The sequence below is a fragment of the Bacillus sp. WC2503 genome, from assembly GCF_052682895.1.
The window spans coordinates 3,656,361-3,714,031 of record NZ_JBQYMD010000001.1; the positions used below are offsets into that span (position 1 = coordinate 3,656,361).

The 57,671-nt window shown below is 36.9% G+C and carries 54 protein-coding genes, 2 tRNA genes, 2 pseudogenes and 2 other annotated features (1 of these 60 only partly in view); of the genes and pseudogenes, 6 read left to right on the top strand and 52 right to left on the bottom strand.

The annotated features are described in order from the left end of the window. Nucleotides 1-967: 967 nt before the first annotated feature. The 4 genes and pseudogenes from safA to nadB form a co-directional block, all read right to left on the bottom strand. A pseudogene (safA, locus tag ACUN26_RS18760) lies at nt 968-1,130 on the bottom strand (SafA/ExsA family spore coat assembly protein); the annotation flags it as partial. Between the two features lie 224 nt (nt 1,131-1,354). Next, entirely contained in the window at nt 1,355-2,461 is a 1,107-nt protein-coding gene (gene nadA, locus ACUN26_RS18765) for a quinolinate synthase NadA (protein WP_000025286.1), read from the bottom strand. 30 nt (nt 2,462-2,491) lie between these two features. Beyond that, the gene (gene nadC, locus ACUN26_RS18770) at nt 2,492-3,325 is read right to left on the bottom strand and encodes a carboxylating nicotinate-nucleotide diphosphorylase (protein WP_001092204.1); all 834 of its coding nucleotides are present in this window, start codon (nt 3,323-3,325) and stop codon (nt 2,492-2,494) included. Nucleotides 3,326-3,344: 19 nt separating this feature from the next. Then, the gene (gene nadB, locus ACUN26_RS18775) at nt 3,345-4,874 is read right to left on the bottom strand and encodes an L-aspartate oxidase (RefSeq protein ID WP_445540884.1); all 1,530 of its coding nucleotides are present in this window, start codon (nt 4,872-4,874) and stop codon (nt 3,345-3,347) included. Nucleotides 4,875-5,029: 155 nt separating this feature from the next. Between nadB and ACUN26_RS18780 the strand changes: the two genes are divergently transcribed. The 3 genes from ACUN26_RS18780 (at nt 5,030) to ACUN26_RS18790 (ending at nt 7,441) form a co-directional block, all read left to right on the top strand. Then, entirely contained in the window at nt 5,030-6,172 is a 1,143-nt protein-coding gene (locus ACUN26_RS18780; protein ID WP_000973784.1) for an IscS subfamily cysteine desulfurase, read from the top strand. Beyond that, nucleotides 6,172-6,714 (top strand): transcription repressor NadR, encoded by a 543-nt coding sequence (locus tag ACUN26_RS18785; RefSeq protein WP_000812272.1) that lies wholly within the window; start codon nt 6,172-6,174, stop codon nt 6,712-6,714. The genes ACUN26_RS18780 and ACUN26_RS18785 overlap by 1 nt, the downstream gene beginning before the upstream one ends. 79 nt (nt 6,715-6,793) lie before the next feature. Beyond that, nucleotides 6,794-7,441, top strand: a complete 648-nt coding sequence (locus ACUN26_RS18790; protein ID WP_000510705.1) for an MOSC domain-containing protein — start codon at nt 6,794-6,796, stop codon at nt 7,439-7,441. 110 nt (nt 7,442-7,551) lie between these two features. Here ACUN26_RS18790 and pheA read toward each other — a convergent pair whose 3' ends face one another. The 32 genes from pheA to hemA form a co-directional block, all read right to left on the bottom strand. Next, on the bottom strand, nt 7,552-8,403 hold the full coding sequence (gene pheA / locus ACUN26_RS18795; RefSeq protein WP_000621713.1) for a prephenate dehydratase: 852 nt from the start codon (nt 8,401-8,403) through the stop codon (nt 7,552-7,554). A gap of 96 nt (nt 8,404-8,499) precedes the next feature. Beyond that, the gene (locus ACUN26_RS18800) at nt 8,500-10,413 is read right to left on the bottom strand and encodes an ABC transporter permease (RefSeq protein WP_001026357.1); all 1,914 of its coding nucleotides are present in this window, start codon (nt 10,411-10,413) and stop codon (nt 8,500-8,502) included. Nucleotides 10,414-10,462: 49 nt separating this feature from the next. Then, nucleotides 10,463-12,385, bottom strand: coding sequence for an ABC transporter permease (locus ACUN26_RS18805; protein ID WP_001011404.1), 1,923 nt, complete (start codon nt 12,383-12,385; stop codon nt 10,463-10,465). After that, complete coding sequence (locus ACUN26_RS18810; RefSeq protein ID WP_000114533.1) at nt 12,360-13,136, bottom strand: ABC transporter ATP-binding protein; 777 nt, start codon at nt 13,134-13,136, stop codon at nt 12,360-12,362. The genes ACUN26_RS18805 and ACUN26_RS18810 overlap by 26 nt, the downstream gene beginning before the upstream one ends. A 93-nt stretch (nt 13,137-13,229) precedes the next feature. Continuing rightward, entirely contained in the window at nt 13,230-14,312 is a 1,083-nt protein-coding gene (locus ACUN26_RS18815; RefSeq protein WP_001197402.1) for a HAMP domain-containing histidine kinase, read from the bottom strand. Beyond that, a complete protein-coding gene (locus ACUN26_RS18820; RefSeq protein WP_000276706.1) occupies nt 14,302-15,009 on the bottom strand; it encodes a response regulator transcription factor in 708 nt (235 codons plus the stop codon). Before ACUN26_RS18820 ends, ACUN26_RS18815 begins: the two co-directional genes overlap by 11 nt. 213 nt (nt 15,010-15,222) lie before the next feature. Then, complete coding sequence (obgE, locus tag ACUN26_RS18825; protein ID WP_000497121.1) at nt 15,223-16,509, bottom strand: GTPase ObgE; 1,287 nt, start codon at nt 16,507-16,509, stop codon at nt 15,223-15,225. Further along, nucleotides 16,509-17,057: a sporulation initiation phosphotransferase B gene (locus tag ACUN26_RS18830; RefSeq protein WP_001003572.1), complete on the bottom strand. Its 549-nt coding sequence runs from the start codon at nt 17,055-17,057 to the stop codon at nt 16,509-16,511. Before ACUN26_RS18830 ends, obgE begins: the two co-directional genes overlap by 1 nt. 63 nt (nt 17,058-17,120) lie before the next feature. Next, nucleotides 17,121-17,411 carry a 50S ribosomal protein L27 gene (gene rpmA, locus ACUN26_RS18835; RefSeq protein ID WP_000944957.1) on the bottom strand — a complete coding sequence of 97 codons (291 nt, stop codon included), beginning with the start codon at nt 17,409-17,411 and terminating at the stop codon, nt 17,121-17,123. 3 nt (nt 17,412-17,414) lie between these two features. After that, entirely contained in the window at nt 17,415-17,759 is a 345-nt protein-coding gene (locus ACUN26_RS18840; protein WP_002093232.1) for a ribosomal-processing cysteine protease Prp, read from the bottom strand. Nucleotides 17,760-17,770: 11 nt separating this feature from the next. Next, nucleotides 17,771-18,079 carry a 50S ribosomal protein L21 gene (gene rplU / locus ACUN26_RS18845; RefSeq protein ID WP_000270907.1) on the bottom strand — a complete coding sequence of 103 codons (309 nt, stop codon included), beginning with the start codon at nt 18,077-18,079 and terminating at the stop codon, nt 17,771-17,773. 14 nt (nt 18,080-18,093) lie between these two features. Beyond that, nucleotides 18,094-18,171: a sequence feature (ribosomal protein L21 leader region), on the bottom strand. Nucleotides 18,172-18,248: 77 nt separating this feature from the next. After that, a complete protein-coding gene (locus ACUN26_RS18850; protein ID WP_000855448.1) occupies nt 18,249-19,637 on the bottom strand; it encodes an Rne/Rng family ribonuclease in 1,389 nt (462 codons plus the stop codon). 67 nt (nt 19,638-19,704) lie between these two features. After that, on the bottom strand, nt 19,705-20,565 hold the full coding sequence (gene spoIVFB / locus ACUN26_RS18855) for a stage IV sporulation intramembrane metalloprotease SpoIVFB (protein ID WP_000598976.1): 861 nt from the start codon (nt 20,563-20,565) through the stop codon (nt 19,705-19,707). Continuing rightward, on the bottom strand, nt 20,558-21,304 hold the full coding sequence (spoIVFA, locus tag ACUN26_RS18860) for a stage IV sporulation protein SpoIVFA (protein ID WP_000797540.1): 747 nt from the start codon (nt 21,302-21,304) through the stop codon (nt 20,558-20,560). The genes spoIVFB and spoIVFA overlap by 8 nt, the downstream gene beginning before the upstream one ends. A 134-nt stretch (nt 21,305-21,438) precedes the next feature. Next, complete coding sequence (gene minD / locus ACUN26_RS18865) at nt 21,439-22,236, bottom strand: septum site-determining protein MinD (protein ID WP_000503310.1); 798 nt, start codon at nt 22,234-22,236, stop codon at nt 21,439-21,441. A gap of 2 nt (nt 22,237-22,238) precedes the next feature. Then, a complete protein-coding gene (gene minC / locus ACUN26_RS18870; protein ID WP_000391516.1) occupies nt 22,239-22,925 on the bottom strand; it encodes a septum site-determining protein MinC in 687 nt (228 codons plus the stop codon). A 35-nt stretch (nt 22,926-22,960) separates the two neighbouring features. Continuing rightward, nucleotides 22,961-23,506 (bottom strand): rod shape-determining protein MreD, encoded by a 546-nt coding sequence (gene mreD, locus ACUN26_RS18875; RefSeq protein ID WP_000975760.1) that lies wholly within the window; start codon nt 23,504-23,506, stop codon nt 22,961-22,963. 14 nt (nt 23,507-23,520) lie between these two features. Beyond that, a complete protein-coding gene (mreC, locus tag ACUN26_RS18880; protein WP_001135475.1) occupies nt 23,521-24,375 on the bottom strand; it encodes a rod shape-determining protein MreC in 855 nt (284 codons plus the stop codon). 41 nt (nt 24,376-24,416) lie between these two features. Continuing rightward, nucleotides 24,417-25,436, bottom strand: coding sequence for a cell shape-determining protein MreB (gene mreB / locus ACUN26_RS18885; RefSeq protein ID WP_000466737.1), 1,020 nt, complete (start codon nt 25,434-25,436; stop codon nt 24,417-24,419). A 158-nt stretch (nt 25,437-25,594) separates the two neighbouring features. After that, a complete protein-coding gene (radC, locus tag ACUN26_RS18890) occupies nt 25,595-26,272 on the bottom strand; it encodes a DNA repair protein RadC (protein ID WP_001013401.1) in 678 nt (225 codons plus the stop codon). A 47-nt stretch (nt 26,273-26,319) separates the two neighbouring features. Further along, nucleotides 26,320-26,895, bottom strand: coding sequence for a Maf family protein (locus tag ACUN26_RS18895; protein ID WP_001226288.1), 576 nt, complete (start codon nt 26,893-26,895; stop codon nt 26,320-26,322). A 220-nt stretch (nt 26,896-27,115) separates the two neighbouring features. Then, on the bottom strand, nt 27,116-28,078 hold the full coding sequence (locus ACUN26_RS18900; protein WP_000361021.1) for a hypothetical protein: 963 nt from the start codon (nt 28,076-28,078) through the stop codon (nt 27,116-27,118). Nucleotides 28,079-28,242: 164 nt separating this feature from the next. Continuing rightward, nucleotides 28,243-29,544, bottom strand: a complete 1,302-nt coding sequence (locus ACUN26_RS18905) for a bifunctional folylpolyglutamate synthase/dihydrofolate synthase (RefSeq protein ID WP_000582089.1) — start codon at nt 29,542-29,544, stop codon at nt 28,243-28,245. 92 nt (nt 29,545-29,636) lie between these two features. Then, complete coding sequence (locus tag ACUN26_RS18910) at nt 29,637-32,282, bottom strand: valine--tRNA ligase (RefSeq protein WP_000072227.1); 2,646 nt, start codon at nt 32,280-32,282, stop codon at nt 29,637-29,639. Between the two features lie 38 nt (nt 32,283-32,320). Further along, nucleotides 32,321-32,552: a binding site (T-box leader), on the bottom strand. 176 nt (nt 32,553-32,728) lie between these two features. Next, entirely contained in the window at nt 32,729-33,754 is a 1,026-nt protein-coding gene (ysxE, locus tag ACUN26_RS18915) for a spore coat protein YsxE (protein ID WP_000350668.1), read from the bottom strand. Nucleotides 33,755-33,820: 66 nt separating this feature from the next. Beyond that, a complete protein-coding gene (gene spoVID, locus ACUN26_RS18920; protein ID WP_002039704.1) occupies nt 33,821-34,825 on the bottom strand; it encodes a stage VI sporulation protein D in 1,005 nt (334 codons plus the stop codon). Between the two features lie 79 nt (nt 34,826-34,904). Continuing rightward, nucleotides 34,905-36,194: a glutamate-1-semialdehyde 2,1-aminomutase gene (gene hemL, locus ACUN26_RS18925; RefSeq protein WP_000712951.1), complete on the bottom strand. Its 1,290-nt coding sequence runs from the start codon at nt 36,192-36,194 to the stop codon at nt 34,905-34,907. Beyond that, on the bottom strand, nt 36,194-37,183 hold the full coding sequence (gene hemB, locus ACUN26_RS18930) for a porphobilinogen synthase (protein WP_001087054.1): 990 nt from the start codon (nt 37,181-37,183) through the stop codon (nt 36,194-36,196). Before hemB ends, hemL begins: the two co-directional genes overlap by 1 nt. A 169-nt stretch (nt 37,184-37,352) precedes the next feature. Continuing rightward, nucleotides 37,353-38,105: a uroporphyrinogen-III synthase gene (gene hemD / locus ACUN26_RS18935; protein ID WP_000992364.1), complete on the bottom strand. Its 753-nt coding sequence runs from the start codon at nt 38,103-38,105 to the stop codon at nt 37,353-37,355. A gap of 2 nt (nt 38,106-38,107) precedes the next feature. After that, on the bottom strand, nt 38,108-39,037 hold the full coding sequence (gene hemC / locus ACUN26_RS18940) for a hydroxymethylbilane synthase (protein WP_001226390.1): 930 nt from the start codon (nt 39,035-39,037) through the stop codon (nt 38,108-38,110). Nucleotides 39,038-39,052: 15 nt separating this feature from the next. Further along, nucleotides 39,053-39,886, bottom strand: coding sequence for a cytochrome c biogenesis protein (locus ACUN26_RS18945; protein ID WP_000009003.1), 834 nt, complete (start codon nt 39,884-39,886; stop codon nt 39,053-39,055). A gap of 17 nt (nt 39,887-39,903) precedes the next feature. After that, entirely contained in the window at nt 39,904-41,238 is a 1,335-nt protein-coding gene (hemA, locus tag ACUN26_RS18950) for a glutamyl-tRNA reductase (protein WP_000547854.1), read from the bottom strand. Nucleotides 41,239-41,654: 416 nt separating this feature from the next. Between hemA and ACUN26_RS18955 the strand changes: the two genes are divergently transcribed. Together ACUN26_RS18955 and ACUN26_RS18960 are read left to right on the top strand one after the other, a co-directional pair. After that, on the top strand, nt 41,655-42,107 hold the full coding sequence (locus ACUN26_RS18955) for a MarR family winged helix-turn-helix transcriptional regulator (protein WP_000133909.1): 453 nt from the start codon (nt 41,655-41,657) through the stop codon (nt 42,105-42,107). A 2-nt stretch (nt 42,108-42,109) separates the two neighbouring features. Then, nucleotides 42,110-42,526, top strand: coding sequence for an organic hydroperoxide resistance protein (locus ACUN26_RS18960; protein WP_000359777.1), 417 nt, complete (start codon nt 42,110-42,112; stop codon nt 42,524-42,526). Between the two features lie 33 nt (nt 42,527-42,559). Here ACUN26_RS18960 and ysxC read toward each other — a convergent pair whose 3' ends face one another. The 8 genes and pseudogenes from ysxC to ACUN26_RS19000 form a co-directional block, all read right to left on the bottom strand. Then, a complete protein-coding gene (ysxC, locus tag ACUN26_RS18965; protein WP_000869123.1) occupies nt 42,560-43,156 on the bottom strand; it encodes a ribosome biogenesis GTP-binding protein YsxC in 597 nt (198 codons plus the stop codon). Further along, a complete protein-coding gene (gene lon / locus ACUN26_RS18970) occupies nt 43,153-45,483 on the bottom strand; it encodes an endopeptidase La (RefSeq protein WP_002039697.1) in 2,331 nt (776 codons plus the stop codon). The genes ysxC and lon overlap by 4 nt, the downstream gene beginning before the upstream one ends. 184 nt (nt 45,484-45,667) lie before the next feature. Next, nucleotides 45,668-47,338 (bottom strand): ATP-dependent protease LonB, encoded by a 1,671-nt coding sequence (gene lonB / locus ACUN26_RS18975; RefSeq protein WP_033657339.1) that lies wholly within the window; start codon nt 47,336-47,338, stop codon nt 45,668-45,670. Between the two features lie 106 nt (nt 47,339-47,444). Further along, nucleotides 47,445-48,704: an ATP-dependent protease ATP-binding subunit ClpX gene (gene clpX, locus ACUN26_RS18980; protein ID WP_000472286.1), complete on the bottom strand. Its 1,260-nt coding sequence runs from the start codon at nt 48,702-48,704 to the stop codon at nt 47,445-47,447. Nucleotides 48,705-48,968: 264 nt separating this feature from the next. Then, the gene (tig, locus tag ACUN26_RS18985) at nt 48,969-50,246 is read right to left on the bottom strand and encodes a trigger factor (protein WP_000729257.1); all 1,278 of its coding nucleotides are present in this window, start codon (nt 50,244-50,246) and stop codon (nt 48,969-48,971) included. Nucleotides 50,247-50,555: 309 nt separating this feature from the next. After that, nucleotides 50,556-51,554, bottom strand: a complete 999-nt coding sequence (locus tag ACUN26_RS18990; RefSeq protein WP_000358252.1) for a hypothetical protein — start codon at nt 51,552-51,554, stop codon at nt 50,556-50,558. 198 nt (nt 51,555-51,752) lie between these two features. Then, on the bottom strand, nt 51,753-52,001 hold the full coding sequence (locus ACUN26_RS18995; RefSeq protein WP_001983650.1) for a hypothetical protein: 249 nt from the start codon (nt 51,999-52,001) through the stop codon (nt 51,753-51,755). Between the two features lie 288 nt (nt 52,002-52,289). Beyond that, a pseudogene (locus ACUN26_RS19000) lies at nt 52,290-52,402 on the bottom strand (group I intron-associated PD-(D/E)XK endonuclease); the annotation flags it as partial. Nucleotides 52,403-52,515: 113 nt separating this feature from the next. On the opposite strand from ACUN26_RS19000, the gene ACUN26_RS19005 reads away from it, so the two are divergent. Next, complete coding sequence (locus ACUN26_RS19005) at nt 52,516-53,130, top strand: PH domain-containing protein (RefSeq protein WP_000473869.1); 615 nt, start codon at nt 52,516-52,518, stop codon at nt 53,128-53,130. Nucleotides 53,131-53,213: 83 nt separating this feature from the next. On the opposite strand, the gene ACUN26_RS19010 is transcribed toward ACUN26_RS19005, so the two are convergent. From ACUN26_RS19010 to racE, 8 genes are all read right to left on the bottom strand, one after another. Continuing rightward, entirely contained in the window at nt 53,214-53,414 is a 201-nt protein-coding gene (locus tag ACUN26_RS19010; RefSeq protein ID WP_000090056.1) for a hypothetical protein, read from the bottom strand. A gap of 412 nt (nt 53,415-53,826) precedes the next feature. Then, nucleotides 53,827-53,900, bottom strand: a tRNA-Arg gene (locus ACUN26_RS19015). A 1-nt stretch (nt 53,901) separates the two neighbouring features. Continuing rightward, nucleotides 53,902-53,975, bottom strand: a tRNA-Gly gene (locus tag ACUN26_RS19020). Between the two features lie 109 nt (nt 53,976-54,084). Next, entirely contained in the window at nt 54,085-54,588 is a 504-nt protein-coding gene (locus ACUN26_RS19025; RefSeq protein WP_000645514.1) for a metallophosphoesterase, read from the bottom strand. A gap of 13 nt (nt 54,589-54,601) precedes the next feature. Continuing rightward, nucleotides 54,602-55,210 carry an XTP/dITP diphosphatase gene (locus tag ACUN26_RS19030; RefSeq protein WP_000815932.1) on the bottom strand — a complete coding sequence of 203 codons (609 nt, stop codon included), beginning with the start codon at nt 55,208-55,210 and terminating at the stop codon, nt 54,602-54,604. Nucleotides 55,211-55,221: 11 nt separating this feature from the next. Then, nucleotides 55,222-55,959 carry a ribonuclease PH gene (gene rph / locus ACUN26_RS19035; protein WP_001261767.1) on the bottom strand — a complete coding sequence of 246 codons (738 nt, stop codon included), beginning with the start codon at nt 55,957-55,959 and terminating at the stop codon, nt 55,222-55,224. A gap of 128 nt (nt 55,960-56,087) precedes the next feature. Next, complete coding sequence (locus ACUN26_RS19040; protein ID WP_001126735.1) at nt 56,088-57,134, bottom strand: GerMN domain-containing protein; 1,047 nt, start codon at nt 57,132-57,134, stop codon at nt 56,088-56,090. A gap of 180 nt (nt 57,135-57,314) precedes the next feature. Beyond that, nucleotides 57,315-57,671, bottom strand: partial view of a glutamate racemase gene (gene racE / locus ACUN26_RS19045; protein WP_000773999.1) — the 3' end only. 450 nt of this gene lie beyond the right edge of the window; only the last 357 of its 807 coding nucleotides appear in the window; its start codon lies beyond the right edge, outside the window; it ends in the stop codon at nt 57,315-57,317.

Consider the following 57,671-nt stretch of genomic DNA (forward strand, 5'->3'; position numbering starts at 1 on the left):
TTATCCATTATTGGCATTATATTTGGTGGTTGATTGTTATCCAGCATTGGCATTATATTTGGTACTTGAATATTTGGCGGTATGACTTGTGGGATAACCACATTTTCTTTCGATACATTTGGTGATACTATGCTTCCTACATTTTCTTTCTTCACTTGCGGCGATACTATATTCCCTACATTTTCTTTCTTTACTTGCGGCGACACTATGTTTCCTACATTTTCTTTTTTCACTTGCGGCGATACTATATTCCCTACATTTTCTTTCTTTACTTGCGGCGATACTATGTTTCCTACATTTTCTTTCTTTACTTGCGGCGATACTATGTTTCCTACATTTTCTTTCTTTACTTGCGGCGATACTATGTTTCCTACATTTTCTTTTTTTACTTGCGGTGATACTATATTATCCTTTTTCGTTTGCGGAGAAATGACGTTGTTAGGTTTCATTTTCGTAATTTGCGGAGCAATTAACTCGCTTCCTTTTTTAATTACATCTGAAATTTTATATTCTTTTTTCGTTTTTATTGGCGGTTGCGGCGGCTGTGGTAATACATTTATCGAAAACTTCGTATTTTCTTTTTCCGCTGGTTTTTGTTTTTCTATAACAGGTGGCTTTTGAATAACAGACGGTTTTTCAGCTGGTTTTTCTTTTTGAATTGGCTGTTCTTTTTGCACTTCTTTTTGTGGTTTCACCTGTACTTCTTTTTGCGGCTTCACTTGCATTTCCTTTTGTGGTTTTACTTGCACTTCTTTTTGTGGTTTTATCTGTACTTCTTTTTGCGGTTTTACTTGCACTTCTTTTTGTGTTTGTTGCATAGCGGGCTGCTGGGTAATTGGTGCCGATTGATACGTAACTTCTTCCTCATCTTCTATTCCAAGCGGCGTTGGTGTTGCTGCAAATTCTTTTTGTTGCACTTCTTTTACGTATTGCTTTGGAGGTGCTGATCCTGCTCCAGCTTGCTGTTTCACGTGGACGCCGTTTGATGGTACTTTAATTTTCATACCTGGCATGATTAAATCTGGATTACTAAGCTGTGTATTTGTTTTTTTCAGCGTGTCAAAATCCACTCCGTACTTTTTCGCAATTTTCCAAAGGGTATCCCCTTTTTGCACGATATGAATTTTCAAATTTTCCCCCTCCTGTATAACTTATCTATAAGTAACAAATCTCATGAAGTAACCCTTTCTAAATAACATTAACTTCTTTTCACTTTTATCACTTCTTCTATTTTCAATATAGTTGGAAGTGGAATAGGCATAAAAACCACAATGATTTCTTCAAAACAATGTATGCCCATTTCGCTCTCGTTATGATTATATGTATGAAAAAAAGCAACGGTATTCCCGTTGCTTTAAACACGCTCTAACATACGATTTAATGCGAGAACTGCTTCTTTCGTTACTTGTTTGTCTACGCTAATAACGTTAATCTCTTCTCCGCCTTCTATCATTTCAAGCACCCATAGTAAGTGAGGGAGGTCAATTCGATTCATCGTTAAGCACGGACACATAAATGGATTAAGTGAAACAATTTCTTTATCTGGATGTTGCTGAATAATTCGGTTCACTAAATTCATTTCTGTACCAATTGCCCATTTACTTCCAACTGGAGCTGATTCAATCATATCAATAATGTATTTTGTTGAACCTGCATAGTCTGAAGCGGCTACAACTTCATAGCAACATTCTGGATGTACAATAATATTCATATCCGGATGATTTTTCCGCACACTTTCAATATTTTTCACTGTAAAGTTTTGATGAACTGAACAATGTCCTTTCCATAAAATCACTTGGATTTCTTCTATGTTTCCATCGTATTCTAATGAATCTGTATGTGGATCCCATACCGCCATTTTATCTAACGGAATACCTAAATCGTGCGCTGTATTTCTTCCTAAATGTTGGTCTGGTAAAAAGACAAGACGCTCTTTTTGTGTAAACGCCCAAGAAACCATTTGTTTTGCATTTGAAGAAGTTACTGTCGCTCCACCATTACGACCGCAAAACGCTTTAATTGCAGCTGTAGAATTTACATATGTTAACGGAATCATCGTATCTCCAAATAACTTCGTGAGCTCTTTCCACGCTCTTTCTGTTTGTTCAATATCTGCCATGTCCGCCATTGAACAACCTGCGCGCATATCTGGTAAGATGACAACTTGTTCATCTGTCGTTAACATATCTGCTGTTTCTGCCATAAAGTGCACACCACAAAACACAATGTATTTTGCTTCTTTATTACTCGCTGCAACTTGCGCAAGCTGAAGTGAGTCCCCTGCTGCATCAGAAAATTGTACAACTTCATCCTTTTGATAATGATGCCCTGGAATAAATAACGTTTTCCCCATTTTTTCTTTAATTTCACGAACACGCTTTTCCATATTTTCCATTGACATTGTGTAATAACGCTCTGGTAACATCGTTTCAATTGGCTGTACTTTTTCTAAAATACTCATATACCTTTCTCCCCCTCTAAGCCACTTTCCTTACGCTTCAATATTGAAACTAATATCAAGTGCTTTCACTGAATGTGTTAACAATCCAAGTGAAATATAATCTACCCCTGTTTTTCCATATTTCGATAAATCTTCAACTGTAATGCCACCTGACGCTTCCGTAACAATGGCGCTTGGCACAATCTTTGAAAACTCTCGAATTTCATCTGGCGTACGGTTATCAAACATAATAATATCCGCACCGGCTGCTACTGCCTCTCTCACTTGCTCCTCCGTTTCTGTTTCCACTTCTACTTTCACCATATGTCCTAATTTTTCTTTCACCGATGTAATAGCTTTTGTAATAGAACCAGCAAACGCAATATGATTGTCTTTAATCATGACACCGTCATATAAACCGAAGCGGTGGTTAAATCCACCTCCGCACACGACTGCATATTTATCAAACATACGTAGCCCAGGCATCGTTTTTCGCGTATCACAAATGCGAGTATGACTACTATCTAACGCAAGAACCGCTTTACGTGTCATCGTGGCTATCCCACTCATACGCTGAATAACGTTTAATATAACGCGCTCTGCTGTTAATAACGAGGCAATTGGACCTTGCACAGTTGCAATGATTTCGCCTTTTTCTACAAGATCCCCATCTTTTTTATGAAGCTCTACTTCAATTCTCTCATCAATTAATTTAAATCCTGATTCAATTACTAAACGTCCTGCAAAGACCCCTGTATCCTTCGCAAGAAACGCTCCTTTCGAAAGCAAGTTATCTGGAAAAATAAGCTGAGATGTTACATCTCTTTCCCCTATATCTTCTAAAAAAAATCGATTTAATGCTTCTTTAACTTTTATCGTGTTCATAAAGCCCCTCTTCCCCTCATCACACAATTTGTAGTTTTCTCTTTACTCGAACAATCTCTTTCTTTCCTATATTTCTATCTGGATAATCACTCCGGTAATGCCCGCCAATACTTTCTTCTCTTTGCAAGGCTGACACAACTATAAGCTCACAAACCGTTAACATATTAATAAGCGTTATCTCTTCATTCGTAAGAACATCATGTTGTAATATCATATTTCGAACACCATACTTACTAAGCCATCTCTTCGCATAAGATAAACTGTGCTCTGTTCGCACAATCCCAACATATTTCATCATGCATTTTTGTATTTCTTCTTTCGTCGGTAAATGATTCAGAACGATAAACTTTGCTTCCTTTTCGGCTAGCATGTTCACCTTTTCTTTTGTCTCTCTAGATAAAATGTGTCGTCCGATTCTTTTTCCAAACACAAGACCTTCTAATAATGAATTACTCGCTAATCTATTTGCACCATGAACCCCGTTACAAGCTACTTCACCGACTGCGTATAAGTTCAGAATAGACGTCTCTCCATCACAGTTCGTTTTCACGCCGCCCATGTGAAAATGAGTACCGGGCACGATCGGAATAAGTTTTTTATTTATATCGACTCCATTTGTTTTACATATCGATGACACGGTCGGAAAGCGTTGTTCAAAGTTTTGAATCATTTCGATGTTTAAGTACACTTTTTCACCCGCAAGTAGCTGTTCATGAATAGCCCTAGCCACTACATCACGCGGGGCTAGATCCTGTTCAGGATGTATCTCCATCATAAAACGCTGTCCTTTTCCATTTATAAGGACAGCTCCTTCTCCGCGAACAGCTTCGGACACGAGACCGGAACAACGCCCACCCGCGTATAACATCGTCGGATGAAATTGTATAAACTCTAAATCTACAAGTTCCCCACCTGCGCGGTACACCATTGCAAGTCCATCGCTTGTAATTGTCTCATCATTAGAAGTAAAGGCGTATAAACCGCCAATACCGCCTGAAGCTAACACCGTATAATCTGCATTGTAACGTTTCAGTTCTCCTTTATTGTTGCGAGTTAAAGCCCCAACACATTTATCTTTTTCTATAATAAAATCGAGCACCATTTCCTGTTCCACTACCGTAACGTATGGAGCTACTTCTTGAATAAGATGCTCTAATAAATTCTTTCCTGTTGCATCGCCACCTGCATGTAAAATACGACGTTTTCGATGCGCCCCTTCTTTTCCAAGATGAGGACCTGTTTCATCTCCATCAAATTTCATTCCTCTTTCAATAAGGTTATTAATTTCTTTCGGTCCTTCCTCGACTAAATAACGGACCACTTCTTCATTGTTATAATGACACCCTGCTACTAACGTATCTTCAAAATGATCATTAGGATTGTCATATGCCGCTACCGCTGCGGCAATTCCACCTTGAGCTAAATGTGTATTATTATTACGTTTCGTCTCCTTTGTGATAATAATCACATTCTTTTCGTGACAAATCTCTTTTGCAACACGAAGTGCCGCAACGCCACTTCCAATAATTAAGACATCTGCACTTGGCATAATTGTTGCCTCCTACTTTACACTTTTCAACTGTCTTGACACCTATATTTACATAGTTTTAAAATAATGACAAGAGTTTTTTTATAATTCTTATTTTCACTACTACCATTTAAAAAGTAAAAGAAATGTAACTCTTACTAGAGAGAGGAACTTACATGATGATATATCTTGACTATGCAGCTACTACACCTATGAGCGGGGAAGCGTTACAAACATATATGAAAGCAGCTTCGCAATACTTCGGAAATGAACAAAGTTTACATGATATTGGAGGAACGGCTTCTTCTTTATTACAAGTTTGCCGAAAAACATTTGCGGAAATGATTGGAGGCAAAGAACAAGGAGTATTTTTCACAAGCTGTGGATCGGAATCGAACTATCTTGCGATTCAATCACTTCTAAGTGCCCGAAATAAGAAGCATATTATTACGACACCTATGGAACATGCATCCATTCGAAGTTATTTTCAATCTCTAAAATCAAAAGGCTATACGATCACTGAAATTCCTGTTGATAAAAGCGGACTCATTTGTTTAGTAGATTTAGAGGCAGCTATTACAGAAGATACTGTGCTAGCAAGTATACAGCATGGTAACTCTGAAATTGGGACTGTTCAAAACATAGCAGAAATTGGGGCCCTTTTAAAAACATATAATATTTTATTTCATACGGATTGTGTGCAAACGTTTGGTAAACTGCCTATCCATGTTTTTGAGATGGGAATTGATAGTCTTTCTGTTTCAGCACACAAAATATACGGTCCAAAAGGTGTCGGCGCTTGCTATATAAATCCGCAAGTTCGCTGGGCACAAATATTCCCGGGAACTTCTCACGAAAAAGGATTTCGCCCAGGCACAGTGAACGTTCCTGGCATCGCATCTTTTTTAACAGCTGCTGAAAATATATTGAAAAATCAACAGGTAGAAAGTTTACGTTTTAAAGAGTTACGATCCTACTTTTTAGAGGAATTACAAACACTTCCGCTAGAAATTGAAGTAGAAGGTCATTCTACTTCTTGTTTACCACATATTATTGGGGTTACAATAAAAGGAATAGAAGGTCAATATACAATGCTAGAATGCAACCGCCGCGGTATTGCCATCTCGACCGGAAGTGCTTGCCAAGTTGGTAAACAAGAACCTTCGAAAACAATGCTTGCAATTGGAAGAACGTATGAAGAGGCTAAACAATATGTCCGCTTCTCTTTCGGACAACAAACAACGAAAGAACAAATTGATACTACTATTCATGCACTACACACAATTGGAAATCAATTTTATAGAGGTGTTAAATCATAATGAAACAAAATGAACAAAAAAAAATTTTAGGTGAAGAAAGACGACAACTTATCCTTCAGTGGCTGCTTGCTGCAAATGAACCGTTATCTGGAAACGAACTATCTAAGAAGACAAACGTAAGTAGACAAGTTATTGTGCAAGATATCTCCTTACTAAAAGCAAGAAACGAGCCAATTATCGCAACTGCTCAAGGCTATTTATATTTAAAACCACAGGAGAAGCAACAGGCTTTTGAACGCGTGATTGTATGCCAACATAAACCAGCAGAAGTACGTCAAGAACTTACAATGCTTGTTGATCATGGCGTTACGATTAAAGACGTAAAAGTTGAGCACCCTGTATACGGCGACTTAACAGCATCAATTATGGTAAGTAATCGATTTGATGTAGAGCAATATTTACAAAAAATCGAAAATACAAATGCTTCCTATCTTTCGCAACTAACAGATGGTATTCACTTACATACAATTGAAGCAGATTCTAAAGAAAAATTAGACGCTGCTTGCGAGGCTTTAGATAAAGCAGGATTTCTCGTTTATTAATGTAAAGCACAGAGTTTTTATAATTCTCTGTGCTTTTTTAATGCTATAATATTGTAATCAATCGTAAAGGAGATCGAATATGGGAATTGAACTCGTTCACTTTAGTACTGGTAAACCGAAACAAATGAAATATGGCGAAGATAAAGAAATGATAACAGGTATATGTAAAGATCCTACAGAAGAGGCCTTTCTCTCAAAAGACGGATTTCGTGGTGATGACGTAGCGGATTTAAAACATCACGGCGGTCCTGATCGCGCTGTTTGTGTGTACCCACACGAGCATTACGCACTATGGGAAGAGGAATTTCAAACTACGCTTCCAGCTTCCACATTTGGCGAAAACATTACCGTAACAAATATGTTAGAGCGTGATGTTTGCATCGGAGATACATATCAGCTTGGTGAAGCAATCATTCAAGTGACACAAGCAAGAGTACCTTGTAGCACTATTTCAAAACGCCTCGGTATTCCTGGCATACTGCCGCGCATTGTAGCAACTGGATTTACTGGCTACCTATGCCGCGTTCTTCAAGAAGGTACTGTACGTAAAGATTCTAAAATCACATTGCTAAAACGTCCATCAAACAATGTATCTGTTTTGTTTTCTAACGAAATTTATTTTCATAATAGAAAAGATAAAGATGGCATTGAAAAGATTCTTGCTGTTCCTGAACTAGCCAATATTTGGCGTGGTCAGTTAGAGGATCGTCTTGCTAAGTTAAAGTAAAGAATCCCACCTATAAATGGTGGGATTTTATTTATCTATCAGACGGTATATTATCGACTGAAATTATATCGATTTAACTACAAAATACGACAAATACTCTCCCTTACCCTTTACAACCAATAAGAAGAATAGCTCCCCAGCACAGTAACAGAAAAACCGAGCGCTTCAAGTTCCATCGTTACGCCTGGCAATAATACGTCATCGTATGCTTTATCGACATCGATTAAGAAAAAGTAATTTCCGAGTCCTGTTTTCATCGGGCGCGATTCGATTTTTGATAAATTTAATTTTCTCCATGCAAAAGCTGATAACACTTGATATAGTGCCCCTGCATAATCTGCAGGTAACGTTATCATAAGCGTCGTTTTCTCCCCGCGGTTTTCTCCGTTATTTGAGAGTATTACTTTCTTTTTCTTATGGAGCACTAGGAAGCGTGTATGATTGTTTTTATGCGTATGAATGTCACGTCTTACAATTGTTAATCCGTATTTTTCTGCGGCTGCTTCATTTGCAATGGCAGCGATTTTTTCTTCAGGATGTTCTTTCACATATTGTGCAGCAGCACTTGTTGATGTCATGTCTCGAACAGTTACCCCTTTTAATTCTTCATTTAAAAACTTATGACATTGTGCGATAGCATGCGGATGTGAATGCACTGCATATACTTCTCCCCACACTTCTGCATACTGCGGATGTACGAGTAAATGTTGCTGAATTGGTACTGTAATTTCTCCTACAATAGAAAGTGGTCGCTCATGCACAAGGTAATCGACCGTTATATTTACTGAACCTTCTATTGCGTTTTCTAACGGTACGACTGCGAAATCTACACTTTCATTTGCGGCTGCATCTATACAATCCGGAATCGTTCGATACGGTACATGCTCTGCTTCCGGAAAAAAACGACTCACCGCCATATTTGTAAATGTTGCTTCTGGTCCTAAATATCCTACTCGAATCATCGTCTTTTCCCCTCTTTTTCGTTTTCTTACTGTTATACCATACTTTTTTATATTCTTCTATGTAAATTTCGAATATTAAAAAAAGACTAGCATCCGCTAGTCTAAATGTTTCTTATATTCTCTTTGAGCGAAGAAGAAATAAACGATGCATGCAGCGATATAATACAGAATAAACAAGCCTACTTTTCCTAATGATCCATCCATAAAGAAAGTATTATGAAACGTATATAACGCAACTGCACTATGCATACTCCCTACTATAATTGGCGCAAAAAATAGCATACATAATTGCCAGCGAGAAATTTCCCATACTTCTTCCTTCGTCATTCCAAGTTTAGAGAGTGCACCATAATGCTTTCGGTCCGATGCAATATTATGAAACCATTTAAAATATACGATACTACATGAAGTAAGAAAGAATAATATACTAATGAATGAGCCTACAAATAGAGTAATATCGCCGCCTTCTTTCATATTTACATATAACTCCATATTACTTCGAAACGCATTATTATTATCTTGTTTCATATGTTTCCGTAAATCTTCATTTAATTTCTTCGTCTTTTCGATATTTGGTAATGTGTAGCCTCTATATATCATTTTTTCAGAATCGAGAACCTGATTTGCTATACTGTCAAAATCTTCATCATTCATAACGAAGAACAGACCATTAATGTACGAAGGGTGATAGTTAAATTGAACCCCTTCTTTCTGACCGTTAAATACGAATGAATATGGTTGACTCATTACTTGCAATTGAATCTCTTTTTGATTATATACATTCGAATTATTGTATTTATTATAATAAACGAGTGTCACTGTACCTTTTTTAGGACGATACATTTTCTTTTTTTGTTTCCTCGCTTCTTGGTTATATTCACTTTCCTTTATAAGCGGTGCTATTGTTGTTTCTCCTTTATTAGACCGAAAGGATGCATACACTCCAACAAAACTCATATATTGAAAATCATCATACCCGTATTGATTCAGTAATTTTTCAACCGCACCTTCCTCAAAGACTTCATGAGTAGAAATACCTTTTTCTATGTATGAAAACGAGTGTACCCCTCCAGTTCGCCACATATCTTGCATGCTAGAAAAATATAAGAACACCGTACCTGTTGCCGTAACTACAAACGTCGTTGCCATAGACATCAGAAAGAAAAAGCGACCATTTTCTTTCATTCGATGTGACAATTGGTTTACTATAAATAAATACGGATATGTATACATAATCTTTTTATTTCGTTTTATTATTTCTAATATTTGAGCAGTTCCGTGTGTAAAAGAAAAATAAGTTCCGAAAAAGACAAGTATAGACACAGGAAAAAAATAGAATGCTATCGTTGGCATCGTCGCTTGTAACGCTAACGCATATCCTATACCTAAACAAATAAAACCGAATATACAAAGCCACATTGATGTTTTCTTCTCTTTTTTATCTGTTCGAAATTCTTTCAATAACCGAATGATTTTTATATTCCATATGCGTAAAGCACTTATAAAAGATAAGACAATAAAAACGACCATATATGTAACAAACGTTACCCCAATTGCTCTCACATCAAATATGACAGGGAGTTCTTTCGGAAGGCCCAGTAACATACTAAATACCATAAAAAAGAGTTTCAAAAAGATCATACCAAGCCCAACCCCGAAAATATTCGCGAAAATCCCGATTAATATTTGCTCGGTCATTATCACTCCTATTACGTTAGACTTCGTCGCTCCCATTAACATATATAACCCTAATTCTTTCTTACGTGCCTCTATGAAAATAGAAGTAGAGTACAAAATAAATATGACGAAAAAAGAAATGACTATAACATTACATATAATAAGTCCCCAGCGTACGTTTTGATACCACATCGTCTCCTGCATATACGGATGTACAATGACAGACATGTATGCAAAAGACGCAAATATCGCAAAACAACTGCTTAAGAAAAACACTTTATAATTACGCCAATTTCCTTTTATATTTTGCAGCGCTAGTTGCCGAATGTTCATCTATCGTCCCCCTATAACTTACTACATAAGCAAAAAGCTAGAGGTTTCTCTAGCTTTGCACGTGTTTCAAATATCCTCTTTGTGCAATCATAAAGTAAATCGCAGAAGCTATAACGTATGTTCCAATTACAATCGCACCTGATTTCCATAAATCAATATAAAGCATTTTCCCTAACGTATGAAGAGCAAACCCACTATGAATGGCACCGATTAAAATTGGGATAAAGAAGATAACGCCCATTTGACGAATTGCAATTTTACGAATTTCTTTATCTGTCATACCGATTCTCTTTAACGATTTAAATTGAATACGATCTTGTTCTTTATCGTTAAACCATTTAAAGTATGTCATACTACAAGCGAAGAAGAAGAATAGTACCGCTACGAAGAAACCGATGAACATTGTAATTGCTCCTGATTCCCTTATATTTTTATAAGCGAGCACCGAGTTATTTAACTCCTCTTGCTTATCTGGTGCAATCTCCTTTTTCAAATCTAACACAAGGTCTTCCGTACTTTTCCAGTCTTCTATATAATAACCGTAATATTTCGTCTTTTCTTCATCTGGTACAAGCTTTGCGTATTTCTCAAAATCTTGATCATTCACAATGAGATATTCACTATCATTAAAAACAGAAAATGAAGTTGGCTCATTTAATTGAACAGATTGCTTTTGTCCGTTAATTTTAATTTCATACGGTTTCGTACGATCTATCTTCATCATATCATTCGCCATATCCATTATGACCATCGTTGCACTACCTGGTGCATTATGAACTTCTCTAACTTGCTCTCTCTTTTGTTTACGTACTTCAGCGTTATATTCTTTTTCTGAAACAATCGCCATTGGCATCTCATGTTCACTGTTAAACATTGTGATTTTTTGCGTTCCAGGAAGTTTTACGTACGTTACTTCTCGCGCTTCTTCAAATCCGTGTTTTTTTATTAATTCTTTTGTTTTTCCCTCTTTTATGACATTATGCATATGGATTCCCTTTTCCTCATAAGAAATAGCATGCGGGGTACTAGTTACTGCCTTATAACTCATATCCTCAAAAAATACGTACAGCGTACCAACTGCTGAAGATACAACCGCCGTAATGATAGAAATTACAAATAGAAAACGGGCATTATCTTTCATTTTATAAATAAGATTGCTAAGTACGAACATATTTGGATATGTATAAAAAGATTTTTTTCGTTTTTGTAATGCCTTTAATACGACTGTACTACCTTGTGTAAATAGTAAATAAGTTCCGCCTATCGTCAGCCCTACAATCGGTAAAAACAGGATGACAAAATTCATAAATGTTACTTGGAAGCTAAGTACATATGCAACAATAATACATCCTATACCAACTACGCATAACCATGTAAACGCAAAAGGTTCTACTTTCTGTTTTCTTGCTTCTCTTAATAAATCAATAATTTGCAAGCGTCCTACTGTCCAAACGCTAAACAATGATAGAATTAAAAATAGAATTAAGTATACACCCGCTGTAATCAAAACCGCTTTACTATTCCATACGAGTGGAAGTGTTTTATCTATTTTCAATATTACGCTTAATGCTTGGAAGAATAATTTTGAACAAAGCATACCAAGTCCAATACCTACTACAATTGCAATACTACCTAACATAAGCTGTTCTAATATAATCATTCGGCCAAGTTGTGATTTTGTTCCGCCTATTAATGTTAATAGACCAAACTCTTTTTTCCTTGCTCTTAAAAATGTTGAATTTGCATATAAAATAAAAAGTGCTGAGAAGATGACTACAATATAATTCATCGATTCTAACCCTTTTGAAATCATCTCCCTCATACTAATATTACCGCTTACGACATCTGGATGATAAATGAAGGAAGCATACATGAAAAATACGACAATCGATAAACAACTGCTAATAAGAAACGCTTTATAATTACGCCAATTTCCTTTTACGTTATTAAGCGCGAGCTGGCGAAAGTTCATGATATTCTCCTCCTAGCATCGCAAGTACGTCCAAAATTTCTTGGAAAAAGGCTTGTTTCGTTCTTCCCTTATGTATTTCTGAGAAAATCTCTCCATCACGTATGAAAAGAATACGTTCGCAATAACTCGCCGCTACTGGATCATGCGTTACCATTGCAATTGTTACTTTCTTTTGTTCATGCAAATCTTGCAACGCGCTCATTAATGATTTTGCCGACTTAGAATCTAAGTTTCCAGTTGGCTCATCCGCTAAGATTAACGTCGGTTCATGAATAATCGCTCTCGCAGCTGCTGCACGTTGTTGTTGGCCGCCTGATACTTCATATACTTTTTTATTTAAAATGCCTTCGATATTTAAAAACTTTGCAATCTCAAGCACTTTTGCATCGATTTCATTTACAGATTTCTTCGCCATTACAAGTGGTAAAATGATATTTTCTTTAATCGATAGCGTATCAAGTAAGTTAAAATCTTGGAAAATGAATCCTAAATGTGTACGGCGAAACTCCGCTAATTTTGCAGCACGCATTTGATTAATTTCTTCGCCATTTACAAGCACATGACCTGAAGTTTGCTTATCAATTGTTGCTAATAAATTTAAAAGCGTTGTTTTTCCGCTTCCTGAAGGACCCATAATCCCTACAAATTCGCCTTCTTCTATTTTAAAATTTATATCATTTAAAGCAGTCGTCGCTACTGAACCTTTTGATTGATACACCTTCGTTAATCCTTTTACTTCAAGAACACTCATTTCTAATCCCCCTATGTGTTTTCTTCTTACATTTACTATAAGAAAAATAAGAAAAAGAAACGAGTGATTTCCCTTACAAAACGTTTTGTTATCTTACAGTTTTGTCATTTTTCTCATTAATGTATGATATTCTTCATCTTTTGCAAATTGGAACGTAAATGTTGTCCCTTCCCCTTCAGCCGATTGCACATAAATACCGTGATGTAAATTATCACAAATTTCCTTCGTAATATATAAACCCATTCCAGTCGCTTCTCTCGTTTTACGGCCATTTATCCCCGTAAAGAACGGATCAAATATACGCTTTACATCTTGCTCCGGAATACCGATTCCATTGTCTTTAATATGTAATAACACCTTTTGATCTTTCTCTTCAATTTGAAATTGAATTTCCTTTTTCTCTGCTTCTGAAATTCTCGTATACTTAATTGCATTTACAACAATTTGCCCTATAGCAATACTAAGCCATTTTCTATCAGATGCAACCATACAAGTATCTTCTTCAAACATTACTTTCGGAAATACAGACGATTGAATGAAAGACTTTCGATTTTCATTAATAATACCTCGAATAATATCTATCACATTTACTACTTCTACTTTATAATCTTTCGCAAATTGCTCTAACCTTGCCATATGTAACGCTAAATCTAAACCATTTAGTATACGGTTATTTTCTTCACGAATACTTTCAACTGTTGCTCTCGCTTCACGATGCTCTTTACCAAACTTCTGTAATAGTAACTCAATAACAGATACTGGTGTCTTCATTTGATGAATCCATTGGTTCATAAATATCATTTGCTGTTGCTCTTTCGCATGCTGTTTATGAACTTCATTCATATATTGCTGTCTTAATAGCGTAAAAGATTCAACGATCATCTCTTGTTCTGTCGTATACGAAGTATCAATAAGTAAAGAATCATGTAATGTATTTCCATCAGCAACATATTTTTCGATTCTCTTTAAAAAAACACTTCTTTTTCGGTAATCGTAAATGAGGTATACAGTAAACACAACTGTCCCTAATAAAAGTCCGTATAACCACGTACTCCAATCAATTGATCTTTTTTCTAAAAGACTTTGCAACTGCAATACGAGTCCAAATAAACAAAGACTTACAACATAAGAAAGAAGTAAAGCAAAGCGGTCTATGAGGTAACTTTTAACCTGCATGCCCTTCACTCCACTCTGTAAGAAGCGCATAACCGTATCCACGTTTCGTTACAATCGCATTTTTAATACCTAGCTCCTCTAGTTTCTTCCTTACGCGCTTTACATTCACAGTCAGTGTATTATCATCAACAAAAGCTACTTCATCCCATAGAGCTTCTAACAATTCTTCACGCGTTACATATTGATTCGCTTGTTTCATTAAACACTCTAATAAGTAAAATTCATTTTTTGTCAGCTCTGTTTGTTGCCCTTTCCACTCAACAACGTGTTGGGACGGGAATAACAAAAGTCCATTCACACCTAAACAATCACTTTCTGCCGCAGAAGCATACTCACCATACCCACGTCGAAGTGCACTTTTCACCTTAGCCATGACAATATCTAAATGGAATGGCTTTGTAATGTAATCATCTCCGCCATTTTCAATTGCCATTACTTGATCCATTTCCCCTGTTCTTGCAGAAACAAAAATAATCGGCGCATTCGATACAGTGCGGATTTGACGACACCAATAGAAACCATCAAAATATGGTAAATTGATATCCAGTAATACGAGATGTGGATTCACTTTTACGAATTCATCTTTTATATGACGTAAATCAATTGCTCTAAATGATTGATAGCCATACCTTTCTAAATGCTCCTCTAATATTCCCGCAATTTTCTCATCGTCTTCTACAATTAATATTTTATACATGTTCTCTTTCTCCCCATAAATATTCTTCTAAAATTACTTCTTTTTCTATTATAAATTGAAAATTTAATTAGTGGGGATTTTTTCCTATCTTCGTAATTTTTAACTAGCAGCCTGATTCACACCTAACTTCTTTGCTTCAGCTGAATTTTGAGGCGGGAATCTTACTACTTGCAAATAGCAGAATAAAAAAAAGACCGCCATACTTTGGCAGTCTTAATCGATAAATTCAAATTCATATTCAAGAATTTTTACAATATCTCCGTCTTTTGCACCACGTGCACGAAGCGCTTCATCAATACCCATTCCGCGCATTTGGCGAGCGAAACGACGTATAGATTCATCACGTGAGAAGTCAGTCATTTTGAATGTCTTCTCGATATCATAACCAGAAATAACAAACGTGCCGTCACTTTCACGTGTAATTTCAAATTTAAGACTTTCAGCATCAAATTTATACATTACACTTGCTTCAGACTCTTCAACAACATCGTACATTGGGAATTCTGGTGTTGTTTCTAATAAGTTCGCTACTTCAAATAGTAAATCACGAACACCTTGTTTCGTTACAGCTGAGATTGGGAAGATTTTTACTTCGTCTCCCACTTTCTCTTTAAATGCTTGTAAGTTTTCTTCTGCATCCGGCATATCCATTTTGTTTGCTACAACAACTTGTGGACGCTCTGTTAAACGCATATTATATTCTTTTAATTCATTATTAATTGTGACATAATCTTCATATGGCTCACGGCCTTCTAAACCAGACATATCAATAACATGTACAATTACACGTGTACGTTCGATATGACGTAAGAATTGGTGTCCAAGTCCGACGCCAGCATGTGCGCCTTCAATTAGTCCAGGAAGGTCAGCCATAACGAAGCTGCGGTTATCACCAGTTTCAACAACACCAAGATTAGGAACGATTGTTGTAAAGTGATACTCTGCAATTTTCGGACGCGCTGATGATACAACAGATAATAATGTAGATTTACCTACACTTGGGAATCCAACAAGTCCAACGTCTGCTAGCACTTTAAGTTCTAGAATGACATCACGTTCTTGACCTGGTTCTCCGTTCTCAGCGATTTCAGGTGCTGGATTCGTAGCTGTTGCGAAACGCGAGTTACCACGGCCACCTCGGCCACCTCTTGCAATTACAGCTGTTTGTTCATGCGTTACTAAATCGGCAAGAATTTGACCTGTTTTTTCATCTTTTACTATTGTTCCTGGTGGAACCTTTACGATTAAATCTTCAGATTTACGTCCGTGCTGACCTTTACTCATTCCGTGCTGACCACGATCAGCTTTGAAATGACGTTGGTAGCGGAAGTCCATTAATGTACGTAAGCCTTCCTCAACAACGAAAACAACATCTGCGCCTTTACCACCGTCGCCACCTGCTGGGCCACCTTTTGGAACATACTTCTCACGACGATACGCAACCATTCCGTTACCACCGTCGCCGCCTTTTACATATATCTTGACCTGATCTACAAACATTATTTCACCACACTTTTTTCGATTGGTTGTAATATAACTGAGACTTCTTCGTCTCGTACTGTATAAGAAATGGAATACCATTTATTGTTTTGGTTCGCAAGCCAATTCTGTAGTTCTTCTACACTCGTTAGCTTACCACGAAAATCAAAAAAGAAACGAGCATTCTCCGCGTCACATTCAATTGTGATACAAACATAATTTTCAACATATACGTCTAAACTATGCTGAAGCATTGAGAAGAATTGATTCGCCCATGTACATACAGTCTCATCTAAGTGAGATAAGTTATGTAATTCTCCTAATACTTCGTACTCCAATAAGCACGGCTGCTGTTTCCAATTATATGTTAAAATCCACTCTGAAAATAAAGGCATTGATAACCCCATCAGATTGGATTCTTGTCTCGCTTCTTGGACAAAACGATCGATGAGCCGATGAATCTCTTCCACTTTTCCAAGAGAAAGGTTTCCTTTAACCATCTGCATACGATTGAGCCAATCATGTCTTGAATGACGCAACGCATCTATAATTGTCCATTTTTCATTCATTTAGATACCCCTTAATATAGAAAAACTCTAACCTGCACTCAGGTTAGAGTTTTCCGTGAGTTCTTATGCTTCTTGAGCAACAGGATATACGCTCACTTGTTTGCGGTCACGGCCAAGACGCTCGAAGCGTACTACGCCGTCAACTTTCGCGTATAAAGTGTCATCGCCACCACGACCAACGTTAACACCTGGATAAATTTTTGTACCGCGTTGACGGTAAAGAATTGAACCACCTGAAACCGTTTGACCATCTGCGCGTTTAGCACCAAGACGTTTTGACTGAGAGTCACGACCGTTCTTTGTACTACCTACACCTTTCTTAGATGCGAAAAACTGAAGATCTAATCTTAACATACGTTACACCTCCTGCACTTTTTCTATTAAACGGATATACTTTCCGTAATCAAGTTCGATCGTCTTTAGCGAAACAACTAATCCTTCTAAAAGCGTTTGAGCTTTTTCTGCTGCATGAACGTCTAAATCATTAGGCAATTCATAAGTTAAGAATCCACCATCACTTCCGAGTTCAATAGTTGCCTGCACATTACAAAGCTCTTCCACTGCATTTATAGAACCAAACACAACCGCTGTAGTTCCAGCACAGACAAGGTCTTGTCCATGTGGCGCATACTCGGCATGTCCAGTCATTTTAAATGATTGGATACTTCCTAATTTCGTGCGACTTATCGTAATTTTAATCATGTTAACCTGAATTAAGCGTTGATAGCTTCAACAACTAGCTTAGTGTAAGGTTGACGATGACCTTGTTTCTTACGATTGTTCTTTTTCGCTTTGTATTTGAAAACGATGATTTTCTTAGCGCGACCTTGTTTTTCAACTTTAGCAGTCACTGTTGCGCCTTCTACAACTGGGCTACCAACTTTAACGTTTTCGCCACCAACGAAAAGAACTTTGTCAAAAGTAACAGTTTCACCAGCTTCAACATCTAATTTTTCAATGTAGATTGCTTGACCAGCTTCAACTTTAATTTGTTTTCCACCTGTTTCGATAATTGCGTACATACTTGCACCTCCTCTTAATTACTAAGACTCGCCAAAAACGAGGTAGACATAAATGCCTTTAGGGAACCTGTCTTGTGCGGTTGTAGCATATAGCCGTTTAGGTGCTATAAACTATAACATAAAGATGTTATCATGAATCATAGACGGTTGTCAATAAATGTTCTGCTAACTATTTTTTCCGTTCTACAATTTCTTTTTTACTTCCAAATCTTATAATAGCGTACTTTTCGATAGTATCATCTTTGAAATAAATTTCAAATGGAATATTTTTTTGTAATTCTTTTTGTAAAAATTGTTTTTGCAGATCTTGAGGTGCAGCAATTAATACTGCTTCATCCTCTATATTGCCATATGTAATGAGTTCTCGCTCTAACTCATAAGCAATCGTTTCATACGACATTACATACCCCGTCGCCTTACACGGTACACACTCTTCTAGCAATACGTCACGTAAAGAATGTTTTTTACGTTTACGTGTCATCTCCAAAATCCCTAACTCAGTAAACCCAAGTACTCTTGTATAAGTGCGATCATTTTGCATAGCAGCTATGAGACCTTCTCTTACCTTTTCTTTATCTTCTCGTTTTTTCATATTAATAAAGTCGATTAATATCATTCCACCAATATCACGAAGTCTTAATTGGCGAGCGATTTCGTCAGCGGCCATTTCATTTGTACGAAGTACTGTATCTTGTAAATTTTGTTTTCCGGTAAACTTCCCCGTATTCACATCTATTACAGTCATCGTCTCCATTTGTTCCACAATCAAATAAGCACCGTTTTGGAGCCACACAATTTTTTGAAGTGCTTTTTCAATTTCTCGCTCTATTCCGAAATGATTAAACATCGAAGATTTTTCATTATAAAAAGATACTTTTTCTTTTCCGACCTTGTCTTCTAATTCTTTTACTACACTTCTTGTATCTACAACTATTTTTTCGATTGTTTCAATTGGATTCTCTTGAAATACACGATCTAAAAAAGTCGCTGGTCGATGAAGTAATAGCGGTGCCTTTCCTTGGCCCTCTTTTCTTTTTAACTCTTCATATAACTGCTGTAACCTTTGCATTTCAGTTTGTATTTCTTCAATTTCTCCTTTTTCAGAAGCGGAGCGGAAAATATACCCTCCTGTCCCTTCTACTTCAATTTCGAGTAACTGCTGTCTTCTTTTATTGTTTTTTATTTTCCGAGAAACAGCGCGCATTTCATCATATGGCATATAAACGACATATTTCCCGGTAAATTCTATATTCGCTGTTAATTTCGGTCCTTTCGTATCAATTGCCTCTTTCACAACTTGTACGAGTACTGCTTGTCCTTCATGTATACGATAAGAAGACGGTACATCATCATATGAAAGGTACGCATGTTTTTCTAAACCGATGTTTACAAATGCTGCATTCATTCCAGCAATTGTTCTTACGATACGTCCAACGTAAATATACCCAACAATCTCTTGTTCTTCATTACGTTTCCATAAAAATTCAACAATTTTGTTCTTCTCTTCAATTGCAACGCGCTTTTCCGATCCAGCATAGTTCATGTATAAGGTTTTCAAATTTCTTTCCTCACTTTATAATCTTCTTTGTTTTTACAATAATAAAAGGTTAGTGCTATCGTCAACACTAACCGATTAATTCTTCAACAGATGAAGTTGTTCGTTTTTCAGTAAAATACGCATAGAGTAATTCATTTTCATCCAATGTGTAATGCTCTTTATATTCTCCATGGACGATAATAGAATGCTTATATCCTCTACGAAATTTGGTGAAAATCGTATATAAACGATCTTCTGATTGCACCTCTATAGGTGCAATCTTTTCAATCCCTCTTTTATTTCCGTAATAACGCTCTAATAAAAAGCGCATAAACGCATAACGTCTTTGCTTCCATTCTTGATATAACGATATTGCTAAAAATATGAGTAGTACCCACATCATAATATTGTTACTATTCCAAAGTAACTGCCACCCTAATATGACACTAAAAAAAACACATGACAATTGCATCATTTTTTCATGTGCTTGTAAATAAGGAAAACGATATGATAATACATTAAACAACACTTTCCCGCCATCAAGTGGCCAAATAGGGAGTAAATTAAAGGCTAAAATAATTATATTATTCCACATAAAAAAATAATATAATTCCGCATTCAGCCAGCCAATCTCAAACAATATATACCCTACTAGCATCATCCAAATATGTTGAATAGGTCCTGCAATTACGACAACAAGTTCCTCTTTCAATGATTTATTTCCATGTTCCTCAAGCTCAGCCACACCACCAAACGGTAACAGTTGAATTTTTTTAATACGCCAATTATAATGCGCTGCTGCAAAAGCGTGACCGAGTTCATGAATAAGTACGATACAAAACAACAATAGTAACTCTTTAAAACGCGCCGTAAAAATACCAATAACTATAATAACCCAAAACAACGGATGCACTGAAATTTTCGTTAAAACTTCCTTATATTTAATCAAATGAAATCACCTGAATCGGATCAACAAATTTTTCATTCTTTTTTATTGCGAAATAAAATTTCCCATTTTTATTATTCGCATCATTACTCACCGTTCCAATTTTTTGTTTCTTTGAAACGTAATCATATAACTTTACTGACATATCATTTAAATTTGCATACCACGACTCCGTGCCATCTGCATGTTGAATTTGAACTGTATTTCCAAGTTCTTCTTTCTTACCCGCAAAAACAACTAATCCTTCATTTACTGACTCAACTGTTGCATTTGTAGCCGTTTGGACAAATACACCTTGGCCATTTTTTTGAAATCCTTGCATTACCTTTCCTGAAGCAGGAATTGCATAGTCTTTTTGCTGAATAGTCCCTTCCTTTTTCTCGTTAGGCGAATAGAAGACGAGAGGTTTTCCAAACTGTTTTTCATACCATTTCGCTACAGTAGCAAACTGAAACTCCTCTTTCATCACTTTTTCTGTAACAGCTTTAGCACCATCGAAAGAAGAAGGCGCATTCTTATACAAAATAGCAATTGAAAGAACTAAGATTGCTGATAATAAAACTTTGAAGAAAAAGACTTCCTTTCGAAACAAAGGATGAATTTCCTTTTCTCCCTCTTCAATAAATACCCCTTCACTATCAAAATTCCCCCCGGCAAAATACTGCTCTTCCTCCATTCTTTCTTGCTCTGCCTTCCTTTTCGCAATCCGCTTTTTAATTTCTTCTACACTTCTATTCTTCATACTGTCTCCCTTCTTTCGCTAACCTTATTTAAATAGAAACAGTTGTATACAGTTTGTACATATGTATGAGCTAGGAAAGAAAGATATTCGTATGAAGAAAAAAAGAAAGCACTTCGCATATGTGCGAAGTGCTCTTAACGGATGCCAAAGAAGTTTTTCATCTTTGTAAATACCGATACCTTTTCTTGTTCAAATGCTTGTAATGGTACATTCTCACCCAACAAGCGTCTTGCAATATTACGATAAGCTAACGCTGCTTTTCCACTAGGTTGCAACGCTACAGGTTCACCTGTATTTGTAGCACGAATAACTTCATCATCGTCTTCAACAACACCAAGAAGCTCGATTGATAATGTACGTACGATTTCATCAACATCTAACATATCCTGTTCATGAAGCATATGACTACGCACACGGTTAATAACAAGTTTCGGTGGTTCAATATCCTCTTTTTCTAAAAGCCCAATAATACGATCTGCATCACGCATTGAGGATACTTCTGGCGTCGTAACAACGATTGCTTTATCCGCACCAGCTACCGCATTTTTAAATCCCTGCTCAATCCCCGCAGGACAATCAATTAATATGTAATCATAATCTTGACGTAATACTTGTATTAATTCATCCATTTGTTCAGGTGTTACCGCTGATTTATCACTCGTTTGTGCTGCAGGTAATAAATAAAGATCATCAAAACGTTTATCTTTAATAAGAGCCTGAGGTAAACGACAACGCCCTTCAACGACATCAACAAGATCAAATACAATACGATTTTCCAGCCCCATTACTACGTCTAAATTTCGAAGACCAATATCTGTGTCAATTAAGCACACTTTCTTTCCAGATAAGGCTAGGGCTGTACCAATGTTCGCAGACGTTGTAGTTTTACCTACTCCGCCCTTTCCAGATGTAATTACTATTGCCTCTCCCACAGCTATACAATTCCCCTTTCTAACTTTGTTAAATTAGGTCTAAGATGAGTGAGAAGTTGCAGGCGATCGACAACAATGTGATTGTCCTCATTAATATACGCACATTCTGCCGTCTCCGCTCCGTCTTCTTTCTCTTCCGGAGCCCGCATTGCCACATCACTAATTCGAAGTTGCATCGGGTTCATAACAGATGCAGCAATTACAGCCTCTGAATCCCCATAATACCCAGCATGTGCAATCCCTCTTAATGATCCTACGACAAAAATATTCCCCCCAGCGATAACCGTTCCGCCTGGATTAACATCTCCAATTAACAATAAATTTCCTTTTACATGTAAAACTTGTCCAGAGCGAACAATTTTGGAAATAGGGACAATCTCTGTTTCTTCTTTCCATGCTATTGCTTCCGATTTAGTTATAACATCACTTTCAATTGAATCCACAACAAGATTCTTTTTATTACGAATTAACGTACGAAGCTCTTCTTGGTGGACTTCTGTTAAATAACGATTTCCCACTTTCACATGCACTTCAATTAAAGAACGCCCATCGCCATCATAGTAATGTGTAGATAGTTTTTCGTCCAATTCTTTCAGTAATTCAGAGAATGAACAGCAGTCATCTAAATGAAGCGTTATCCCGTCTTTTGTCCCTTTTATCGTTACATTTTGTTGCTTTTTTTCTTCCACTAAAGTTCACCCCACCGATTCAATTCGACATAAAATTAGAAAATCCTTTTTTCTTTTTCTTCCATCGCTCTTGAAAGACGCACTAAATATCGTCTCAGTGGGAAACAAACTATCAATATGAAAATTCCATTCAGCAATAAAGTAGAAAGGAGACGATCCGTGAAAAAGACATACGCCGACATATGAGTACGTCCTAACAAAGTTAAAAATCCATACACATAATATTCTAATGCTACAATGCTAGCTAATACGATAGACACAACAATGAATAAATTCAATTGTAGTACCTTCATCACACTATAAACTAAATAAGCTAAAATCGGATAAGCAAATATATATATACCGACAAGTTCTGTGTATACGGTATCAAATAAGAAACCAAATAATAGCCCGTAATAAATCCCTTGGACCGGACCATAGTACACAGTAACAAAACATAACACAATGATAAAGAAATGCGGCGCTGCTATACTGTCTTTCCAAAAAACTTCTGTTGGAACAATAGTAGCAAACATATTTTCAAACAGAAAAACAAAAAGGAGCAAAAGAGGAAGAGCTGCTCTTTTTAAAATCTTCATCATCTCTTCTCCTCCTCCTATTCTAATGGCGCTGATTTCATATCACGTTTAGCTACTATAATATGCTCTACGTCATTTAAATCAGCGGCAGGTTTTACATAAGCTGTTTTTGTTAAACCGTATGCATCTGGTTGAACATCAACGATTTCCCCAATCTCAAGACCTTTCGGGAAAATCTCCCCACCAAGTCCAGACGTTACAACCATTTGACCTTTAGCTACTGGTGCATCAGAGCCAATCTTTGTGAAAAGTAACAATTTTTTTTCTTTGTCATAACCTTCGATTAAACCGAAGATATTTTCATTTCCATGTACAACAGCAGAAACACGATTTGTTCGACTCATAGAACTTAACAACTCTACTGATGCTGTAAATTGAGATACACTTTTCACGCGTCCAACTAAACCTTTTGAAGTCATAACAGCCATATCCTTTTTAATCCCTTGCTGTGCTCCTTTATCAATTCCAATTAAATCGTACCATTTATCTGGATTGCGAGAAACAACAGTAGCTGGAATTTCAGAAAAATCGCTCGGCAACTCTTTTTTTTCAGTTAGCTGTCTTAATTTATTGTTGTCTTCCTCTAATTGCTTCACTTTAACTGATAAACTCGCATAGTTATCTATTTTTGCTTTTAATTCTTTATTCTCTTCATACGTGCGCTTTACATCCTCTACATTTTCAAAGAATCCAGCTACATATTTCGCTGGCTTTTGGAATACACGTTCTACAACACCGACAGTGTCTTTAACAAACTGCTCTGGCCATGTTAAACTGTTCCGTTCTTTCAATGAGATTCCAATCAATGCCACGAGAAGAATAATACTAACTAACAAAACAATTAATCTTTTGTTTAAGAAAAACTGTGGCACGTTCACACCCTCTTAATTCCATTGATTTTTATTTTGCAATATTATCGAGCAGCCGTTTTGAAAAGATCGATATTATCTAATGCTTTTCCTGTTCCAATTGCTACGCAATCTAATGGATCTTCTGCAACAAGAACTGGCATATTTGTTTCTTCACTAATCACTTTATCTAAGTTACGTAGTAATGCACCACCGCCTGTTAATACAATACCGCGGTCCATAATATCTGCCGCTAATTCAGGTGGAGTTTTTTCCAACGTATTTTTAACTGATTCTACAATTGCATCTACTGTATCTTTTAATGCATCCGCAATTTCTTCTGGTTGAATTAGTACTGTTTTTGGTAAACCACTTACTAAATCACGACCACGAATTTCCATAGGCTCGATACCTTCTGGCTCGCCTGCAGAACCGATTTCTAATTTTAATGCCTCTGCTGTTCTTTCACCAATCATTAAGTTATAGCTTTTCTTAATGTACTGAATGATTGAATCATCCATATCATCACCAGCAACACGAACTGATTGACTTGTTACGATACCACCTAATGAGATGATTGCAACTTCTGTTGTACCACCACCGATATCAACAACCATACTACCAGTTGGTTCCCAAACAGGTAAGTTCGCACCAATTGCTGCTGCAAATGGTTCTTCGATTGGATATGCATCACGAGCACCCGCTTGACGAGTCGCATCAATTACTGCACGTCTTTCAACAGCTGTAATACCAGACGGTACACATACCATTACATACGGTTTACGTGAGAAGAAGCCGTTTGATTTTTGAGCTTGTTGAATGTAATATTTCATCATTGTTGCTGTTGTTTCGTAATCAGCAATTACACCGTCTTTCATCGGACGAAGTGCTACTACGTTTCCTGGTGTACGACCAATCATCTGTTTTGCATCGCTACCTACAGCAACGATTTGTTTCGTATCAGTTTGTAATGCTACTACTGAAGGTTCACGTAAAACTACACCTTTTCCTTTTACATATACAAGCGTGTTCGCAGTTCCTAAATCTATTCCAAGATCGCGAGTAAAGCCACCAAATCCAAACATATTTTTTATCTTCCTTTCTTGTTTTCACGGACTCATTTTTTTCTTATTTTATATTATAAAAACAGTACGTTTTTTATATCTATATCCTTTTTGCAGATAATTTTCTACAAAAAACTCATAAATCACATTATAAAACAAAATAAGTAAAAAGCATAGTCTTAAATATGACCTTTTTCCTTTAAACTCACGAATTTATGGTCACCTATTATAATATGATCAAGCACTTCAATTCCAATAATCTGGCCGCATTCTACTAAACGTTTTGTTACTTCAATATCTTCTCGGCTCGGCGTAGGATCTCCTGAGGGATGGTTATGAAGACATATGATAGAGGCTGCTGCACGGCGGAACGCTTCTTTAAAGACTTCTCTTGGGTGTACAATTGACGTGTTTAGACTTCCAATGAATATCGTTTGCCTATGTATAACTTGATTTTTTGTATTTAAATATAAACAAACAAAATGCTCTTGTTGTAAAAAGCGCAGTTCTTCCATCATGTATTTCGCACAATCTTCTGGGCTTCGAATGCTATATCGATTTTGATACTCTAAACGTACCATTCTTCTACCTAGTTCAAAAGCAGCCATAAGCTGAGATGCCTTTGCAATCCCAACACCATGAATACTAATTAATTCTTCTAACGTTGCATCTTTCAACATACGTAAACCATCAAAGTGATGTAAAATTTTATCTGACAACTTTAAAACTGTCTCTTCTTTAGAACCTGTTCTGAGTAACACTGCAAGAAGCTCCCGATTTGATAAACTCCCTGTTCCTTCTAATAATAAACGCTCCCGTGGCTGTTCTTCTCTGACAACATCACGAATACCGTTCATCTCTCCACCCCTTTTACCTGTTCTCTCAAAGAAAACCCCATGCAATTTTACGCATGGGTTACATCAATATCAAATTGTTTTAATTCCCGGACAAGACGTGCAATTGGTAAGCCGACTACACTGTAGTAATCTCCTTGAATATGTTGAACAAAAATAGACCCTTTTCCTTGAATACCATAACTTCCTGCTTTATCAAGAGGTTCTTTCGATGCAACATATACGTCAATTTCCTCTTCTGTTAATTCCCAAAACGTAACTTCTGTACGCTCATAAAAAGTGACCGTTTTTTCTTTCGATATAATTGCCACACCTGTATATACTTCATGTGTTTTTCCTGATAATAATTGTAACATTTCTTTCGCCTCAACCTCATTAGAAGGCTTTCCAAGAATACGCGACTCATATGTAACGATTGTGTCTGCACCTAACACAATGTGATCACTATTATTTTCTGCTACCGCAGATGCTTTTTGCAAGGCAAGGGACATAACAATATCAGGAGGTGATGAATACGCACCAATCGTTTCTTCTACTTCACTTACAACGATTTCAAATGGTACGCTAGCTAACTCCAGCAATTCCTTCCTCCGAGGTGATCCTGAAGCTAAAATAATTTTTCTCATATTTTCTCCTTCCTTTCTCACATGAAGCAGAACAATTTACATCAATCGTATCAAAAGAATAGTTTATCCACAAATGAAAGAAATATTATTTTCTCTAAACAAAATAATATTTCTTTACTGCATACGATTATATTCCAGCCATAGAGAAAGTACTTTGCTCTAAATTTAAAAGAAAAGAAAGAAGTATAGACACTTCTTTCTTCATCATTTCATTATCTTATCATTTCACTTTTTGTGAAACAATTTTTTCATACGAAAGTATACCATCAATAACAACTTGATTTAATTTCGCCAAAGATTCTTTATCGCTCTTTCCGTCCTTCACTGTTTGCACAGCTATTGACGTATACATATACAGCTTTTTTACCTCCTCCTGCTTCATACTTTTCCCTACTTTTTCAATTGATTTCCATTCTTTCTCAATTACTTCTATATCTTTTGCATTACTTTTCCCACCAGCTTGTACGCTAGAAGCATATTTTGCTAAATGAGTATATAATGGCTGTACTTTTGTTAAGAACGCTCCTATTTCTTTATCATCTTTAAGCAACGCTTTATCCGTAATATCCCAGTTCTTTTTTAAAACGGAGACACCATCATTTTTATACTGCGTCATTAATTGATTTATAGCCTGTTCATCGCTAGCAATACCAACAATTAGTGCATACTTATCACCGCTCGGTTTCAAAGCAGCAACCCCTCCGTTACCTTTCCATTCTTCAAGAGCGGCCTGTCCCGTTTCTTTGGAAGAATAAAGCCCACCTTGAACAAAAAATAATTTCATTGGCTCTAATGACGTTCCTGTCTGTTTTTTTTGTTTTTCCTCTTTTGATACTGGTGTTTGTTCTGCCGTTCCATCCACCTTTGATTCTTCATTTCCAGTCTGCTTCGAAGCCGTTACCGTACTTTCCCCTGTTGTCCCTTGTCCTGTAAGTAACTGCAGCATTCCCATTCCAAACGCCGTACCAATTATAATTGCAGTTGCAACAATTACAATTAATGTATTACTCCACTTCTTTCTGTATTTTTCCATGGGCGCTGATTTCTTTTTTTGAAACGGAACAACGTTTTTCGGTCTTTCACTTTCCACTACCATCCATTCAAACTCATCTTTCTTCTTCTCTTCATACTTCGCTTCTGTTCCATTTACTTTCACTGAGATCGTTCGTGATTGCTTGTCCATACACTCACACCTCACCTCTTGTCGTTGTCCGCATCATATCATATTCATTTCACAAAAAAACGAGATATTTGTCAGAGGAATTCGCCAAATAACCCTATATAATTATCTTATATGTATGCATTTGACTTCATTTGTAGAACAAAAAACTAGATAGCAAAGGCTATCTAGTTTTTCTCGCGAATATATTTTCTAACTTCAGAAATGAAATATAGAGAACCCGTTATGATAAAGACATCATTTCCCCCTATCATTTCAACCTTTGTATCAATTGCCTCTTTCCAATCTTCAAAGACTATTTTTGATTTTTTTTGCGAATGCGCTGCAAGTTTGTCAGCGGAAATGGCACGATCAAAGGCGAATGTTGTAAAAATAATTTCATCGGCAATTGTTTCTAATTGACCTACCATGTTATGCAACTGTTTATCACCAAGCGCAGTAAATAAAACTATTATATTTTTATCTTTATAATGTGCCTCTACTGTTTTTACAAGACTCTCAATACCTTCTGGATTATGAGCACCATCTATTATAATATCAGGATTACTTTTCAGCTTTTCAAATCGGCCAATCCAATACGCTTCATGTAATCCAGCTCTTATTTCCTCTTCCTCAATTAAAAATGATACATATGTTTTTAAATACATAATTGCCATAAGTGCTAGTGAGGCATTTCCTACTTGGTGAACACCTTTCATTGACATTCGAACATCTTCAAAAGATGCGAAAGGACAAACAAAATCAAAACGTTCCCCATCTTCGTTAGACTGTTTATGTAACGCTGTAAAATGTTTGCCCAGTTCATATAAGTTTGCATGATTTTCCTTTGCAACCTTTTGAATGACCTGCAATGCTTCATCATCTTGCACGCCTGTAATAACCGGAACACCCGACTTAATAATTCCTGCCTTCTCATACGCAATTTCTCCTAGTGTATCCCCTAAAATATGCATATGATCGTGGCCGATATTTGTAATAATTGTGAGAATAGGATGAATCACATTCGTAGAGTCAAAGCGCCCTCCAAGCCCTGTTTCAAATAAAACAACATCACAGAAATTGATTTTACCGAAATAACAAATTGCCATAACAGTAATAATCTCAAACTCAGTCGCTTCCCCTAAATCCGTCTCGTCTAGTTTTTCAACGACTGGCTTTACCATGTTTACAAGTTCCGCAATCTCTTCATCTGCAATTGGTGTTCCGTTCACACTAATACGCTCATTAAATGTTTCAATGTAAGGAGAGGTAAATGTTCCAACCTTATATTTTGCGCCTTCTAGCATGTAGCGCATATACGTTAAAGTTGAACCTTTTCCATTTGTACCAGCAAGATGAACACATTTTATATGACGCTCTGGATTTCCGAGTTCTTCTAGCATCCAGCTCATTCTTTCTAATCCTGGTTTAATACCAAACTTCAATCGACTATGAATCCACCCTATCGCTTCTTCGTATGTATGTATCACGTATGTTTTCCCCTTTCAAAAGACAACCTTCATCATTCTATTATACGCAAAGAAAAGAGACTCACCAATATAGTGAGTCTCTAAAATACACTTTATTTCTCAAGATCTGCTAGACGTTGGCGAACTGCTTCGCGTTTTTCTAGGTAATCTTGCTCTTTCGCACGCTCTCCGTCAATAACTGCCGCAGGAGCTTTCGCTACGAAGCCTTGGTTTGAAAGTTTCTTCTGTACACGTTCTACCTCTTTATCGAACTTCTCAAGTTCTTTTTCAAGACGTGCTCTCTCTTCGTCAAGGTTGATAAGATCAGCTAACGGTAAGAATAACTCTGCACCTGATACGATTGCAGTCATCGCTTTTTCTGGCGCTTGTAAATTCGTTTGAATTGTTAATTCACTTGGGTTACAGAAACGCTCAATGTAAGAGCTGTTTTTCGTAAGTTGAGCAAGGATAGCCTCATCTTTTGCTTTAATTTGCATTTGAACTTTTTTGCTCATTGGCGTATTTACTTCTGCACGGATGTTACGAACAGAGCGAATGATATCAACTAGAAGGTGCATTTCTGCTGCCGCTTCTTTATCTTGTAAATCTTCGCGAACTGTTGGCCAAGCCGCTACTGTAATAGACTCGCCTTCATGCGGTAAATGTTGCCAAATCTTCTCTGTTACGAACGGCATGAATGGGTGTAATAGACGCATCGTTTGGTCTAATACGTAAGCTAAAATAGAACGAGTTGTTTTCTTAGCTGCTTCATCTTCACCGTATAGTGGAAGTTTCGCCATCTCAATGTACCAGTCACAGAAATCATCCCAAATGAAGTTGTATAATGAACGACCAGCTTCACCGAACTCATATTTATCCATGTTACGTGTTACACTTTCGATCGTTTCGTTTAAGCGAGTTAAAATCCACTTATCTGCAACTGATTTTTCACCAGTTAAATCGATTTCTTCATACTTCATATCATCCATGTTCATTAATACGAAACGTGATGCGTTCCAAATTTTATTAATGAAGTTCCAAGTAGATTCTACTTTTTCCATGCTGAAACGTAAATCTTGGCCTGGTGCACTTCCTGTTGATAAGAAGTAACGCATTGCATCTGCACCGTATTTCTCGATAACATCCATCGGGTCGATACCGTTACCAAGAGATTTACTCATTTTACGTCCCTGTTCATCACGAACTAAACCGTGAATTAATACATCTTTAAATGGACGCTCTCCTGTAAACTCTAAACCTTGGAAAATCATACGAGATACCCAGAAGAAGATGATGTCATAACCAGTTACTAAAGCATCTGTTGAATAGAACTTTTTAAAGTCTACTGCCTCTTCATTTGGCCAACCAAGTGTTGAGAACGGCCATAACGCTGAGCTAAACCATGTATCAAGTACGTCGTTATCTTGATTCCAGTTTTCAATATCCGCTGGCGCTTCAGTACCTACGTATACTTCACCAGTTTCTTTATGATACCAAGCTGGAATGCGGTGTCCCCACCATAATTGACGAGAAATACACCAGTCATGAATGTTTTCCATCCAGCGTAAGTATGTGTTTTCAAAACGCTCTGGTACGAACGTTACTTTTTCTTCTTCTTTTTGTTGAAGTGCTACTGCTTTTTCTGCAAGTGGAGCCATTTTTACGAACCATTGTGTTGATAAATAAGGCTCAACAACTGCACCGCTACGCTCACTATGACCTACTGAATGCATATGAGGCTCAATTTCTACTAATACGTCCGCTTCTTGTAAGTCTTTCACTAACGCTTTACGGCATTCGAAACGGTCCATACCGTTATACTTACCAGCTTTTTCGTTCATCGTTCCATCTTCGTTCATTACTAAGATGCGTGGTAAGTCATGACGGTTACCTACTTCAAAGTCATTCGGGTCATGAGCTGGTGTAATTTTTACAACGCCTGTTCCAAAGTCTTTTTCTACGTACTCATCGGCAATAATCGGAATCTCACGGCCTACGATTGGAAGGGTAACTGTTTTTCCGATTAAATGTTTGTAACGATCGTCTTCTGGATGAACTGCTACAGCTGTATCACCAAGCATCGTTTCTGGACGAGTAGTTGCAAGACGAATGTGACCAGAACCATCTGTTAATGGATAGTTCATATGGTAGAATGCACCTTGAACCTCTTTATGAATTACTTCGATATCAGAAAGAGCTGTACGTGTTGCTGGGTCCCAGTTGATAATATATTCACCGCGGTAAATTAAGCCTTTTTCGTATAATTGAACGAATACTTTATTAACTGCATCAGATAAACCTTCGTCTAATGTGAAACGTTCACGAGAATAGTCTAGTCCTAAACCAACTTTCCCCCATTGTTGACGAATGTGAGAAGCGTACTCTTCTTTCCACTCCCAAGCTTTTTCAAGGAATTTCTCACGGCCAAGATCGTAACGTGAAATACCTTCTTCACGAAGTTTTCCTTCTACTTTCGCTTGTGTTGCGATACCCGCATGGTCCATTCCTGGAAGCCATAATACATCGTATCCTTGCATACGCTTCGTACGAGTTAAAATATCTTGAAGAGTTGTATCCCAAGCATGACCTAAGTGTAACTTACCAGTTACGTTCGGAGGTGGAATTACAATTGTATACGGTTGTTTCTTCTCGTCTCCTGTTGCTTCGAAATATTTGCCTTCAAGCCACCATTGATAAAGGCCTTCTTCAACGGACATATGATCATATTTAGTTGGTAAATTCTTTTCCGTGTTTGACATTATTTTCCCTCCTTAAAATAAAAAATGCCCCTCATCCAAAAAAGGACGAGGGACATCGCGGTACCACCTTTATTTACAAACAAATTCAGAATTTGCTTATACTCTTAATTTGATAACGGACAAATCCGTCTTTTCCTAATGAGAACTATTCCGTTCAGAAAAGATGCTCCAGGGCTACCTTCTAACATAACTATCTAGAGAATCTCCCAGCTAATGATTCTCCTCTCTGAAGACGTTTCATGTTATACTCTTCCCCTTCAAGGCATTTATATGATTGTTAATTATTATATACAATAGTGTAAAAAACGAAACCTTATTCGTCAAGATAAATTTAAGACTATCACTTTCCGGGCGAATATAAAAAAGATAAGTAGCATCCTCCACTTATCTTTTTTACCCCTCTATTTACGGGCGGTAATACCCCCGCCACTGATTAAAGTTTCACTTTATCCGTTCCCTTGCTGGGCAGCTTGTAATTGTGACAGGAAATATTCTACATTGCTAACGAGCCAATGTGATTGTTGCAAGCTCTTTACTCCGCGAATCTCATTTTCCTTATTGCGACTCTGCCTTCTTTTTTTATAAGACTCAATTTGCCGAATAAATTGCGATGGATAGGTCATGTAAGCATACATAAGCAGTTGCTCTTCTTTCGTAAACGGGAAGTTTTTTTGGTACATTTGATACCATTCAAAACGATCACTTCGCGCAATTGGATATGTGTTTAAAGACCGCGAATAAAACCCTACAATATCTTGCACAGGCGTTGCAAACTTCGATTTTTCTAAACTAATAAAATAGCCATTCCGTTCATAGTCAAATAAAAAATGATTAAGTGACACGTTACCATGCACAAAAGTAATGCGTGTTTTATCTTTTTCTTTCATCGCATCGTTCCACTCATTTAATTGCTTCGTTGCAAATTCACGCGCCCTCATTACATGATGATAGTACGTACAATATTGTAATTCAAACGGAGACATATACCACTTCGCTTCAGATTCTACAAGAAACTCTTCTAACATCTCACCATCATTTTCCCAACGATCGGATATACTTGTGTAATGTTTTTCTAAATCTTCTTCTGTATATGTTTCTTCTTTCACCGTTTTTTGGTGCAACGTTCCAAGTGTTTGAAACATTTTATGGTATTGATCATTATCCTCGCCGTTTCCTTCCGCACGTTCTAACCAAGGCATTAAATAATAATTATAAGTCCCGTCACTTAAAATATAATTCCCATCCGTCGCATGGTATATAGGTACATAATTTGAAAAACCTTTCTCCTTCAAATATTGAATATGATGTAGAAAGTTATTCCGCTCTAACTTTCTATCTTCTATTTTCTTTAGCGCATATGGACCTTGATTCGTGTAAATTTTCGTTACACTTCCGTGCTCTTCCATATGCTGCGTATCCAATCTATATTGCCTTACAATGGGTTCATAGCGATTTCGTAATTCAATATCCATACGAATAACCCTTTCTATTCAAAACATAGCCTCTAGGACAATAGGGGAGTGAAAGCACTCACCCCCTTATTTCGCCTTTGCTTTTGAAACGGGAATATAAATAATTTGTCCCGTAGTTAAATATATATCTTCTGTTTGATTAACACGGTATAAGTTTTGTACAGACGTGTCATAACGTTCTGCAACAGATTCAATTGTATCCCCTTCTTGCACGAAATACATTCTTAACTTCGTAAATTCTTCTTCCGGTTCTTTCGTAAATAATTGTGTTAAATAAAGCGCATTTTCATCTCGCTGTGAGTACGCTTCTTCTTGCTCTCCCTGCTTTTTCGCCTTTTCTTTTTGATAATCTTTTCGTCCAAACAATTCAAATTGCAGCGTCGTTTCTTGCTCCTCTTCACGCTCCGCAAATTCATGTTCTGCCAATTCCTCTTCCGCTTCTTCTTGCTCTTTTCTTTCTTCTAGCTGGAACGGTTCAAATGCGTAATCTTCCCATTCATCCGATTCTTTATAGGTTGGTTCCGCTACATGCGGCGCGGGTCTATTTTCATCCTCTTCAGCTGAATCATCTTCTAACTCAGCATACGCCGTTTCTTCCTCTTCATCCTCGATTCTTTCCTCATCACATAAACCTGTAATAGATATATCCGCTAATAATTGTAAGCAACCATTTTCCTTCAATTCATAATCAAATTCTTCAATTGATACATATAATTCTTCAATTACTTTCACTCGATTTCTTGGAATTGATATTTCAAGTGGAAAGGAATGAACAAGTTCATTCACCCCATCTTCCCTTGTTTCTACATAATCAATTGACTTTGCTGGCGATAGTTCTCTTAATGAATAGGCCGAATCATCTTGCCTTGCAACATACTCCCCCGTTAAATCTAACTGCCCTCTCACGATAACTTCATGATCAAGCTCTTCTATCTCAACGTCTGGATCTAACGAAATTGACAAAAGTTCTTCGACTTCCTGTCCTTTTTGGAACCAAACAGATTCTTTTAATGAAAATCGTAACGAATGATCTGTTGTCACTTCTTTTCCCCCTCCCAAACTATATGTCATTACAGATTTATGTATGTAAAGCCCACTTTATGAATAAAAAAAATCGCTCCCCTTATGGAGAGCGATTTTCTCTAATATATTATGCTTGTAACTTTGACATTGCAATTTCAGCCGCTGCAATCGTCGCTTCAATATCTGCATCACTATGTGCTGTCGATAAGAACAAACCTTCAAATTGAGATGGTGGCAAGAATACACCTTGTTCTACCATTTCACGATAGTAAGCCGCGAAGAATTCTAAGTTTGAAGATTTCGCTGTATCGTAATTAATAACCGGCTCATCTGTAAAGAAAATACCAATCATAGAGCCTGCACGGTTAATATGATGAGGAATACCATGTTTTTCAGCCGCTTTACGTAGTCCCGCTTCTAACATTTCTGCTTTACGCTCAAACTCTACATATGATTCTGGCGTTAATTGTACTAACGTTTCATAACCTGCTGCCATTGCAAGTGGGTTACCTGATAAAGTACCAGCTTGATAAATCGGTCCGCTCGGCGCAACTTGACGCATAATTTCTGCTTTACCACCGTACGCCCCTACTGGTAAGCCACCACCGATTACTTTACCTAAACAAGTTAAATCAGGTGTTACACCGTAGTAACCTTGTCCGCAGTTATAAGCAACACGGAATCCTGTCATTACTTCATCAAAAATAAGCAGTGCACCGTTTTGTTCTGTTACTTCACGAAGCCCTTCTAAAAATCCTGGTTGCGGAGGAACAACCCCCATATTCCCTGCTACTGGTTCTACAATTACACAAGCAATATCATCACCGAATCGTTCAAAAGCGTACTTCACACTTTCTAAATCATTATAAGCTACTGTAATCGTATTTTTCGCTACACCTTCTGGTACGCCAGGGCTATCTGGTAAACCTAGAGTCGCCACACCAGAACCAGCTTTAATTAATAATGAATCACCATGACCGTGGTAACAACCAATAAATTTTAAAATTTTGTTACGACCTGTATAACCACGAGCTAAACGTAGTGCACTCATTGTCGCTTCTGTTCCAGAGTTAACCATGCGGACAATTTCAATCGATGGTACACGCTCAATAACAAGTTTCGCTAATTTATTTTCGATTTCTGTCGGCGCACCGAAGCTTGTACCTCTTTCAGCAACAGATTTTAACGCTTCAACAACACGATCATTTGCATGACCATGAATTAAAGGACCCCATGATAATACGTAATCGATGTATTCATTTCCATCAATATCATATACTTTAGAGCCTTTTCCACGCTCCATAAACAATGGATTCATACCAACAGATTTAAAGGCACGAACAGGGCTATTTACGCCACCAGGCATTAAGTCTTGCGCCTCTTCAAACGCCGCAATCGATTTATCAAACTTTTTCATTATTTAGCGCCTCCTTCTTGTAACCATTTTGCTGCATCTTTCGCATGATACGTAATAATTAAGTCTGCTCCTGCACGTTTCATGCTAATTAATTTTTCAAGCACAACTTCTTTTTCATTAATCCAACCATTTTGCGCTGCCGCTTTAATCATTGAATATTCACCACTTACGTTGTAAGCAACGATTGGTAAATTAAAGTTATTTTTCACATCACGAATGATATCTAAGTAAGAAAAAGCTGGCTTTACAATTAAGAAATCAGCACCTTCCATTACATCTGATTCTGCTTCACGGAATGCCTCCATACGGTTCGCTGGGTCCATTTGATATGTTTTACGGTCACCAAATTGCGGCGCGCCGTGTGCAGCATCACGGAACGGTCCATAAAATGCTGATGAATATTTCACAGCGTACGACATAACTGGTACGTGTCCAAAACCATTCTCATCTAACGCATGGCGAATTGCTGTTACGAATCCGTCCATCATGTTTGATGGCGCAATAATGTCCGCTCCTGCTTTCGCTTGGCTTACAGCTGTTTTCGCAAGTACTGCAAGAGACTCGTCATTTAAAATAATACCATCTTCAATTACACCGCAATGACCATGGCTTGTGAATTGACATAAACATGTATCTGCAACTACTACTAACTCAGGGAACTCACCTTTAATTTGCTTAATGGCACGCTGTACAATTCCATGATCACAATATGCTGATGATCCAACTTCATCCTTTTCAGCAGGTAAACCAAATACAATAACAGAACGAATACCTAAATCAACAACCTCTTGCATTTCAGCTTGCAATAAATCTAAAGAGATTTGATATACGCCCGGCATAGAAGGAACTTCATTACGAACATTCTCTCCTTCTAATACAAAAATAGGGTAAATAAAATCTTCCGTATGTAAAAACGTTTCACGCACAAGCGCACGCATGCCCCCGCTTTGTCTTAAGCGACGATGACGATTAAATTGTAAAGAGTTCATAAATTTCTATCCCCATTCTTTTATTTTGTCCCGCGTTAACGGGCAGTAAGACTCCCATCTCAAAATTCGGCTAGAGCAAAGAAGTTAGATGGGAAATCAACTGCCCATAAACGCCCAATTGGTGAGGGCTAATAATTAGTGGGGAATGAACCTCCCACTAATTAAAGTTTCACTTTATAGATTCACAAATGCATTGTAGTAATGCTTCTACAGTGTACTCTTTCGGCACAATAACATGCGGAAAATAAAGGTTCGCTTCTTTTTCCGTAATAGGCCCTATACAAGCAATTGTACATTTTTTTGTCCATTCTCTCCAGTTTGTGCCCTCCAGTAAACGAACAAAACTATCAACAGTTGAAGGACTCGTAAATGTAATAACATTTACTTTCCTTACTTTCAATGCTGTTATAAGTTCTTGTTTTTTCTCTACATTTACTTTCGTACCGTATACGATTAGCTCATCTAGAGAAACACCAATTCCCCGAAGTTTAACTGGAATTACATCTCTCGCTAAATTCCCTTTCGGAAATAAAATACGCTCGTTTCCACTTAATTCTTTTAGAAACTCTTCGGCAAACACTTCTGCAACAAATGAGGTTGGAACAAAATGAACTTGATAGCCCCTTTTTTCTAACTCTAATTTTGTTTTCACGCCTACCGCAGCGATTTTAATAGTTAATGGTAGTTTCTTTTCTAAACCATCTAGAAAAAAAGTTACACCATTTTTACTCGTAAAAATAACCCAGTCATACGAATGTAGCTGCCTTGCTGTATGGTGAATTCGCCTATGAGATGTGCCTTCCATACGCAAAAGCGGAATTTCCAATGGAATTCCGCTCCGTTCTTTCACTGCTACACTCATTTGTTTCGCTTGATGCTGGGCACGTGTAATCAATACTGTTTTGCCAGCAAGAGCATTCATATTTATTGTTGTCCCTTATTTGCAGCAAGAATGAGTTCTTTTGCGCCTTGTTTAATTAAAAGGTCCGCAGCCTCTAGCCCTACTTCCTTTGGTTCAACGCCTACCACTGTCTCTTTTAATAAAACAGAGCCGTCCATAGAACCGACAAGAGCTGTTAATTCGATTGCATCATCCTTTGTAAGAGTTGCATATCCAGCGATCGGAACTTGACATCCACCTTCAAGTTTATGAAGAAATACTCGCTCCGCTGCCACTGTTCTCTCTGTTACAGCATCATTCATATGCGATAACAACTGTAATAAATCGTTATCGTCCTTACGACATTCAATCGCTAATGCACCTTGTCCTACAGCTGGTACACATAACGTTTCATCTAAATGTTCTGTAATCACTTCATCATCCCAGCCCATTCTTTGTAATCCAGCTGTCGCTAAAATAATTGCATCATAATCTTCTTCTTTTAATTTACGTAAACGTGTATCGATATTTCCGCGAATCCATTTCACTTGTAAATCTGGTCTCGCAGCTAATAACTGTGCACTACGTCTTAAACTACTCGTTCCTAAAATCGCACCTTCTGCTAAATCTTTAAATGATGCTCCGCTTTTAGAAATAAAAGCATCACGAGGGTCAACACGCTTTGGTGTACAGCCAATCATTAATCCTTCTGGAAGTACGGCTGGCATATCTTTCATACTATGTACAGCCATATCGATTTCTTTCATAAGTAACGCATGTTCAATTTCTTTAACGAACAAACCTTTTCCGCCTACTTTTGAAAGAGTAACATCTAAAATCACATCACCTTTAGTGACAATTTCTTTCACTTCAAATTCATATGGTAAACCAAGTGCTTTTAACTGATCAATAAACCAGTTTGTTTGCGTCAATGCTAGCTTACTCTTTCGTGAACCTACAATAATTTTGCGCATAATTCTCTCTCCTCATTATAAATACCAAAAGTGGAAATTAGATAAACTACTTAATAGAAAAATGTTAACTAGCATTACGAGAAAGGCCCCTACATTCCACAGTACAATTTTCTTCCCTTGCAACACATCTGCCGCTCGTAAATACAAGCCCGTACAATATACAAATAGAACGACAAACGAACCGATTACTTTCGTATCATACCAATGAAAATTGTCCAATTTTGTATATCCCCATATGCATCCTAATAAAATTGCTAGTAAGAAAAATGGAACAGAAAATAAATTTAACCCGTAAGACGTAGATTCAAGCTTCGGCAAATTCCCTAACCTTCTTAATCTCGCATTCCACTTTTTCTTTTTTAATAGGCGATATTGCAGTAAATACATAATAGAAAAAATAAACGATACCGTAAACGTTGCATAAGAAATAATCGCCATTCCAACATGCACGTATACAAGTTCTGAAACTAATTGCTCTGCAAGTACTGGCGACATCTTTCCGAGCGGTGTAAAAATAGAAAAGGCGCTTACGCCAAATGCTACAACATTTGTAAAGAAGACTAAAAAGTCAACGCGCATAAATCGATTTATGACTAACGACATCGTAATCAATAACCAAACATAAAAATAAATCCCTGATAATAAAGTTAAAATGGGATTCGTTTCTGAATCTGTCGCCCTAAGCAACATAAAAATAGACTGCAATACCCATACAATCGAAAGTAACCAAAAAGCAAATCGGTTCGCCTTTCGGTTACTTTGGAAATAATCTATAAAATATAAACTAATGCTACAAGCATATAAAATAATTGCAATATGATAAATAATACTGTTATTTAAAAAACTCATCCGATCATCCTTCCAAATTATAAAGATGGAACGGATGGTGTCCACACTCTTTTATGTTCTACTTCTTCCGCACGACTCTCTACTTCTTCCGTTTCTAAATCAAAAATCTTTGCAAATAACGCTAATTTTTCGCCCGCCCCCTCTTCAGCAGCTATTTCTTTTGCTACTAAAATTGGGTCTTTTAATAATTGGTTAATAATACTTTTCGTATGCTTACTAATTACTTTTTTCTCACGATCACTAAGATTTGGTATTTTTCGTTCAAGACTTTCCATCGTTTCGCTTTGAATTACAAGTGCCTTATCACGAAGAGCTGCTATTAACGGAACAACACCAAGTGTACTTAACCACGTTTTAAATAGAACAATTTCCTCTTCAATCATAAATTGAATTTTCTCTGCTTCTTTCAAACGCTCAGCACGATTTGCTTCCACTACTCCTTGCAGATCATCAATGTCATATAAGAAAGAGCCTTCTAACTCATCAATTGCTGGATCAATATCACGTGGCACTGCAATATCAACCATAAATAAAGGACGACCAGAGCGCATTTTCTCTACCTTTGTCATCATCTCTTTCGTAATGACATACTCTGATGCACCAGTGGAACTAATTAAAATGTCCGCTTCTAATAATGCACATTGTAATTCACTTAAAGATTTTGCATGTCCCATATATTTCTCAGCCATTACTTCCGCTTTTGAAAGCGTTCTATTCATAACGGTTACTTTACGAGCACCGCTTCCGTATAAATTTTGTAATGCAAGTTCTCCCATTTTACCAGCACCAAGAATAAGTACATGACAATCTGTTAACTCACCAAATATTTTCTTTCCAAGTTCAACAGCAGCATAACTAACAGACATTGCACTCTCACCAATTGTTGTTTCTGAGTGAGCACGTTTTGCTAACGTAATGACTTGCTTAAACAATTCATTAAAAATTGTACCTGTCGCTTTTACTTGTTGCGCTTCTAAAAAGCTATCTTTTATTTGACCTAAAATCTGCGTTTCTCCAACTACCATAGAATCTAAACCGCACGTTACGCGGAATAAATGATCTATTGCACCATCTTGTTCAAAAATAGTTAAATATGGTGCGACTTCTTCTATTTCAAGCTGAAACCAATCAGCTAAAAACTTCTTAATATAATACCGTCCCGTGTGTAATTGATCGACAACAGCATAAATCTCAGTGCGATTACAAGTTGATACAATGACATTTTCTAACACGCTCTTTTGACTTTGTAATGTAGTCATTGCTTGTTCTAGCTCTGCTGCCTGAAATGTGAGTTTCTCACGAAATTCTACAGGGGCTGTTCGATAATTTACACTAACAACAAGAATATGCACGCAGCATGTCCCCCTTCACCCGTTTTATCACTTTATCTACTATCATAATACAACTTTCCTCTTATGAATCTGACAATCGTGTGAACAACCGATTATTTTTTATATATTCTCCGTATGTAATAAAGGAGATTCAGTAAAACTAATAAAAAGCTCCCTACTTTATAATGATTATAAATTAATAACTCTATTTGTACGTTACCAAAAAAAGTCCTCATAATCAAGTGATGGAAACTATTCCATATAAATTATAACATCATCTTTCCTATCTTCTTTCATCATGAAGGAAAATATGTATGATTGTTCCAAAATATAGCACACACTTTCTCAATACAATGTATTTGACATTGTATTTATTTTTCGTTATATTGGTTTTACAAAATTAAATTTTGCACAATTTAAAAAGAAAGGAGTTATTCATGACAGAAGATTCTTTGCATCTAGATAACCAACTTTGTTTTTCTATTTACGCCTGTTCTAGAGAGGTTACACGTTTTTATCGACCGTATTTAGACGAAATGGGTATTACGTACCCTCAGTACATTACTTTACTTGTACTATGGGAACAAGACGGACTAACAGTAAAAGAAATTGGAGAACGTCTATTTCTAGATTCCGGCACGTTAACACCTATGCTAAAACGGATGGAATCATTAAACCTTGTAAAACGTGTTCGTTCAAAAGAAGATGAGCGAAAAGTTTGTATTGAATTAACAGAACAAGGTAAAGATTTAAAAGAAAAGGCTTGTTCATTACCGAAAACGATGGCTACAAATTTAGGAATTACAGAGCAAGAGTATCGTTCTTTATTAACCCAATTAAATAAACTAATTGAAACAATGAAAACAATAAATGATAGAAAAGGGGAATAAACATGGATAAATTATATACTGCTTCAGTAACAGCAACAGGTGGAAGAAACGGGAAAGTAGTTTCAGATGATGGCATATTAAATCTTGATGTAAAAATGCCGAAAGCATTAGGTGGTGCTGGCGGGGAAGCAACAAACCCTGAGCAACTATTTGCCGCTGGTTATGCCGCTTGTTTTGATAGTGCATTGCAACTTGTCATTCGTACAAAACGAGTGAAAGTGGAAAGTACAGAAGTAACTGCTCACGTTTCTATCGGAAAAGATACAGATGGTGGTTTCGGACTATCTGCTGTACTTGACGTACATGTCGCTGGCGTTTCTCATGCCGAAGCACAAGAACTTGTAGAAGCCGCTCACGGTGTATGTCCGTACTCTAAAGCAACACGAGGGAATATTGAAGTAACATTAAACGTACGCTAAAAATTTATACAAACAAAAAACGCGCGACATTCGTCACGCGTTTTTTGTTTTTGTCATTTTATGAATTGCCTTCCACGCTTCTTCTTTTCCAAGTCCTGTTTCAGAAGAGAATAGAACGATTTCATCGCCAATTTCAACAGCAAGCGTTTCTTTTACAACTTTTAAATGCTTTTGCCATTTCCCTTTCGGAATTTTATCGGCTTTCGTCGCAATAATAATTGTTGGAATTTCATAATGCTTTAAGAAATCATACATCATCACATCATCGTTTGTTGGTTGGTGACGTAAATCTACTACTAATACAGCTGCATCTAATTGCTCACGTGTTGTAAAGTACGTTTCAATCATCTTGCCCCATGCTGCACGTTCCGTTTTAGATACTTTCGCATATCCATAACCTGGAACGTCAACAAAATGCATCATTTCATTGATTAAGAAAAAGTTCAGCGTTTGCGTTTTTCCTGGTTTAGAAGAAATACGTACTAACTTTTTACGATTTAAAATTTTATTAATGAAGGAAGACTTCCCGACATTTGAACGACCTGCTAATGCAATTTCTGGTAAGTCACTGTCTGGATATTGTTCTGGTTTAACAGCACTAATTACAATATCTGCTTTTGTTACTTTCATTGTTTCACTCCTACTAATGCGTGCTCCAATACTTCGTCTAAATGAGATGCAAGCACAAACGTAAGATTTTCTTTTACGCTTTCTGGAATATCATCTAAATCTTTCTCGTTCTCTGCTGGCAAAATAATTTTTGTTAAGCCTGCGCGATGAGCACTTAATGTTTTTTCTTTCAATCCACCAATTGGTAATACACGGCCACGAAGTGTAATTTCACCTGTCATACCAACTTCTTTACTTACAGGAATACCTGTTAGTGCAGAAATAAGTGCCGTTGCCATCGTAATACCTGCTGACGGTCCATCTTTTGGAACTGCTCCTTCTGGAACGTGAATATGAATATCATTTTTCTCATGGAAATTTGGATCAATATGAAGCTCTTCGGCACGAGAACGAATATAGCTAAACGCAGCTTGTGCTGATTCTTTCATAACATCCCCAAGTTTCCCTGTTAAAATTAATTTCCCTTTACCTGGCGCTAAGGACACTTCAATTGCAAGTGTATCGCCGCCCGCTGCTGTATAAGCTAACCCGGTTGCCATTCCGACTTGGTCTGTTTTCTCTGCTTGCCCATAACGGAATATGTGTTTACCAAGTAAATCTACAATATTTTTCTCTGTCACAACAATACGTTTACGTTCCGCTGTAACGATAATTTTCGCTGCTTTACGACAAACTTTTGCAATTTGGCGCTCTAGCGTACGAACACCAGCCTCACGTGTATAATAACGAATAATTTCAAGAAGCGCTTCATCACGTACTTGTAAATTACCTTTTCGTAAGCCATGCTCTTTTAATTGTTTCGGCAATAAATGCTCTCGAGCAATGTGCACCTTTTCCAGTTCTGTATACCCAGCAATCGAAATAATTTCCATACGGTCAAGTAATGGACCCGGAATACTTGAAAGTGTATTAGCGGTTGCTACAAACATAACTTTCGATAGATCATATGGTTCTTCAATGTAATGATCACTGAAGTTATGATTTTGTTCTGGATCTAACACTTCAAGTAATGCTGCTGATGGATCGCCACGGAAATCGTTAGACATTTTATCAATCTCATCTAATAAGAAGACTGGATTAACTGTTTTCGCCTTTTTCATACCTTGAATAATGCGTCCCGGCATTGCTCCAACGTATGTACGACGGTGACCACGAATTTCAGATTCATCACGCACACCACCAAGGGATACACGGACAAAATTACGATTTAATGATGTCGCAATTGAACGAGCTAACGAAGTTTTCCCGACCCCTGGAGGGCCTACTAAACAAAGGATAGGTCCTTTTAATGAGTTCGTCAATTTTTGTACAGCTAAATATTCAAGCACTCGCTCTTTTACTTTTTCAAGACCGTAATGATCTTTGTTTAAAATCTCTTCAGAATGAACAAGATCAATCATATCCTCTGTCGCTTCTGTCCACGGAAGTGCTAATAACCAATCAATATAATTGCGAATAACACCGCTCTCCGCAGAACTTGCTGGTAGCTTTTCATAACGATCTAATTCTTTCAGTGCAGCCTTCGTTGTTTCTTCAGGCATTCCTGACTGTTCAATTTTCTCACGAAGTTCTTCAACTTCCCCACCCTTACCTTCTTTATCGCCAAGTTCAGTTTGAATCGCCTTCATTTGCTCACGTAAGAAATATTCTTTTTGCGTGCGTTCCATTGAACGTTTCACTTTTTGTCCAATTTTCTTTTCTAAACTAAGTAACTCTTGTTCATCTTGAATAATTGAAATAAGTGTATGTAATCGTTCTTTCACAGATACAATCTCTAAAATTTCTTGTTTCTGTTTCGTTTTAATTGGCAAGTGAGAAGCAATTAAATCAGCTAGTCTTCCTGGTTCTTCTACATCAGCTACCGTTGCAAATGTTTCATTTGATACTTTTTTCGAAACTTTAATATATTGTTCGAAATGCTCCAGTAACGTACGCATAAGAGCTTTCTCTTCTAAATCACCTTCCACTTCTTCAGTTACCGTTTTAATAGAAACTTGTACTACATTTTCTTCCTCGATAAACTCTACTACTTCTGCTCTATGTAAACCTTCTACAAGGACACGAAGCGTACCGTTCGGCAATTTTAACATTTGCTTCACTTTCGCCACTGTACCTACACTATATATGTCATCTTCTTTCGGATCATCGATATTCATTTCTTTTTGCATCGCTAAAAAGATGATATTTTCATCCATTGCCGCCTGCTCTAGTGCCTGTATCGATTTATCACGTCCTACATCAAGATGCAGAACCATCGTTGGATATACGAGAACGCCTCTTAATGGTAGGAGGGGTACGATTCTTTCATTCGTATTCATACTAGACATAGCACCTCCATAATAAATTAAACTCCTGTTCAACTATTTTATATTACAATACATCTAGATGCAATTGCAGAGATTCTGAGCAATTGTAAATCCCTTGTTTTTTCTCCCTTATGAAAAGAAAAAAAGACTCCGCTTAAGCATACAAACTTAAACGAAGCCTGGCAAATTTTATTATCATTCATTCTCACATGGATTGTGCATCTGTTTCGTCTACAGTAGTATGTACATCAAGCTCTCGATGCATATTTTCCTGCATAAATGTTAGCTCAAATACTTCTTTTAACTTACGAACAGGAATGATTTCAATTCCCTTTATTGTGTACAAAAACGGTTGCATGTTTTCAGCAGGAATAATGACTTTCTTAGCTCCTGCTTTTTTCGCAGCCTTTATTTTTGCGTATACACCACCAATAGGCTTCACTTCTCCATGTATACTTATTTCACCTGTCATCGCCACTTCATTATTCACATATGTACGATGCACGGCTGAGTAAACACCCGTTGCCATAGCAATCCCTGCAGAAGGACCATCGATCGGGATACCACCTGGAAAATTAATATGTATATCGTACCCTTCTGGCAACACATCTAAAGAACGAAGTACTGTTAATACATTATCTACAGAACCTTTCGCCATACTTTTACGACGAATTGATTTCGTTTGGCTACCAATACTTTCCTCTTCTACAATACCGGTAACATTTACCGACCCTTTATCTTTCGCCGTGATTGCTGTTACTTCTATTTCTAATAACGCTCCTGTATTCGGTCCGTATACAGCAAGTCCGTTTACAAGACCGATCCTCGGAATAGGGTAAATACGTTTTTCATATTTCGGTGCAAGCTGACTAGAATGAACAACCCACTCTATATCTTCATCTTTAATGAAAGAACGTTCTTCATTTATCGCCATACCAGCAGAGATTTGCACGAGATTAATTGCTTCTCGTCCATTCCTTGCATACATACCAATCATTTCAATACCGTTCTCACCGATTTGCATTTCCACTTTGTCGGCTGCATTCTTCGCTACTTTTTGAATTTCTTCTGTATCTAGCTCACGGAAAAATACCTCTAAGCAACGAGACCGAATAGCAGGTGGAATTTCCTCTGGTGAACGTGTTGTCGCTCCAACTAAGCGGAAATCTGCTGGTAAACCTTTTTGAAAAATATCATGTATATACGTTGGAATCATCGTATTCTCTTCACTATAGTACGCACTTTCTAAAAATACTTTTCGATCTTCTAACACCTTTAACATTTTGTTCATTTGAATCGGATGTAGTTCACCAATTTCATCAATAAACAAAATACCACCATGTGCATCTGTTACTGCGCCTTTTTTCGGTTGTGGAATACCTGCTTGCCCCATCGCACCAGCACCTTGATAAATCGGATCATGAACCGAGCCAATTAAAGGATCTGCAATACCACGTTCATCAAACCGAGCTGTCGTCGCATCAAGTTCGATAAATGTTGCATTCGTACGAAATGGAGATTTCGGATTTCGTTTCGCCTCTTCTAATACAAGACGCGCTGCCGCTGTCTTTCCGACACCTGGCGGGCCATATATGATTACATGTTGCGGATTCGGACCACAAAGAGCCGCTTTTAACGACTTAATCCCGTCTTCTTGCCCTACAATATCTAAAAAGGATGTAGGGCGCACCTTTTCCGCAAGCGGCTCTGTTAGAGAAATCTCACGCATTTTACGAAGCTGTTCTAATTCTTTTTTTGATTCTCGATCAATTGAAACTTTTTGTGTTCGCTGATTTCGAAGTAAGTGCCAAAAATATAATCCGACAATTACACCAAAAACAAGTTGAACAAGTAAAAATATATTTGTCCAGCTCATCATTTATTTCCTCCCGCAATGTTTTATCATTTAGTATTTCCGCGGAAGAACGTAGCTAAACATAAAGAAAAACAGCAATTATAAAAATTGCTGTTTCTCTTTCGCATTATGCAGATGTTTTTGTATCAAGTACAGTACCGTCTTGTAGCACCAATTTCGGTGGCTCATTATCAGCTACTGTTTCTTTCGTAAGAATACACTTCTCGATATCTTTGCGAGATGGAAGTTCAAACATTACATCAAGCATTAAGCCTTCAATAATAGAACGAAGTCCACGAGCACCTGTTTTACGTTCAATTGCTTTTTTCGCAATCTCAATCAGTGCGCCTTCTTCAAACTCTAACTCAACATCGTCAAGCTCCAACAGTTTTTGGAATTGCTTAACAAGTGCATTTTTCGGTTTCGTTAAAATATCAACAAGAGCATCTTCATCAAGTGGCTCTAGGTTCGCAATAACTGGAAGACGACCGATAAACTCTGGAATTAAACCAAATCTTAAAAGGTCCTCTGGTAATACGTGAGATAGAACATGCTTTTCATTTACATCAGCATTTTTCTTCTCTGAACCAAATCCAATTACTTTTTCACCAAGGCGACGTTTAATAATTGGCTCAATGCCATCAAACGCTCCACCACAAATGAATAGGATATTCGTTGTATCAATTTGAATGAATTCTTGATGCGGATGCTTACGACCACCTTGAGGTGGAACGCTTGCTACAGTACCTTCTAAAATTTTCAGAAGTGCCTGCTGTACACCTTCACCAGATACATCACGTGTAATTGATGGATTTTCGGACTTACGTGCCACTTTATCAATCTCATCAATATAAATAATTCCTTTTTCTGCTTTTTCTACATCATAATCAGCCGCTTGAATTAGTTTTAGTAAAATGTTTTCTACATCTTCCCCAACGTATCCAGCTTCTGTTAAAGATGTTGCGTCCGCGATTGCAAATGGAACATTTAAAATACGCGCTAATGTTTGTGCCAATAATGTTTTACCACTACCTGTTGGCCCAATAAGTGAAATATTACTCTTCGCTAATTCTACATCATCAATTTTGCTGTTAGAATTAATACGTTTGTAATGGTTATATACCGCTACCGCTAGTGCTTTTTTCGCGTTATCTTGTCCGATGACATACTCATCTAAGATTTCACGAATTTCTACCGGTTTCGGTACATCTTTGAATTCTACTTCTTCGTCCTTCGCAAGCTCCTCTTGTACAATTTCAGTACAAAGCTCGATACACTCGTCACAAATGTAAACACCTGGACCTGCAACTAACTTTCGAACTTGCGTTTGTGTTTTACCACAGAAAGAACATTTTAATTGCCCTTTTTCATCATTAAATTTAAACATATTTTCACACCCCTTACAAAGTGCTAACCTCTTGCCTTCGTATGTACACGATAAATGTATCGTATGTAAATACATATTATGTCACTACGTAGCGAGAAATACAAATAATATGACTAGTTATGTACAAATAAAAAGTTTTTAAAACTTTTGAAATATGTATATTCGACTTATAAAGGAACTTTTCCTTCTTCATCGAAAAGTTTTATAAATATATTTCTATATTTATAAAACAAGGCACGATTAAAATCGCGCCTTGTTATTTTATTATGCAGCGTTTTCTACTAAGAAGTCTACAGCTTTACGCACTTTAAGATCTTCAGATAAAGCGTCTGCGCTTCCAAGAGCTTGCTTGATAGCGTCTACTGGCATACCGTACATTTCAGCCATTTTTTCAACTTCTGCAGTTACTTCTTCTTCAGTAACTTCGATGTTTTCAGCTTCAATGATAGCTTCAAGAACAAGATTGATTCTTACACGTTTTTGTGCATCCTCTTTCATTTGCTCTTTTAATTTGTCAGCATCAGTACCTGTGAATTGGTAGTAAAGCTCAAGGTTCATACCTTGTTGGCTTAAACGTTGCTCGAATTCACGAACCATACGATCTAACTCAGTGTCGATCATAGCTTCTGGAATATCGATTTCAGCGTTAGCAGCAGCTAATTCTACTACTTCGTCACGTACTTTGTGCTCAGCTTCGTGCTTTTTGCCTTCTTCTAAGTTTGTACGAAGTTTTGTTTTTAATTCATCAAGAGTTGCAACTTCTTCGTCAGCCTCTTTAGCGAACTCGTCGTTTAACTCAGGAAGTTCTTTTGTTTTGATTTCGTGAATTGTTACTTTGAATGTTGCTGGTTTGCCAGCTAATTCAGCAGCATGGTACTCTTCTGGGAATGATACTTCAACGTCTTTAGACTCACCAGATTTAAGACCAATTACTTGCTCTTCGAAACCTGGGATGAAAGTACCAGAACCGATTGCAAGAGAATAGTTTTCGCCTTTTCCGCCTTCAAATGCTTCGCCATCAACGAAACCTTCGAAGTCGATTACAGCTGTATCACCATTTTCAATAGTTCCTTCTTCTTTAACAACTAGTTCAGCTTGACGCTCTTGTAAAGCTTTTACTTCATTCTCTACATCTTCGTCAGTTACAGTTGTTTCAACTTTTTCTACTGCTAAACCTTTGTACTCACCTAATTTAACTTCAGGTTTCACTGTAACTTTTGCAGTGAAGATAAGGTTAGCATTTTTTTCGAACTTCTCAATATCGATTTCAGGATGAGCAACTGGGAAGATACCAGCTTCATCGATTGCTTCACCGTATGCTTTTGGTAAGATGATATCTAAAGCATCTTGGTATAAAGATTCGATACCAAAGCGTTGTTCGAATAACGGACGAGGCATTTTTCCTTTACGGAAACCTGGTACGTTGATTGTTTTTACTACTTTTTTGAACGCAGCGTCGATAGAGTTGTTTACTTCTTTAGCATCAACTTCAATTGTTAAAACGCCTACGTTACCTTCTAATTTTTCCCATTTTGCAGCCATTTATTCTTTCCCTCCAACTATAATAATGTATGCACATACCTTTATAGATCAAAATATTCATTATCTCTCTTTCGAAATAATAAATGTACAAATAATCCTCTAGCAAATGCTTTCAGATATAATGTTCCAATCTACTAGTTGTCTAAAAGACAACTACGGTATATTTTGTTCGAGACTAATATGAAACATATTAAGTAAGAGAATTACACTTCTCTTCTCTTACAAACAGGCAGATTTCTGCCTTTTGCAACCCTTACATTATAACATAGAATATGCTCGTTTCAAGAACTGAACGATTCTTTTTCATAATTATACGGGCAAATATCCTTCTCTTTCAACACGCAATAACCATTGATAGGCAATATGAAACTCTTCTAATTCAATATTATATGCTGTCATAAGTTCTTCTTCATCAATAGCCAATCCGAAACGTTTTCTTCCAATTCTCTCTAAAACAGCAGCCCAAATCTCTACTTTATCCATTAATAGTGCAAATGGGAAAACGCTAATTTGTAATTCTTTCCAATATACAACCATCGCACTAAATATATCGGGATAATTTTGCTCCAATCGGCTTGATAATGTATGTATAATGTTATCGGATTGCTCCTCATTATGACCTGTAAATGCTGGAATCACTTTAACCCTATTTCCAAACTTTTCTACTTCTATCTCTTCTTCTACTTGATTTTCTATCATTTTATACAAAATAGAAGTTTTCAAATAAGGATGTTGCTTTTCGTCTATTAAAAATTTCTTTAAAACAGGTAATGCGAGATCCAAGTCTTTTAACGAAATCTGTTGAATCCCTCTCAGCTTTTGCCCAAAGTTTTCTCCAAAAATCTCCTTAGTAAATTCATCCAATTCGAAATTTGAATCAATTAGCGACGTGTCTTCTTCATTTAGCATACCTTCTGCAAATAAAGCGAGTTGCGCTAATTTTTCCTTTTGCTCAGGCATTATATCTTTCGTTCGCAAAACTTTTTCAACAGTTTCAATAACGCCTTCATAATCATTTGTTTGAACTAAAATCGTCACATACGTTTCAAGAATATCACCAAATAAGACAGCTCCTGTTTCAAGCAACTGTTCACATTTGTCTTTCGCTTCTTCCATACGTTTTAATTCCAGCAAACAAATAACGGAAGCTAATTCCGTTTGTTCCGTTTCTGCATTATACTGACGTAATATTTCAAAGCAGCGCAATGCATCTTCGAATTCCCGCTCTTTCAGCGCTAAAAAGCCTTCATCAATATAGCGTTCTGATAGTTGCGGAAACAATACGACCGTATTTTCTTTTTTATCCATACGTCCGCCTCTTTTTCTAGATTTTAATGATCTTCAAAGTAAATATATCAAATGCGTAATAAGAACACAACAATCTAAAACCTTTTGTTTGAAATATAAAAATATTCTATTTTTATATTTCAATACAGCTAAATCTTTATTAAAAAATCAAAATTATACAAATAAAAATCCTCAGCAACAGACGCAGAGGATTCATCATTAATGGAAAGCTTTTATAATTGTGGGGTATATTACAAGGGTAATAATTTGGAGAACAATAATTGCCATAACAATCATGCTAAAATAGAAGATTGGCTTACTTCGCTTCATTAAAAACATAATAATAAGCATCGTGCAAGCAAACAAACTTAAGAAAAACAAACTCGTTGTCGAACTAAGTATACCACTCGGGACAAAGAACAATAACACTACACTACAAGTACCTATAATTCCAAATAACCATTCCATTCATTCACTCATTCCCTTTCCCTCTCATGGTAGTTTTTTTTACTAAGCGATTAAATGTTTTACAACATCAACTACATACGTTAATTTCTCATACGCTACAAATCCAAAAGCAACTGTTAAGCCTGTTACAACTAATCCCTTCATCATTTCTTCCTCCTCGTTTTATCGTTGTTACCTTCATTATAAAAGATTAGCAAATTCTTACCATCGAACTACCTTACAGTTACCTTACAGAATTGTAAGATTTCAAAAGGGTTAGAAAAACACCTCCTATCGCTTGAGGTGCTTTCATGGAATTTCTCTATAATCACTTGCAACATTAACTTTTTCTCTTGATAATTTTTCGGAGAATCAACTCTCAAACTAATGGATTTATTAAATAATTTAGGATCGAAATAATATTCGTTATTTTTCTTAACTTACCTTCAAATATTTTCGCCTTACAAGAAAACATTTTGTTAAAATCATGTTAATATATTTTTGTATAATTAAGAATTTAAAAGGGGGATTATATATGTTTAAAAAAATGGCTGCAGATGTATTAGGACTAAGCGATGTAGGGTCTGTCATTACACCGAAAGATTACGATAAGGTTGATGCTGATGATTACGTGATGCATGAAGATGGAGAGAAAATTTATTTTCTAATTAAATCAAAATCAGATGAATATTGTTTCACAAACAAAGGATTAATCCACCTAGATGGCACAAGCGCAACAAGTAAAAAACGTACACTACGCCGCTTTAGCTATAGTAAATATCAAATTAAAAACGTAGCACTTGAAACTGCCGGAACGATTGATTTAGATGTAGAAATTAAGTTTCAAATGGGAGATGAGCATTATTCAATTGATGTTCATAAAAAACACATTGAAGAATTAAAAGATTTATATAAGGCTTTACTTAAAATAGAAGAAATTTCATACGACAACGATATTACATTGCAGTATGCACATAAAAGTCTAGATATGGCATCTAACGCTTTTAGCCGTATCTCAAATGCGCAAGTAAATTTAGCAGAGCAATTTAAAGAGATGAATGAAATCGCCTTTAACTGGCTCGTTGATACGAAAAAACAATATAATGTGAAAGATTATGGTTTTGTCTTTGAGAAGTTTATTAATAACTAAACAAAAAACCTTGTTATCAAAAGATAACAAGGTTTTTTAGCGTCCCAGGAGAGGTTCGAACTCTCGGCCCGCTCATTTCCGTACTATTTTATATATTTTGATCGCAGTCTTAATATATCTTCCTCTTCGCGAATGCCTGCCGATCCCTTCCTCACATTTTTTACGACAGTCCAATTCGGGTTAGTTTCATCACCGATGTTCTGTATTGTAAAGTTGCCGTCACCATATTTCCGTTGACCTTCTGCCAATTTCTCCGTTAAATCATTCTCTTTTGCTCTCGCCATCTTTGCGCCATCTCCCTTTTTTATACAACCTTCTTAAACTGTCCAACCAATCACACGTCCAGTCAATTGGAGATTCTCGTTTTCCGCTTCTATTAATTGTAACACACTGTCGGGGATAAGTTTCGATAACGGGTGCTCAATCGTACTAGAATGATAAAAAGTTTTATAACACTCTAAGTGAACAATTGGGATAATATAGATATGGATTTAAGTTCCATCATAAGCCTATTGATTCTTTAAATTAAACAAGAGAAATAGAGCGCATAAATGGCGCTCTTTTCTTAATGCACTTTAATCTGTTGTATATAATAATTATTATATGTTACGTTATATTTTTTACACCTCTTGCACATACATCAATTTTTAGACAAACAAAAAACCTTGTTATCAAAAGATAACAAGGTTTTCTTAGCGTCCCAGGAGAGATTCGAACTCCCGACCGTACGCTTAGAAGGCGTATGCTCTATCCGGCTGAGCTACTGGGACATGGAGCGGGTGAAGAGAATCGAACTCTCGACCAGAGCTTGGAAGGCTCTTGTTTTACCACTAAACTACACCCGCATATGTTATTTTATTTTTCTTCGTTAGCGCTTTTGCCCTATCGACAATATTTATTATATGTATATCCATACATAAAGTCAACACCTTTTTTAAAAGAGGATAATTTTTCTTATCCTCTTTTAAAAACTGCTTGTTCAACTAGTTGTCCGTCTAATGTTTCAAAGCGAACATCTATATGTTTTTCATTCATTTCTAATAAGGCAAATGTCTTTTCTACACGCTGACGTGGTAATAAAATACTTCCTGGATTGATAAATAAAACTCCATCAATAAATTCCGCACCTAATACGTGAGAATGTCCGAAGCATGCAACTTGTGCCCCCACTTCTTCTGCATAGTACGCTAACGTTTGTAAAGTCATTTTCACGTTATGACGATGTCCATGCACAACTAAGAAGCGAATGCCATCTACGTCAGTTACAATTTCATCTTGAAAGTTAGCATAATCACAATTTCCTTTTACAACATGGAAACCTTGCAGTTCTTCATGAGCAGGCGTTAACTCCGAATCACCACAATGAATCATGACATCTACTTTCCCTTCATATTTCTCTTTTAACTGCTGTAATTCCTTCACAGAGCTATGACTATCGCTTACGATTAAAGCTTTCATCAATCTCTCTCCCTCATTCTCCTAAAAACCATTCCGGAATTTTTTCTTCTAACTTACGAAGAGCACGTCCGCGGTGACTAATGGCATTTTTCTCATCTGAACTTAGTTCTGCCATCGCTTTTTTATATTCTTCTACATAAAAGATTGGATCATATCCAAAGCCGTTTTCCCCGCGGCGCTGTTCTAAAATGTACCCTTCACACGTTCCATTCACAATGACCGGTTCTTTATCCGCTTCTGGGAATGCAACTGCTAATGCACAGTAGAAACGCGCTTTACGTTTTTCAAAGTCAATTCCATTTAATTCTTGTAACACTTTATCCATGTTCGCTTGATCGTCTTTCGGCTCTCCTGCAAACCGAGCTGAATACACGCCTGGTTTTCCGTTTAAAGCATCTACGATCAGACCTGAATCATCCGCAATTACGATAGAATCCAACTGTCTACTCAAACTATCTGCTTTTAAGATTGCATTTTCTTCAAACGTTTCACCAGTTTCTTCGACTTCTTCAATATGAGGAAAATCGTGTAATGATTTCACTTCTAAATCAAAGCGCTCAAATAACTCAGCAAACTCACGCACTTTCCCCATATTTTTTGTCGCAACAACAACTTGTTTCATATTTTCCACCTCTACTCTATATGAGATACGATGTCACCTAACGCTTCTTTTTGCATGTCAATTAGTTGGAAAATGCCTTGTTCCGCAGCATCAAGTAGTTCATTTAACTGTGTTCTGCTAAACGTCGCTTCTTCTCCAGTTCCTTGCACTTCGACAAACTGACCTTTTCCAGTCATAATCACGTTCATATCAACGTCCGCTTTAGAATCTTCTGCATAGTTTAAATCTAAAACAACACCTTGCTCTTCCACAATTCCCACTGACGTTGCTGCTAAATAATCTTTTACTGGAATTTTAGATACTTTTTCTGCTTGTAATAACTTCTCAAACGCTAATACCATCGCTACATATGCACCTGTAATAGAAGCTGTTCTCGTTCCACCATCTGCTTGAATAACATCACAGTCAATCCAAACTGTTCTCTCGCCAAGTGCTTCTAAGTCAACTACCGCACGTAATGCTCGTCCAATTAAACGCTGGATTTCCATTGTACGTCCAGTTACTTTCCCTTTACTTGACTCCCTGATTGTACGTTGTTCTGTTGCACGCGGAATCATCGCGTATTCAGCTGTTACCCAGCCCTTTCCTTCCCCGCGCATAAACGGTGGGACACGCTCTTCAATTGTCGCTGAGCAAATTACCTTTGTATCCCCAACTTCAATTAATACTGAGCCTTCTGGGTGTTTTAAATAATTCGTATGAATATGTATATGGCGTAATTCTGTTTTCTCTCTACCATCTACTCGCATAAAAATAACCTCCTCATAACTACTTGTTAGTATAGCCAAACTTAAATGTATGATATGTATACAATAAAAGAAGGGGAACCCAAAAAGCAATTCCCCTTTCTTACTTAAGTATATCAAATTATCCACGATTAAAAACTACCTGTATTCACGTTTTCTGGACGATCTACAGGTTTTATTAACTTTCCGCCCTTTTCATCTATAAGATTTGCTTTACCATTTACCTCAATAGAAACACTTTTTACGCCTTTCTTTTCTGTCAAAGATAAAACTAACGACTTCAATACGTAATTTGAAACCATATTTTTATCTGGGTTTACAAATATATTTTCATTAAAGTTTAATGTAAGATTTCCGTCTTGCAATTTTGGATTCGTAATAAGCTTAACTCCTGGGTTAAAATCATTCAGGAGCGATTGATGAATCGGTCCTTTTACAAGTTCATCTATAATGGTTGCATAATCATTTTCTTTTCCCTCTACAACGCGGCGTGTTACCGGTACATAATATTGCTGCTTATCATTATTTTGCGCCATAAAGTAAAGCGTAACTGGTTTTGTATTTGTTACATCTGCCACTTGTTCATCATCAAAGTTAATACCATTCGCACGACTCACCCCTTCTCCAAGCGGTGTACCCGCGACAGGCATCTTCGCTAACTTTTCACCATTTATCTGAAACTGCACTTGTTTTATTTCTTTAAATTGAGTCAAAGTCCACGCTACTGACTCAACAATTTGACGCTCTTCTTCTTTTGCATAGTTTTTCATTTCTTTAGAGAAATCAATTACTGCTGTCCCATCTTTTTTCAAATCTAGAGTCATCGATGTATTTGCTGGAATGACTGCACGGAACCCATTCGGTAATAAATCAGTTACCGGCCCATCTTTCACAAGGTATTCTAGCGTTTGCTGTATTACTTCATTCGCTTTCGGAGTAGGCATTGCGATTGTTTGCGGTACAACATATCCATTTTTATCAACTAAGTATATTTCTCTATTTATCGTTTGCCCTTGTTTATTTTGAGCCGTCCCTTTCTTTTCACCATCTGTATACGTAACTTTTTTTGGTGGATCAATTTGTTCGGTCGCTTTCTCCTGATTTATGAAGCCGCACCCTGTTAATAAAACAGCACTTACCGTAGCACCAATAACCCATTTAAAAGTGGATTTAGGCATGCCTTCCCCCCCTAAAAACTAAGTTTGTACTATTATGTATACGAGCTATTTCACGTTTTAGAACAAGCTGTTCTTCTTATAAAGTGAAACTTTAATCAGCAGGGTCTTACTGCCCGGCAAATAGCGGGATAAACAAAAAACCCCTAATATCTCAGGGGTTCACTTATATGAATTCTATTATTATTCTTCTAAATGAATATGCTTCACATTTTCAATCGGCTGACCGAACCATTTTGATGCAATTTCTTTAAATAGGCCTATTTTCCCTGTTGTTAAGAAGAGATGATCACTTTGTTCCTCTCCCTCATTCAACATTTTACTATGATATAAAATTGTACTTACTTCACGCGCTGTTTCATCACCAGAACTAATTAGTTGCACTTTATCTCCCATTACCTTTTTAATAACAGGACCTAAAATTGGATAATGTGTACAACCTAAAATAAGTGTATCAATATCGGTATTTTTCAGCGGTTGCAATGTTTCTCTTACAACTTCATACGCCATTTCACTTTCGAAATTCCCACTTTCTACAAG

Excerpts from the sequence above, each read along its gene's own strand:
- ACUN26_RS18840 (WP_002093232.1), bottom strand. The coding sequence starts at position 17,759 with ATGATTAAAATTACGATAAGTCGCACGAAATTAGGAAGTATCCAATCA.
- hemC (WP_001226390.1), bottom strand. The coding sequence starts at position 39,037 with ATGCGCAAAATTATTGTAGGTTCACGAAAGAGTAAGCTAGCATTGACG.
- ysxE (WP_000350668.1), bottom strand. The coding sequence starts at position 33,754 with ATGGATATTGAATTACGAAATCGCTATGAACCCATTGTAAGGCAATAT.
- ACUN26_RS18820 (WP_000276706.1), bottom strand. The coding sequence starts at position 15,009 with ATGTATAAAATATTAATTGTAGAAGACGATGAGAAAATTGCGGGAATA.
- ACUN26_RS18815 (WP_001197402.1), bottom strand. The coding sequence starts at position 14,312 with ATGCAGGTTAAAAGTTACCTCATAGACCGCTTTGCTTTACTTCTTTCT.
- hemB (WP_001087054.1), bottom strand. The coding sequence starts at position 37,183 with ATGAACTCTTTACAATTTAATCGTCATCGTCGCTTAAGACAAAGCGGG.
- ACUN26_RS18805 (WP_001011404.1), bottom strand. The coding sequence starts at position 12,385 with ATGAACTTTCGCCAGCTCGCGCTTAATAACGTAAAAGGAAATTGGCGT.
- radC (WP_001013401.1), bottom strand. The coding sequence starts at position 26,272 with ATGAACGGTATTCGTGATGTTGTCAGAGAAGAACAGCCACGGGAGCGT.
- ACUN26_RS18785 (WP_000812272.1), top strand. The coding sequence starts at position 6,172 with ATGAAACAAAATGAACAAAAAAAAATTTTAGGTGAAGAAAGACGACAA.
- ACUN26_RS18995 (WP_001983650.1), bottom strand. The coding sequence starts at position 52,001 with ATGGAATGGTTATTTGGAATTATAGGTACTTGTAGTGTAGTGTTATTG.
- nadB (WP_445540884.1), bottom strand. The coding sequence starts at position 4,874 with ATGCCAAGTGCAGATGTCTTAATTATTGGAAGTGGCGTTGCGGCACTT.
- ACUN26_RS18900 (WP_000361021.1), bottom strand. The coding sequence starts at position 28,078 with ATGGACAAGCAATCACGAACGATCTCAGTGAAAGTAAATGGAACAGAA.
- tig (WP_000729257.1), bottom strand. The coding sequence starts at position 50,246 with ATGGCTGCAAAATGGGAAAAATTAGAAGGTAACGTAGGCGTTTTAACA.
- hemD (WP_000992364.1), bottom strand. The coding sequence starts at position 38,105 with ATGAATGCTCTTGCTGGCAAAACAGTATTGATTACACGTGCCCAGCAT.
- nadA (WP_000025286.1), bottom strand. The coding sequence starts at position 2,461 with ATGAGTATTTTAGAAAAAGTACAGCCAATTGAAACGATGTTACCAGAG.
- ACUN26_RS19005 (WP_000473869.1), top strand. The coding sequence starts at position 52,516 with ATGTTTAAAAAAATGGCTGCAGATGTATTAGGACTAAGCGATGTAGGG.
- ACUN26_RS19040 (WP_001126735.1), bottom strand. The coding sequence starts at position 57,134 with ATGCCTAAATCCACTTTTAAATGGGTTATTGGTGCTACGGTAAGTGCT.
- lon (WP_002039697.1), bottom strand. The coding sequence starts at position 45,483 with ATGTCTAGTATGAATACGAATGAAAGAATCGTACCCCTCCTACCATTA.
- ACUN26_RS18955 (WP_000133909.1), top strand. The coding sequence starts at position 41,655 with ATGACAGAAGATTCTTTGCATCTAGATAACCAACTTTGTTTTTCTATT.
- rpmA (WP_000944957.1), bottom strand. The coding sequence starts at position 17,411 with ATGTTAAGATTAGATCTTCAGTTTTTCGCATCTAAGAAAGGTGTAGGT.
- ACUN26_RS18790 (WP_000510705.1), top strand. The coding sequence starts at position 6,794 with ATGGGAATTGAACTCGTTCACTTTAGTACTGGTAAACCGAAACAAATG.
- obgE (WP_000497121.1), bottom strand. The coding sequence starts at position 16,509 with ATGTTTGTAGATCAGGTCAAGATATATGTAAAAGGCGGCGACGGTGGT.
- mreD (WP_000975760.1), bottom strand. The coding sequence starts at position 23,506 with ATGATGAAGATTTTAAAAAGAGCAGCTCTTCCTCTTTTGCTCCTTTTT.
- lonB (WP_033657339.1), bottom strand. The coding sequence starts at position 47,338 with ATGAGCTGGACAAATATATTTTTACTTGTTCAACTTGTTTTTGGTGTA.
- ACUN26_RS19030 (WP_000815932.1), bottom strand. The coding sequence starts at position 55,210 with ATGAAACAAGTTGTTGTTGCGACAAAAAATATGGGGAAAGTGCGTGAG.
- spoIVFA (WP_000797540.1), bottom strand. The coding sequence starts at position 21,304 with ATGAAGAATAGAAGTGTAGAAGAAATTAAAAAGCGGATTGCGAAAAGG.
- rplU (WP_000270907.1), bottom strand. The coding sequence starts at position 18,079 with ATGTACGCAATTATCGAAACAGGTGGAAAACAAATTAAAGTTGAAGCT.
- hemL (WP_000712951.1), bottom strand. The coding sequence starts at position 36,194 with ATGAAAAAGTTTGATAAATCGATTGCGGCGTTTGAAGAGGCGCAAGAC.
- ysxC (WP_000869123.1), bottom strand. The coding sequence starts at position 43,156 with ATGAAAGTAACAAAAGCAGATATTGTAATTAGTGCTGTTAAACCAGAA.
- ACUN26_RS18895 (WP_001226288.1), bottom strand. The coding sequence starts at position 26,895 with ATGAGAAAAATTATTTTAGCTTCAGGATCACCTCGGAGGAAGGAATTG.
- rph (WP_001261767.1), bottom strand. The coding sequence starts at position 55,959 with ATGCGAGTAGATGGTAGAGAGAAAACAGAATTACGCCATATACATATT.
- ACUN26_RS19025 (WP_000645514.1), bottom strand. The coding sequence starts at position 54,588 with ATGAAAGCTTTAATCGTAAGCGATAGTCATAGCTCTGTGAAGGAATTA.
- ACUN26_RS18910 (WP_000072227.1), bottom strand. The coding sequence starts at position 32,282 with ATGTCAAACACGGAAAAGAATTTACCAACTAAATATGATCATATGTCC.
- spoVID (WP_002039704.1), bottom strand. The coding sequence starts at position 34,825 with ATGACATATAGTTTGGGAGGGGGAAAAGAAGTGACAACAGATCATTCG.
- mreB (WP_000466737.1), bottom strand. The coding sequence starts at position 25,436 with ATGTTTGGATTTGGTGGCTTTACTCGCGATCTTGGAATAGATTTAGGA.
- ACUN26_RS18830 (WP_001003572.1), bottom strand. The coding sequence starts at position 17,057 with ATGAATGAAAAATGGACAATTATAGATGCGTTGCGTCATTCAAGACAT.
- ACUN26_RS18800 (WP_001026357.1), bottom strand. The coding sequence starts at position 10,413 with ATGAACATTCGGCAACTAGCGCTGCAAAATATAAAAGGAAATTGGCGT.
- ACUN26_RS18780 (WP_000973784.1), top strand. The coding sequence starts at position 5,030 with ATGATGATATATCTTGACTATGCAGCTACTACACCTATGAGCGGGGAA.
- ACUN26_RS18945 (WP_000009003.1), bottom strand. The coding sequence starts at position 39,886 with ATGAGTTTTTTAAATAACAGTATTATTTATCATATTGCAATTATTTTA.
- nadC (WP_001092204.1), bottom strand. The coding sequence starts at position 3,325 with ATGAACACGATAAAAGTTAAAGAAGCATTAAATCGATTTTTTTTAGAA.
- ACUN26_RS19010 (WP_000090056.1), bottom strand. The coding sequence starts at position 53,414 with ATGGCGAGAGCAAAAGAGAATGATTTAACGGAGAAATTGGCAGAAGGT.
- ACUN26_RS18990 (WP_000358252.1), bottom strand. The coding sequence starts at position 51,554 with ATGGATAAAAAAGAAAATACGGTCGTATTGTTTCCGCAACTATCAGAA.
- ACUN26_RS18960 (WP_000359777.1), top strand. The coding sequence starts at position 42,110 with ATGGATAAATTATATACTGCTTCAGTAACAGCAACAGGTGGAAGAAAC.
- clpX (WP_000472286.1), bottom strand. The coding sequence starts at position 48,704 with ATGTTTAAATTTAATGATGAAAAAGGGCAATTAAAATGTTCTTTCTGT.
- ACUN26_RS18810 (WP_000114533.1), bottom strand. The coding sequence starts at position 13,136 with ATGAGTGTTCTTGAAGTAAAAGGATTAACGAAGGTGTATCAATCAAAA.
- pheA (WP_000621713.1), bottom strand. The coding sequence starts at position 8,403 with ATGATTCGAGTAGGATATTTAGGACCAGAAGCAACATTTACAAATATG.